We start from the raw sequence: 56,819 nt of genomic DNA on the forward strand, positions 1-56,819 counted from the left end.
GCTGGGCGGCAATCAGGGCGACGCGGTCACGCTGACGTGGATCGCGAAGACCCGCTGCGTCGCGCGGCGCTGGCCTGTTGGAGTGCCTCTGACCGGCAAGCCCGTCCTCATCGCCGCGAACGGCGTCCCGTTGTCGAGTAACGAGGCGTGACCTGGGCGGCGGTGTGGGCGCTGCTGCGCCGCTTCTGGCCGGTCGCCGCCGTCGCCCTCGCGCTGTTCTTCCGCGCCCAGCGCGACGACGCGCGCCATACGCTTGCCAACGAGCGACTGGCATGGACCGCATCCCTTGAGCGCGCCGACCGCGCACAGGCGGATCGGGAGCGCGGGTACGCTCAGCAGATGGCGGCGGCGGCCACCTCCTTCGCCGACCGGATCGCCGCCCGCGAACCGCTCATCCTTCGATCCACCAACACCGTGAGGGAATATGCTCAGACTGCTGCTGGCCGCGTCATGTGTCGCGGCGCTGACCGGGTGCGCGACATCGATGCGCTCGATGCCGATCTCGCCGACCGAAGTACCGGGGCCGCCAAAGGCAGCGCTGGAGCCTTGCGAGGCGACGCCGCAGCACCGCCAGCCGGACGGTAGCGCTTCCGCCAGCGATGACGACGCCACGATCCGCGACGGTCGCTTCGACCTGAAGCGATGCGACGACAAGCGTCGGCTGGCGATCGAGGCGTGGCCGCGCTCGACGGCGCGACCGGCCGAACGCTGACCTCGACCCTTCACCACAGCCGCCGGCCGCCCGGCACATCACGGGGAGCAGTTCATGAGTACCACCACAGCAGCCGGCGCTACGCTCGGCATTTCGACCGGCACCCCGGCCACTTTCGATCGGGCAGGCTATGCCGCGTTGAACTATGACGACGTAGGTTACGTCGAGAAGATCGGCACCATCGGCAAGGTCTTCGCGAAGACCGAGTTTCAGGCGCTTAAGCGCGCCAAGGACAAGCTGAAGGGGTCGACCGATCAAGGCGCGCTCGCCCCTTCGATGGCCTATGATGAGAGTGATCCCGGCCAGATCACGCTACGCGCCGCCGCAGCCGACACTACTACCCGGCTCTATCCAATTCGCGTCGGGTATCCGACCGGAGAGGTTCGCTATTTCCGGGGTCGTGTCTTCAACGCTGCTGAAGGTGTCGAGGGCGCCGATGGCGTCATCATGACCACTTCCACGATCGAGATTTGCACGCCGATCGTGAAGGTTCCGGGCGGCACCTCGCCCATTCCCAACCCCTCCGTTTTCGCGACTGGCGTCTGGGACGACACCGCGAATTGGGACGACTCTGAAGCATGGAAGGACGCAGCATGACCGTACTCACCAATCTCGCCAATGGCGGTTCCGGCAAGGACTTCCGCGATACCCTCAACGACATGCTGGCGCGGCTTCTCCCGACCGCCGTCGCATCGGCGATGCGAGATCAGGGGCTCGACATCACGCCGCTTGAGCCCGTCGCACTCGCCGCGCTCACGTCGCCGACCGTCTACACCGACTATATCGCTATGATCCGCGCGCTTCTCGTCGGCACGACGGCGGTCGAGACAAACCTCGGAAACGCGAGCGACAATGCCACTCCGGTCTATAGCTGGACGGTCGGCGCGGGCCGCAAGACAATCCTTCTCACCGCTGGGATGCACAGCGGCGAAAACCACGGGCAGCTTGCCGTCATTCGTGTGTTCGAGTGGATTGCGAAGCGCGCGACACCGCTCGCCCGGCGCATCTTCGCAAGTTACAAAGTCATCATGGTGCCGAACGTGAACCCGACCGGGTTCACCGCTGCGAATGGTGGGCGGACCAATGCGAACGGGGTCAACATCAATCGTCAGGGGGCCTATTTTTGGGCGGCCTATGATGAGACGCAGGGGACCGACAACGCCAAGGGGACATCGGCATTCGGTGAGAAAGAGGCGCAGTACATCAAGGCTATTTTCGACGCCAACGATGTCCGCGTCTATGTCGACAATCACAATATGGGAACAACGGGAGCAACGACCGACCTCGTGATCGAGCCGCCGAGCGCCGCAATCTACGCCAATCGGCAAGCGGTTCTTGGGGCGATGGCGCAATTCCGGGCGGCAACTGGCGCGACCGTTGCGACGCTTAGCAACGGTGCGTCCTTCGAGCCGACAATCATGAATTGGGCGTCCTACTACATGGGCGTTCTGAAGGGGAACAGCGATGCTGTGACAGCGCTAATCGAATGCCTGTCGAACGCGAAGGGCAGCACGGATCGAGCTGCAACCGCCGACCTCATGACGATGTATGGGACGGGCATCATCAGCCTGATCCGCGCGCACATGGAGGGTAACGGACGGGCGGACCAGCGACTGCCTGTCACGCTCTACCAGCGCAGGGACAACAACGACAGCGCCACGAGCATCGCACAAGGCGGCACCCTGATCGATCAGACGGTTGCCACCGCGCTTCAGTACGACGCCATGCAGTCCGTAACGATCGCGTCAGGCACCAAGCGCCCCTACAGGGATTTCATCTTGCCGGGCGCCGGAGTCGTGTTCCACTTCGTCCAGATGGATCTCGTCAGCAGCGGGAGTGCGGAACAGGTCGACCTTGCCCTAAGCTGGAATGGCGTCGTGTCTGGGCTGTATGCCAACTCGTTCATCCTGCCCGCGACCAACAACGCGGTGACCACAGTGAACCTGCTGTGGATGACTCATCAGGCCACGGCTCCCGATGCCGTCAGGATCGACCGTTTCGCGGTCACCGCGAAGAAGGCCGCGGCTGGGACGACCAACCCCCGCTTCACCAAGTTCAGGCACTTCATGCAGTTCTTCCCGTACAACCCGCTTGAAACGCTCGGTGCACAGTCGATCGTGCCGCAACCAGTTGTTACTTGACCATATCGGTAGCATGAGCCCGGCCGGCGACGGCGTGAACCCTCAAGTCACCCCGTCGGAAGTCGATCAATCACTCGGCTGGCGGCGGCGTAAGCCGTCCCGCCAGCCGGGACATCGTCTCGAACGATCGCTCGGGCACCAATTGTCGCGTCATCGCCAATTGCAATCCGTCCAACGATGGTAGCGTGCGCGTATATTGTCACGCGATCTCCAAGCACTGGGTAATCCGCTTGTCGTTCCGATCGGCGACCGATCGTAGTTCCCTGATAAATCGTCACATCCGAACCGATGACAGCGCCGTCGCCAATGACGATGCCGATTGGATGAGGGAGGCGAAGGCCTGCACCGATGATGGCGGTTGGGTTGATGTCGCAGCCGTAATCTCTCAGAATACGCCGCCGAGCCCATACCGAGAGAAGATTTCCAACTACGGTTCCCCGGCTCTTGCCCCATCGGGAGACACGGTAGAGGGTCGCGACAGCGAAGCCGGGATTTATGAACCATCCAATTACCGCGCTCTTCACTCCGATACGTTGCGAGTTGGCGTAAAGGTCATGCCTCCAGCTCGGCCGAGCGTTGAAATCGTGCGCCACGTTTAGCCTACTTTCCAACCTATGCTTAGCAGTCAGGGAGGCGATTGAGGTTCGGCACGATGGCAGGCCCATTCTCGTCAATTTCGATGTGCACGCCCTCACCAGCCAAGCGTGCTGCGACATCGTATGAAACTTCTAACGGCTGTCCAATTATTTCCTCAATCATCTGACTCAACATATCCCATCGCACCATTTCGGCGGGCGTCGATGCATGTCGAAATTGAGCGAAGATATAATCTGCCACACAATCACCATGCTCGCTCACAAGTGCAAAGGCGAACTTTAGTCGGTCAGATTTTGTTGGCAGCGGTGGTAAGGGCTTTATCTCTGGATAAGGTGGGAAGTTATGAATGCCTTGATCGCCAGTCTCAGCCATCACGCTTGCGCCTAAATCCGAATTTGCCTGCCGCTTTACGCGACCATTTCTGATTGGCGACGCATCGCCAGATCAACAGTGAGGCCGCGCATCTCCGTAGCCGCGCGATAGCACCGCGAGCGTCTCAAAGGCAACGACGGGAGAGGCGGGCATACATCAGGGGCGGTGAGTGTCCGACGGACCACGCCGGCCGAGAATGAGGTCAGCCTCCACCACCCCAGCCTGAGCGTCAAGCTCAAGAAGGCCGATGAGCGTTAGCAACGGCGCTCGCAGAGCGTCGACCGTTTCAGCAGTCGCAATCGCCTGCTTTACAGCCCGAACCGCGGCCAGCTTCTCATTAACCCCGACCATCCGAAATCCCCTCCGATGCGGTGTTCAACACCGCCATTCGTCTCGCCGGTAACTCAGTTTGTCGCGCCAAACCAGATGATCTTCATGGCGATCTCATGAGAGCATTGACGGGACAATGGGCCTGTCGGGCGCGGCCTCTCCCAAGGAAAACCGCATGACCCTTCTCAGCGTTCACCCGCATTACAGCATGATCCCGGCGGACGATTTCGCCGCGGACTTTCCACGCGCCGCAATTGTCGGCATCAACCTCAATCAGACCAGCCCGGCCGAACTGCTCAGCAGCGCGCCATGGGCGATCGGGCTGGGGCAGAAAGCCCTTGCTCGCGGACGCGAGGTTCTATGGTCCGTGCCGTTCCCCGGCGCGCGGCAACTTGAGGCGGTCAACGAGGGCCGCCACGACGATCTCTATCGGTCGATCACCGACCAGCTCGTGCGGGCAATTCCCGGCACTGGCCGCATCCTCGTTCGCCTTCCGTGGGAGTTCAACCTCAAGGGCAACCCGGAGAACCTGTTCGTCGACAAGGCGGGCAAGCCAAACCACTCGCTGGGACTGCTGGCATGGCGGCGCATCGCCGGGCTGTTTCGCGCGCGGTCGCCGCGTTTTCAGTTGGTATGGTCGCCCGACATCGAGCACCCCTCCGCCAGCGTCGTCGATCCGATCAAGGCATGGCCGGGCGTCGAGTTCGTCGACATCATCGCGCCCGACCTCTACGTCGCGTACAAGTTCCAGCATAAGCCGGGAGACTATACCGGCGGCTGGTTCCGCGCGCCGCTGCTGGCGCTTCGCGCTTTTGCCTATGAGAAGGGCAAGCCGTTCGGCCTCGCCGAAACCGGAACCGACAGCGACGACTTCGCCGCCGACGTGGCGATGTGGCTGGACGATGTCACCAGCGCCAAGAGCGGTTGCGCCTTCGTTTCATGGTGGAACGACTGGCAGGTCGTCGATTGCCGCATCACCGGTGGGCGGCTCCCGAAGATCGCCGCCGCCGTCGCGAAGCTGTGACGTGAGCGGCGTCTGCGACTGCTGCGGCGCGCCGCGGCAGAAGCGGGTCGAACGGGGCTCATTGTCGGCGATTGATGAGCCCTACACGATCTTCTGGGAGGGAAAGCGCGTGCCGCTCTATGCGTCCGAGGCTCGTGTCGCGTTCGAGCTGGTACGCTGGGGTCAGATATCTATCGAGCGCATCTGCCTGCTTGCCCCGCTTGCCGAAGACGGCAACGACGAGTGGCTGGCGCACACCCGAATATCCCGCATTCGCGCCAAGCTGCGCGACGCCGGTGCGATGGTGAAGATCGCAAACCGTCGGAATTACGGTTGGGAATTGCGCCCGGCCAACTAATTTGAACACGACCGCAGGTCCATCGGATATCCGATCGGCCGAGCGGGGGTGACGTGCTGGAACACGCCACCGACGGGCAAGTAGGACCGACCCGTCACGCGCGGCTGGCCTAGCCGCAACGCCCCGCACCCGTGCACCGGGCGGGGCTCCTGTGAGCATCCTGATTTATGGAGTCGAGTCATATCGTTACCCCGCAGCCGGTCTTCGGCGGCGGCGCTGCCGGCGAGTGCGCCGGTTACCTGTTCGATCCTTCGTCCAGCCTGATCGGCGCGCGCGAGGCGATCGGCTTCGGATCGCCCGACTTCTATGTCGCGATCATGGATCGCGACGAAGCGAACGCGGTCATCATCTCCAACCACTACAGCGGTCGCATCTACCGCGGCACGACCCTGCACCTCGGCGTCTGGATAGGCGGCGATCGGCTGGGCGTGCTGCAATACGGCTATGCCATGAACCCCGCCTCGGCGGGCAGCGTGGTCACCGGCACCGGCATGACCGAATATCTCGAACTCAACCGCATGTGGCTGGACGATCGTGCGCCACGCAACAGCGAGAGTAGGGCGCTGGCGGCATCAATCCGGCTGATCCGCCGCATCCGGCCGGCGGTCAAATGGATACAGTCGTTCGCCGATGAGCGCTGCGGGCTGTTCGGCGTCGTGTACCAGGCTGCGGGCTTCACCTTCCACGGTGAGCATCGCGGCATCTTCTGGGAACTCGACGGTGACTGGTATCACAACACGTTGATGACGGCGGGCGGGAAGCGCGCCGAGGCACCGCGGGCCGCGCACCTGATCGCCAATCGCGATCGGGCTGTGCGTCACACGCTGCGCCAGTTCCGGTATCTGCGGTTCCTCAAGCCCCGGTTCGCCAAAGGATGCCGCTACCCGGTCAAGCCTTTCCCGAAACCGGATTATTGCAACGAGCCGGCACGCCCGGCATAGTGCCATTCTCCTGTTCCCGCTCTCGCCGGATAGTGCCGTTCGCGACGGTGCCGGTGATCGGGCTTGGAGGGGCGTGCTTCGCGCCTGCCCCTTTTTTCCGCCCAATAGCACGAACATCCGAAAAGGTTTGGATCACCAACCTTTTAGCAGTTGCAGTTCGCCTCTAGCAGAGGCAGCAGCACCCATGCGGCCCGTCCATCGGACGAGCGCGGTTCCCCCGCGTGCGAGGACGGTGCGACCCCGTCGGGCCGCTCCATCATCAAGCGAACGGCACCTCGACTGGCGACCCTTCGAAGTCGCGAATTGCCCGTTCCATCGGCGACAGATGCAGCTCGGTCTGCACCGCCCTGAAGTCTTCCCTGACGTGGATCGAGCGAGTTGTGTCGCCCATATTGAGGGTGATGAACGTGCCGGCTCGGTCGGCATCAGGCTCGATCAGAACCACCCGGTTGCGATCAAGCTCGATGTCGTGCCCGTCTTCGATACGATGCATCAGGATTAGGTCCGCCATCTTCACCACCTTAGCCGAGAGTCGCTGTCCGCTTCTTGATGGACGCAATCGCGGCGGCTGCGAAGCCCCGGAAGATGTGCTGCCAATAGGCCCCGCATTCTGCCCACGGCACGTCGTCGAGCGTACCGTGTCGACGGCTCTCCCAAAGGTCGTCGGCGACCTGCTCGACCAGCACCTCGTCGCCCGGGCCGCCACCGGCGCAGAGCGCGCATGGTTGATTGTGGCCGATGCCGGGCGTCAGGCCGCTATCGGTCGCCATAGCTCCCTCACGCCGAGCGCGCGTTCGTCCAGGCCGAAGAAGTCGGCGAGCTGGCGATGCTCCGCTTCGGTCAGCGCTGCGGGCTTCCCGATCCTGACGAACGCGGCCAGATAGGGGTTGGGGCGGCCGAGCATTCGCGACAGCTCAGCAAAGGAATAGGGGCTTGCCTCGACGATCGCCTTGAGCGCGCGCCGCGGGCACGGCTCGCGGCGATCCATGATCCCGCCGGCCGGCATCAGTAAGCCGCCCAATCAAGCTCGGCGTCATCGACCGCCTCGAACATATCACCGTCGGCCTGCAAGGCGCGCAGTCGCGCGCGCACGTCCTCGGGGTTGCCCTGCTTGGGGAAAGATCGGTCGGCGGCGGCTCCGGCCGCCAGCGTGCCGATCAGCCCGCCGCGATCCTTCTGCGCCAACAGCCATGCTCCGAACGCGATCGGGGCAGGGGCGGTGTCCATCTGCATCGTCATGATCGAAATCCTCTTGACCGACTCGGGCCGGATGCGAACATATCCGTTCCGCGTTTGTTCTTCAATGCGCGGGTAGGTGATGGGCTGGAACGACTTCAGTTTGGCGGCGGTCGGCTGCGGCTATGACAATGACGATGGGAGCAGCCGCCAGCTTGAGCTGGCGGAGTGTCGACCGGGCGATCGGGTCGAGCTGATCCGCCAGCCTGACAACCCGCACGATCATCTCGCCGTCGCGATCTTCACCGCCAGCGGCACCTGCGTCGGGTATCTCGGGCGCGACCGGGCAAGCTGGATCGCGCCCAAGATCGACCGGGGGTATCCGGTCAACGCGATCGTCGAGCGGGTGAAGGGCGCGCATCTGCCCGACGCCGTGCTGGGTCTGGTGGTGCGGCTGAACATGGAAGGCGAAGAACCCGACCTTCCACATGCCGCCTGATTGGTGTACCAAAATGCAACAATCGAGAGTGGGGTATCTAGTGGGGTATCATTGAAGCGGCGGGTACCAAAGAGGGCGTAAATCCTCTGTTTTTTGGCTTGATTAGGGCGGGCACCCTCTCCGCCACAAATTCCCCGATCTGCCGAACCGACCGACGTTGAGGGCACGGCGACGTCGACGGGATCTTGCGTCCCACAATCGCGCACCCGGTGCCCGGCATCACAGCGCTTTGCTCAGGCGGAGCCCGATCGTCCGCGGTGGGCCGACCAGGTAGGAAAAATAGCTGGTCGCCGTCGTGTTGCCCGGCGAGGTCGTGAACTCCTGGCCGAATACCGGCACCGCGTCGAACAGGTTGGTGACGAACAGGTCGACCGCCAGACCGCCGCCCATCCTGACCCCGGCCGAGGCATCGACCAGCGTGTAGGCCGGACGCGGCAACACCTCGCCCTCCCCGAAGCCGCTGTTGCTCGCACCCACATGCCGGATCGCCGCGAACACCGTGCCGCGCAGCCTGTGCAGCAGCGCGACATCGTAGGTGCCGCGCGCGTTCCACGTCCAGCGCGGTACGTCGAGAACGCGCGACCCCGCCGGTAGCAGGAGGTTCGGCACCTCGTTGCGATAGGTGGCATCGGTAAACGAGCCGCCGGCATGAAGATCGAGTCCGTCGAGCGGAGCGGCGGACACTTCAAGCTCGCCGCCGCGGCTGCGCACCCGACCGGCGTTGACAGTGAAGGAGATCGTCGTGGCGTTGTTGATCCCGCACGCCGTCTGGAACGCCTGCTGATAATCCTTCCACTCGATCAGATAGGCGGAGGCGTTGACCCGCAGGCGACCACCCCACAGGCTGGTCTTGCCGCCCAATTCGTAATTGTCGGTCCGGTCGCTGCCGAACGGCGGTGGCACGTCGGGAATGCCCGCCAGGCGTCGTTCCGCCGCCGAACAGATGGTGTCGCTCACCGGGGCGTTGACGCCGCCGGTGCGGAACCCTTGCGAATAGCTGGCATAGATCGTTGCCGCCGGGCCCGGTTCGTAGCTCAACGTGACGCGCGGGGTGATGCCGTGCTCGCGGTTGCGCTCGTCATAGTCATAGGCCAGATCGCCCCCGGCGACACCGCCGATCCCGAACCGTCGGCTCGCCTCACGCTGACGATAGGAAAAGGCGCGCGCGCCCGCTGCGACTTTCACCCCCGGCACGAGCGCGTAGGTCAGCTCGCCGAACGCGGCGGCTTCAGTTTCGCGGAAGCGGACGGCGGTGTCCTGAATGACGGGCGGCGTGCCGGCACCGAGCGGAAGAGGCGCGGCAATGCCGAACAGATTCGATACGGTGATGGTGCGCCCGGACCGCTGGTGAAGGTCGCGGTAGAAGGCGCCCAGCACATATTGCAGCCGCCCGGTGCCGTCGGAGACGGCCCGCACCTCCTGCGTGAACTGGTCGGTCCGCCCGATGTCCACCAACGGAGTCGGGAACAGCCTTCCGCCCGGACCGGGGCCGACGATATTCTCGACGATCGGAGAATCGAAGGCGGTGACGTCGAACGAGAGGCTGTTGTGTCGGTCCAGCCAGGAGGAATTGGACGACAGCGTGAAGCCGCCCAGCGCGTCGAAGCGGTTCTCGATCAGCAGCGAGCCGATGACGAACCTGTCCCGGGCGAACGTGTCGTCGTATCGCGCCTTCAGCCGCGCCCGCTTGCCGAATGTCACGTCGCTGTGCGGTCGATCAGCGTTGCTGTAAACGTCCTGCCAGATCAACGATGGCGTGATCGCCAGCGTCGGCGTCGCAGTCCAGCGCAACGCCGCCCGGACGAAGCCGGTGCGCGTCCAGTTGACGTCCTTTCGCACCCGTGGGGTTCCGGCGTTTTCGGTCAGATTTCCCGTGGTGGGGCGCAGGTCGTCGATCCAGCCGCCCTGGCGGACGATTCCGCCGGACACGCGCAGCGCCAGCGCGTCGGCGACGATCGGCAGGTTGAGCATCACCTTCGCATCACCGCTCGCGCCGCCATCCTGGATGGTCGATACGCTCACCTGCCCGAGCGCATCGATCCTCGACGCGTCGGGCAGGTTGGTCACCACTCGCACCAGGCCGCCCATCGCCGACGACCCGAACAGCACCCCTTGCGGCCCGCGCAATATCTCGACGCGGGCGATGTCGAACAATTGCGGATCGGGCTGTGAAAAGCCGCGCAGCGCGCGCGTCTGAAGCTGGGTTTCGTCGAGATAGACGCCGGTCGTCGGCGACTGGACGAAGCCGACGCCGCCGATCCCGCGGACGATGTATTGCGAGTTGCCCGGGCCGGTGGTCGCGAAGGCCACCCCCGGCACGCTGTCAGCGATCCGGGAGAAATCCTGTGCGTCGAGATGGGTCAGCAGGTCGGCAGATCGAATGGTGATGCTGGCCGGGACCTCCTGAAGGGTCTGCGGCCTCTTGAATGCGGTGACGACGATGTCGCCGGCCTTGTCGGCGCGGTCATCGGACGGGGCTTGCTCCTGCGCACAGGCAGGCTGGACGAACAGCAGGCAGCGCAGGAACGCCCCTGCCAACAGGTAGGATCGGGTCATGGGAATGCCTTTGTCCGGCCCGGCGACATGCGCGGGGCCGTGAACGTGAAGGTGCGTCCCGGGGGCGGGGCGCACGCGATCAGTCGGTCAAAGGCGGGCCGGCGGCCCTCGCAAGGGTGGACGGAGATATACCCTGGCAGAGGCCGGCGGCAGCGTCCGTCCCGCCAACCCGGCGCTCAGGACGAAGGCGATCAGGGCGGCGAGCTGGATCTGATCGGCCGCACCCAGCGCCGCGGCCGACAGGCCCGCGAAGGCGCACGGCATCCCGGCCTTGCCGTGATCAGACGACTGGCCGTGCTCGGCTCCATGCCCGGCGGTGTCGCCGTGCATCTGCATCGTCATCGCGGCCGGGACGGTGCCCGGGCAGATGGTGATGGCGATGCGGCCGTGGTCGGCGTCGATCATATAGCCGGTCGGCACCAGCAGCTTCAGCAACAGCGTCGCCGCGCAGATGAGCACGCTGAGGTGGCGTTGCGCGAGAAGATGCCGGAAGAGCTGCAACGGAACCCGTTTAGGGCTGGGGGCGGCGACTGTCACTCGGACATTCCGGCGCGCGCGCTTCAGACTTCGCGGTTGAGATACATGACGAACGCCGTGCCGCCCTCCCTGCTCGCCTCCTCGTCGGGGCCGGACGAATAGCCGAGCGCCGCTATCGCCTTGAGCAGGTCGTCGCTGCGCAGCGCGGATCGGGCCGCGGCCGGATCGATGCTGGTCATCCCTGCCACTTCGCACAGGGTGACGGTGCAGGTGACGACGACGTCGCGCGCATCCGCGAGCGCAGCCCTGGCGCGGAAGGCGGTTTCCACCTGCCGCTCGATCAGCGGGCCGCGGGGATCGCGCGGTTGCACGTCCGTCGCCTGGTCCATCACGCGCGTGTCGGCCGTCGCATGGGCCAGTGCCGCCTTCGCAAGCGGCGAGCGCGGACGGTGCGCTCCCATCGGGGCAGGTGGTGCAGCCGCACCCTTTGCCACCGGTGCCGTCGTGGCCGCGGTGCCGCCCGGCACGACCGTCACGTCCCCGCGTACGGTCGCGGGGCGGTCGGGGCGCAGCATGAGTGCCGCGCCCCCGAGTGCGAGGATGGTCAGGCCCGCGATGGCCGGAGGCGAGCCCATGCGGAGCCGGCGCGTCATGACACGAACGACCATTTGTCGTTCGGGGCGGTGGCGCTGCACTTGTAATCGATGATCTTGCCGCCGCGCGTCCGCGAGTCGCCCGATACGTTCAGGCACAAGCCGCTGGCGCGGTTGACGATCTGCGACCCCGATACCGTCCATTGCGAGCGGTTTCCGATCCCGCAGGTCGTCTGGACCACGCTGCTCCCGTCGGTGCCTTCAGCCAGGCAGAGCCCGCTCTGCTGGAAGACGAACTGCGTATAGTCGCCCACAGTGCGACGTTCGACCTGTTCGTTGGAGAAGGCACCGCAATCCCACTGGATGATGCCGCTTTCGTAATTGCGCGCCTGATTGGCGACGTTCAGGCACAGTCCGCTGGACCCCGCCTTCACCGTCGCGAGCGTCGTCCCGCTAAAACCGTTCGCGATCGTGCCGGCGGCGGTATCGAGCGTGATCTGCGACGATGTCGGCATGGCCAGCGAGGTGCTGGTGGGAAACGTGACGGGCAGCCAGACATAGGTGGAATCGTTGGGCTGCTGACTGGTCGCCGGACCCCAGCGATCGCCGAGATAGAGGTAGGACGTCCCGCTCGTCCCCGTCAGCGGCTGCACCCAGGTGGATTGCGAGTTGTAGGTTCGGGGATCCCCGAAGGCGGTGGGGGAGGTCCAGGGGCCGGCCATGCTGGTGGCGGTCTGATAGGCGGCCTGGTTCGGGTTCCATCCCGTCGCCGCCGAGGTCAGCAGGAAATAGACGCCATTGCGTTTGAAGACGGCCGGTGCTTCGCGATGATTGCCCGCGAGCACCGTCACCAACGAGTCGATACCCGTGAAGCTGGCGTTGAGTTTGTAGATGTTGAGATCGTAATTGTTCTTGGCGGCCGAGATGAGGTAACCGGTGCCATCGTCGTCCAGGAACAGCGTCATGTCGCGCGATTCGTTGTCGAGCGGGCGAAATTCGTTTTGATAGACGTAATTGCCGTCGACCGTGTCAGATGTCGCGACGACGACCCTGGCTTCGTTGTAATTGGTGCCGTTCTCCTTGTGCGCCCACAAGACATATTTGCTCGTCGCGGCGTTATAGATGATCTTCGGCCGTTCGATGTTCGACGTGTTGAGGCTGGTCGCCGAGTTGGATGTCAACACGTCGTTGGCGAAGGTCCAGGTCTTCAAGTCGGTGGAGCGGTACATGCTGACCGCCTTGAAAAGGTAGCCGTTCCGGTTCTCACCGAAGAGATAATAGGTGTCGTCGACCTTGATGATGCCGGCGCCATGCGCCTGTATCGGATTTCCCGCAGTGTCGGCGAATTGCGAGCCGTTGTTGACGGCGACGGGATCTGCCCAGGCGGGCGTCGTGGTGGCGATCATGGCGGCCGACGCGGCGCACCAGACGGATTTCCATGCAGACATGGTTCCACTCCTCTCCATGGTCATCGGCTCAGGCCGACGATCCGCGACGAGGCTAGGTCGGCAAAATAAGTATGACAAGTACGTATCAACACACAAATGCCGGACAATCAGTTCGCCCGGAATAAGTCACGGGCATATTCAGGAGCCTTCGCATAACGAAGATGATGTAAAATCAGGAGATTTTGCGGCGTCTGCGTCGGGCGGAATACTTTCCGGAGCGATCGGCGACGTGCGGTGTTGCTCAAAAGCAGGCGATGCGTCACGTGATACGTCATGGATCAAAACTCGATAGCGCCCCGCGCCAGATCAAGGACGGACGCGCGAATCCAGAAGTCGCGCGCAGCGTTGCGCGGGGCGCTGATCGAGATGCTTGCCGAGCAGGCGCTCGCCGACGTCGCCATCGGGGCGCTCGCCGAGCGGGCGGGGGTCGGCTATGCCACCTTCTTTCGTCATTACCGGGACAAGGAAGCCTTGCTCGCCGATATTGCGGACGCGCTGATCGCCGATCTGCTGGTGCGCATGGTGCCGTTCGTCCTGGCTGGTGACGGACTGGCGGCGTTCCACGCGCTGGCTGCCACGGTCGAGGAAAGCCGCGGGCTGTGCCACGCCCTCCTGACCGGCGCCGGCGATGCGATGCGCCACACGATCACCGAACGGGCGATCGCCCAGTCGATGGCGGCGCCCGACACCTCCCCGTCGTGGCTCCCGCGCGAACTGGCGGTGACGCATATGGTCGGCGCGGTGTTGACCATCCTGACCTGGTGGCTGGAGCGGGAGCCGTCGCTGTCGACGGATGACATGGCCGCTATTCTCCACAGGCTGGTCCTCGCACCGGTTATGTCCGACCGCCACACGTCCTCGTAGCCCGCATTCCGCCCTGCGTGACGCAGAACGGTGGATGCAGCGGGACACTACCGGCCCGGCCACCAAGAAGTTATGCCATTTAAGCGGAAAGGCTTGAAATTGGCTATCTTTTGGTTTTGAATGGCTTTGATCGTGGCCAGGCAGTCGAGGGCCGCCCCGCGCGAGACGTTTTCTGAGGCAATAAGACGTGTGGCGGACGCGCCGCGCGGAAAATTGGTGCAGATCAATGCCTTCGACGCTGGTTGCGCTTGACAAAGCGACCGCTGCGATCATTAAATAAAAAAGCCTTATTAAATAAAACATGTTTTCAGGGATGAAGGGGAGGATCAATGCGTAAGATCACCATGCGCGGCGCCATGCTGGCCGCCGCCTCGCCGGTCGTGCTCACCATGGCGATGACCGCAAGCGCGTCGGCGCAGACTGCCACGCCCGACGCCGTCGCCACCTCGGCTGATCAGGTCGCCGCACCGACGCAGACCGACGACACCGCAGGCGACATCGTCGTCACCGGCATCCGCGCGTCGCAGGCGCGTGCGATCGAGGTGAAGCGCAACGCCGACAGCGTCGTCGAGGCGATCAGCGCGCAGGACATCGGCAAGCTGCCCGACGTCACCATCTCCGACTCGCTCCAGCGCATCGCCGGCGTCCAGATCCGTCGCGACGCGGGCGAAGGCGCGGCGATCAACATCCGCGGCCTGCCGCAGGTGACGACGCTGCTCAACGGCGAGCAGTTCCTCGGCGCCAATTCGGTCACGACCGTCCAGCCGAACTTCACCGACATCCCGTCGCAGCTCTTCTCGGGCGCGACCGTGTTCAAGTCGCCGACCGCCTCGCTGCAACAGGCGGGCCTGTCGGGCACCGTCGACCTGCTGACGCGGCGCCCGTTCGACCTGAAGCGTGGGCTGACCTTCTCGGCCGCCGCCGAGGGGCAGTACGGTGACAAGACCAAGAAGTGGAATCCGTCCGCCAACGGCCTGATCGCTTTCCGTGGCGAGCGCGTGGGCCTGCTGGTGTCGGCGGCGTACAGCGACCTGACGCTCGCCAACAGCTTCCGCGGGATTCAGGATTATGGCGTCGCGCTGAAGAACGAGAGCGGCAGCGCGACCAACGCCGGTGACTTCGCGGTCGGCAACAATGGCGTCAGCCGTGGCACGCCGGTGCGCAACGGCAGCGGCGCGATCGTCGGCTATGACGTGAACGGTGACGGCGACGCCAATGATGCGTTCATCACGCCGCAGTCGCACACCGCCTGGAACCGCATCACCGATCGTCAGCGCTTCGGTGCGAACGCCTCGTTGCAGTTCGAGATCAACGATGCGCTGCAACTGACCGCCGACGCCTTCTACACGCGCCAGACGCAATATGATCGCACGGCCGGTTTCCAGTTCCAGAATGTCGACTGGCTGTCGTCGCCGTTCCTGCCGACCAAGTCGCGCGACACCGGCGCGACGTCGGGCGGCTATAACGTCAACACCGTTCAGCAATATACGTACAGCCTGCCGAACTTCGACAGCTATGCGGAAACCTTCCGCACCAAGAGCGAGTCGCAGAACTACAACCTGCAACTCGACTGGAAGCCGTCCGAAACCTTCAAGGCGACCGTCCGCGGCATCTATGGCAAGGCGTATCGCAACCGCGACCAGTCCTACACCCAGTTCAGCCTGACCAACGGGCGTCAGTGGGCGTATAACGGCGTCGGCAATTATCCCGGCGGCGACGTCACCTTCAACCCGACCGGCTATTCGATCTACAGCGATACCGCGACCGTCGATTATTCGAGCGGCGCACCGGTGTTCGGCTTCTCGCCGGGCTTCCTCGCGCAGGCGTCCGATCCGTCGCGCTATGGGCTGAAGACGATCTCGTCGGAGGGCAATCAGTATCAGAAGGGCGACATCTGGGCGTTGCGTGGCGATGCCGAGTGGCAGGCCAACGATCAGTTGAAGGTGGCGTTCGGCGGTCGCTATGGCGAGCGCAGCGTCAACCAGTTCACCTTCGACCGCGTCTCGCCCTTCTACGCCGGCAACCGCGACAATGCGGCCAATCCGGCGGCGGGCTGCCTCGTCAAGTGGAAGGCGTTCGACGTCAACCTGAACGACAAGTCGTGCCCGGTGCTCGATGCGCAGGGCAATGCCTATACCGCCGGTCTGACGCGGCAGGCGACCGACCCGATCTTCGCCGGGCTGATCAAGCAATATGCGCTGCCCGCCAATGGCGCGCCGAACCTCTACGTCCTCGATCCCAAGGCGATGGACGACAGCGAGGCGTGGCAGAACAAATTCTACCCGGGCAGCCAGAACCTCGTGAACCCGGCGCTGTCGTTCGACGTGCACACGCGCCAGATCTCGGGCTATGCGCAGGTCTCGGGCGAGGGCGAATTGCTGGGGATGCCGTTCCGCGCGAACGGTGGCCTGCAGGTCGTCAACACGAAGCTCAACGTCCGCCAGAATATCGTCGGCAACCCGCAGCCCTATGGCGTGTCGGGCGTCGACGCGGGCGATCTGGTGACCAAGCGCGAGTTCACCGACTTCCTGCCGTCGATCAACATCGCGTTCGACGTGACCAGCAAGCTGCGCGCGCGTGCTGCCTTCTCGAAGACGATGACGTTGCTCGACTTCCAGCAATGGGGCGGTGGCCTGAACGTCGGTTACGCGATCAACACCACGATCAATCCGGCGCGGTTCGAGGCGCAGACCGCCACCTCGGTCGGCAACCCGAACCTCAATCCGTGGCGCGCGACCAACGTCGAGGGCAGCTTCGAATATTACACCGGACGGTCCAGCCTGCTGGCGGTGGGCGCCTTCTACATCGCGGTCGACAGCTTCATCTCGAACACGACCGAGATCCGTAACGACATTCCCGACAACGACGGCGTGATCCGCCGCCCGGTCGTCACCAACACGCTGGCGCAAGGCGAGGGCGGGACGCTGAAGGGCATCGAGGCGTCGGCGCGGCAGTCGCTGGCCGATTACGGCGTCAACGGCTTCCTCGGCGGATTCGGCGTCGATGCGAACTATACGCTGTCGCTGGGCGATGCCGGGCTGGTCGATCTGGCCGGCAACAACCAGCCGTTCCAGGACAATTCGAAGCATCAGGTCAATGCGGCGCTGTGGTTCGAAAAGTACGGGTTGCAGGCGCGCGTCGCCTATAACTACCGCTCGAAGCGGCTGGTGTCGTCGAACTACGGCGGGATCGTCGGGCTGGCGCAATATCAGGCGCCGACCAACTATCTCGACGCGTCGATTTCGTATGACGTGACGCCGTTCATCACGCTGTACGGGCAGGCGTCGAACCTGACCGCCGAGACCGAGCGTTATTACCTGACCTGGACCGATCAGGTGTTCAACGAGAACATCTACGAGCGGCGCTTCATCGGCGGGGTGCGCGTGCGTTTCTGATCAAGCGGAGGCGGGGTCGTCGGTGATTGACGACCCGGCCGTTTGCTGCGTCATTGCGAGCGAAGCGAAGCAATCCAGAGCCCGGCGCGCGACGCTCTGGATCGCTTCGCTTCGCTCGCGATGACGGGCAGGGGCGGGGGCAAGAAGCGACATGCGTGATCCGATACGATCGATCGTGATCGTCGGCGGGGGAACGGCGGGCTGGATGGCCGCGACGTTCCTCGCGCGGCGGCTGGCGCATCTGCGGCTGGCGATCACCGTCGTCGAAAGCTCGGCGATCGGGACGATCGGGGTCGGCGAGGCGACGGTGCCCGCGATCCGCGACTTCTTCGCCGCGATCGACCTGGGCGAGGCGGATGTGCTTCGCGAAACCGAGGCGACGATCAAATACGGCATTCGCTTCGCCGGATGGAAGGAGCGCGGACACGACTTCTTCCATCCGTTCGGCCTGTACGGTGTCGGCGCGAACGGGGTGGCTTTCCACCATTACTGGCTGAAGCAGCGCGCGGGCGGCGATCGCACGCCGCTCGGCGCTTATTGTCTGGCGACGCAGCTGGCGGAGCGCGGGCTGTTCCTGCCGCCGCTCGATCAGCCCGCCAACGATCTGGGCGTGTTCAACTTCGCGGTGCATTTCGATGCGTCGAAATTCGCGGCGCTGCTGCGGCGACTCGCGCTCACCAATGGCGTGCGGCACGTCGATGCGCGGATCACCGATGTCGTGCGCGATGGCGAGGACGGTCGTGTCACCGCGGTGAGGCTCGACGACGAACGGGATATCGCGGGCGATCTGTGGATCGATTGTTCAGGGTTCCGTAGTCTGTTGCTGGGCGAGGCGCTGGACGTGCCGTTCGTCGACTGGCGGCGCTGGCTGCCGTGCGACCGCGCGGTGGCGATCCCGTGCGAGGCGGCGCAGGTGCACCGGCCGTTCACGACCGCGACCGCCACGCGCGCGGGATGGCGCTGGCACATCCCGCTGCGCCATCGGGTCGGCAACGGCCATGTCTATTGCTCGGACTTCATCGACGATGCGGCGGCGGAGGATGAACTGCTGGGGGCGCTGGAAGGCAAGCCGCTTGCGGAGCCGAACCGCATCCGCTTCACCGCCGGGCATCGCGCGCGCTTCTGGGAGAAGAACGTCGTCGGGCTGGGACTGGCGTCGGGCTTCCTCGAACCGCTTGAATCCACGAGCATTACGCTGATCCAGTCGGGACTGGAGCGGCTGATCCCGCTGTTTCCCACGCGCGATGTCGACCCGCGGCTGGCCGCGACCTACAATCGACAATCGGTGCTGGAGTTCGAGCGCATCCGCGACTTCCTGATGCTGCATTACAGTGGCAACCGACGTGTCGGTGAACCCTTCTGGGACCATGTCCGCGCGATCGGACCGACCGACGGATTGCAGGGCAAGCTCGATGCGTGGCGCGCGGCGGGCGAGTTCGTGCGGCGCGAATGGGACACGTTCCAGGACGCGAGCTGGCTGAGCATGTATGCGGGTTTCGACGACCTGCCCGCACGTTATGCGGTGCGCGCCGACGAGATCCCGGAGCATGACCTCCACGACAGCCTGACGCGGATGCGTGCGGCGATCGAGGGGACGCTGCGCCATGCCGAGCCGCATGCGGACTTCCTGACCCGCGTCCATGCAGGCCGGGCATGAACGTCGCGGGGCTGTTGCGTCTGACGGGCGCGAATATCGAACATGCCGGGCTCCACAACCAGCGCGTCGTGTTGCACGCGATCCGCGTCGCGGGATCGGCGACGCGGGCGGAAGTCGCGGCGGTCACCGGGCTGACCACCGCGACGGTTACCAATATAACCAACCGCTTGCTTGAGGAGGGCTTGCTCGACCGCGCCGGGCAGCGGCGCGGCGGGCGCGGGCAGCCTGCCACGCGCCTGTGCGTCAATCCCGATGGGGCGTTTGCGATCGGGGTGAACATCGACCGCGATCACCTGACGATGGTGGTGGTCGATTTCGAAGGGCGGTCGCGGGCACGGATCAGCCGCGAGCTGGCCTATTCGAGTCCCGAGGACGTCCAGCGCTTCTATCGCGAGCATGTCCATAAGCTGTTGGAACAGGGCGGGATAACCCCCGAGGCGCTGAGCGGGATCGGGGTGGCGCGGCCGGACGACCTCGGCGCGATCGACCTGCCGGGGCGGCCGCGCGACTATGATCGCTGGTCGACGCACGACGTCGCCTCGCTGTTTGCCGAACCGCTCGATCTGCCGGTGACGGTCGAGAATGACGCGGCGGCGGCGGCGATCGGCGAGATGCAGTTCGGGCTCGGGCAGCAATATGCGAGCTTTTTCTATCTGTTGATTACCGTCGGGCTTGGCGGGGGCGTGGTGGTCAATTCGCTCTACGATCGCGGGGCGAATGGGCGCAGCGGCGAGATCGGGTTCCTGATGGTCGACGGCCCCGACGGGCGGCGCGTGCCGTTGCAGGAGGTGCTGTCGATCGGCGGGCTGGCGCGGGCGCTGGAAGCCAAGGGTCTGGGCGGGCAAGAAATTCATGCCCTGAACCTGGACGATCCGGCGGTGGCGGCGGTGACCGACGACTGGGTGGCGCGTGCCGCCGACGCGCTGGCGCCGTCGTTGGTGGCGGTCAGTTGCCTGCTCAACCCGGGCGCGGTGCTGGTCGGGGGGCGGTTGCCGGTCGCGCTGGTCGAGCGGCTGGGGCAGGCCACCAGCGCGCTGATGCAGCGCGATGGCGGCTATGCCCCTGTTCTAGCGCCGATTCGTACTGCTGCGCTGGCGGAGGATTCGCCGGCGATCGGGGCGGCGTTGCTGGCGTTCGGGCATCTGATGCTGCCGGCCGATACGCCGGGGCGGCAGCCTGACGCGATGATTTCACGAGACAAAGGGCGATAAGATGACGCGCGGGACCACGATGATCGCCGGGATGTTGCTGGCCGGGAGCGCGCAGGCGCAGGAAATCGGCAATGCGGGGCCGTATAATGCGCGCTTCTTGCAGGGCGGTATCGGGATCGAGCGGCCATTGGAGCGGGCGGAGACACTTGTTGTCGCCGGGGCGCCGTACACGATCGCCACCTGGATCGACGCTGGGGCGCAGAACGATGCGTCGGGGACGCTGATCCGCCTTGGAATGCCAGCCGCCGCGCGCGCCCTGTCGCTCGAAAAGGGACGGATGGTGCTGCGCGATGGCGCGACGGTGCTGCGTGGTCCCATCGTGCCGAAGGGCTGGCATCACCTCGCTGCCGTTTCGGACGGTGGGCGGGTGACCTTGTACCTCGACGGCCGCCGCGTCGGCGGCGGGGCGGCGCGATCCAGCGCGGTGGCCGCGCAGATCGCGATCGCACCGGCGGACGCAGGTCAGCCGCATTTCGGCGGGCAGATGATCGATGCGCGGGTGTCGGGGACGGCGCTCGATGCGCGGCAGGTCGCGGCGGCGGCGCGGGTAAAACCCGATGCGGCGCTGGTGCAGATGACCGAGGTCGGGGTCGGCTGGCCGTTCCAGAAGCAGGCCAATATCGGGCTGACGACGCAGCAGGACGCGTGGACGCTGCCGCAGTCGCGCGACGGTGCCTATAGCGCGCCGGTCGCCAAGCCGGTGGCGCAGGTCGCGGCGATGCAGCCGGTGGCGGACAATCGCTGGCAGGTGAACGGCTGGACACTCGCCGCCGCGCCCGACGTCAAGGGTGACGGCGCGACGCTGTCGCGGCCCGGCGCGCCTTCGGGGACGTGGCGGGCGGCGACGGTGCCGGGGACGGTGTTGCAGACGCTGGTCGATCGCGGCGTCTATCCCGATCCCTATTACGGGCTGAACAACCTCAAGATTCCGGAGAGCCTCGCGCGGCAGGATTACTGGTACCGCACGCGCTTCACCGTTCCCGATGCGGCGGCGGGCAAAAGGCTGACATTGGTGTTCGGCGGGATCAATTATGCGTCGGAGATTTGGGCGAACGGGCAGCGCCTCGGCGAGACGCATGGCGCGTTCGTGCGCGGGCAGTTCAATTATGTGCCGGTCGCGGGGGAGAATGTCATCGCGGTGCGCGTGTCGCCGCCGCCGCATCCCGGCATCCCGCACGAACAGTCCGTCAAGGCGGGGGTCGGCGAGAATGGCGGGCAGCTCGCGATCGACGGGCCGACCTTCGTCGCGACCGAGGGCTGGGACTGGATCCCCGGCATCCGCGACCGCAACACCGGGCTGTGGCGGCCGGTCGAGCTGGTCGCGACCGGCGCGGTGCGGATCGGCGACCCGCATGTCGTCACCGATCTGCCGTTGCCGCGCACCGATCGCGCCGACGTCTATGTCACGGTGCCGCTCGACAATGGCGGCCCGGCGACGCCGGTGACGGTGCGCGTCGCGTTCGAGGGCGTGACGGTCGAGAAGCAGGTGACTGCGCCGACCGGCAAGAGCGAGGTGAGGTTCACCCCCGCCGAATTCCGCCAGCTGAGCGTCGCCAGCCCCAAATTGTGGTGGCCGAACGGCTATGGCGCGCCGCATCTGTATGACGTGACCTATCAGGTCGCGGATGCGCAGGGCGTCTCGGACCAGCGCAAGGCGCGGTTCGGGATCCGCGAGGTCAGTTACGACCTGTCGCTGTTCGATGCGGCGGGCGCGTTGCGGCGGGTGAACGTCCAGACCACCGATGGCGGGCTGGCGGGGACGCCGCTGATCGACATCCGCCACGCCGCGATCAAGCAAACGCCGACCGGCTGGGCGGAGTCGCTGACTCCGGCGGGCGAGCAATCGCGCGCGGTGACGCCGATCACCGAGACCTTGCCCGAGCCGCATCTGACGATCCGCGTCAACGGTGTGCGGATCGCGGCGCGCGGCGGCAACTGGGGCATGGACGATGCGATGAAGCGCGTCAGCTATGACCGGCTCGCGCCCTATTTCCGCCTCCAGCGCGAAGCGCATATGAACATCATCCGCAACTGGATGGGCAACAACAACGAAGAGGAGTTCTTCGACCTCGCCGACGAGAACGGCATGATGGTCCTCAACGACTTCTGGCAGTCGACGCAGAACTTCCAGATCGAACCGGAAGATGCGTCGCTGTTTCTCGACAATGCGCGCGACACGATCGTGCGCTATCGCAACCATCCGTCGATCATCCTGTGGTTCGGGCGCAACGAGGGCGTGCCCTATCCGGTGCTCAACGAAGGGCTGGCGAAGGCGGTGTTCGAGCTGGACGGGACGCGCTGGTTCACGGGCAGCTCGAACGTCGTGAACCTGCAAGGCTCGGGACCGTACAATTACCGCGCGCCGGTCGGCTATTTCACCGATCTCGCCACCGGCTTCTCGGTCGAGACGGGCACGCCGTCGCTGTCGACCGCCGAGTCGATCGCCAGCTATGTGCCGGCGGGCGACCGCTGGCCGCTGGGCGACGTGCTCGCCTATCACGACTGGCATTTCGGCGGGAACGGCGACACCAAGACGTTCATGGCCGCGCTCGATCGGATGTACGGCGCGGGGACCAGCTTCGCCGATCTCGAGCGCAAGGCGCAGATGATGAACCTCGAAACGCACAAGGCGATGTACGAGGGGTTCCTGGGGCATTTGTGGACCAAGAATTCGGGGCGGCTGCTGTGGATGACGCACCCGGCGTGGCCATCGAACGCGTGGCAGATCTATTCGTGGGATTACGACACGCAGGCGTCCTATTACGGGGCGAAGAAGGCGGTCGAACCGCTGCACGTCCAGCTCAACCTGCCGGGCAACGAACTGGTGGTGCTCAACACCACGCAGGCCGATGCCAAGGGGCTGATCGCGCGGGTGAAGGTGGTCGGGCTCGACAATCGTGAATTGTTCGCGCGCGACACCAAGCTGGACGCGCTCGCCAATCGCGCGACCGCGCTGGCGGCGGTGCCGCTCGACGGGCTGTTCGCGGCGAACCCGCTGGTGCTGGTCAAATTGTCGCTGGTCGGCGCGGACGGGGCGGCGGTGTCGGAGAACTTCTACTGGCGCGGGCGCGACGAGGGCGCGTATCGTGCGCTCGAGACGCTGGCCCCGGCGGCGCTGACCGCGCGGGCGGCGGCACCGGTGGTCGAGGGTGCGGATCGCGTCGTGCGGGTGACGCTGGCGAACGACACCGCGACGCCCGCGCTCAACGCCAAGCTGACGCTGGTCGACGCGCAGGGCAAGCGCATCCTGCCGGCCTTCTACGACGACAATTACGTCTCGCTGCTGCCCGGCGAGCGGCGTGCGATCGCGATCCGCTATCCGGCGGCGGTCGCGGGTGCACCGCGCGTGACGCTGGGCGGGTGGAACGTGCCCGCCGCGACGATCCCGGCCGGGTGATTGACGGCGCGGGACAAAAAGCGTTGGCTGCGGTCATGAACGATGATCGAACCCTGATGATGACGCGGCGCGCCTGTGTCGGTGGCCTGATGGCGCTGGGCGCGCTCCCGGTGCGGGCGGCGGTCGCCGCACCCGCGTTATGGGTCGGCACCTATGTCGCCGAGGGCGGGGCGGGCGTGGTGCCGCTGCGCAAGACGGGTGACGCATGGGGAAGCGGCGCGGCGGTGCCGGACATCCGCAACGCCTCGTTCGCCGTGAGTGGCGCGCGCGGGCTGCGCTACGTGCTCGACGAGCAGAAGCAGGGCGGGCTGGGCGTCTATGATCGCGCGTTCCGCCGGGTGGCGGTGTCGTCGACGCTGGGCGCGGACCCGTGCCATGCCGCGCTGTCGCCGGATGGCGGGATGCTGGCGGCGGCCAATTATTCGAGCGGGAGCGTCGCCTTGTGGACGCTCGATCGCGCGACCGGGCTGCCGAAGGGGCCGGTGCTCGCGCTCCAGCACAAGGGCAGCGGCCCGAACAAGGAGCGCCAGGCCGGACCGCACGCGCATTGGGTTGGCTTCACGCGCGACGGGCGGACGCTGCATTCGGTCGATCTCGGCGCGGATGCGATCTTCGCGCACCGGCTCGGGGCAAGTGGCGTGACCGGGACCGACATCGCCTATCGCGCGACGCCGGGGTCGGGGCCGCGGCATCTGGCGCGGCATCCGCGCCTGCCGGTCGCCTATCTGGTCGCGGAGCTGGCGAATACGGTGACGGTGTTGCGGGCGCTGCCGGACGGACGCTTCGTGGCGCGCAAGGTGCTGTCGACGGTGCCGCGTGCGTATCGCGGCGAGAGCTATGCCGGGCATATCGCGATGAACGCGGCGGGCACGCGGCTGTATGTCTCGAACCGCGGGCACGACAGTATCGCGACCTTCGCGATCGACGGCGCGGGCGACCTGCGGCCGATCGGGCATGTCGCCAGCGGGGGGCACTGGCCGCGCTATTTTCGGCTGCTGGAAGCGAGCGGCGAAATGCTGGTCGCCAACCAGCGATCGGGCGATGTCGCGCGGTTGCCGGTCGGGCGCGATGGCGTGGTGGCGCGGGCGACGCAGGTGGTGCGGATCCCGTCGGCGGTGTTCATCGGCATCTGACGGCGATCTTCCCGCGCGTCGGGGGAACCCGCGCCCGCCAGCGATGTACGAGGAGGGCCTTGATCCCGGGCGACGTGCGTGTTGGCACCCTATCGTAACCTCCCGCGTTCAGCGGGGATGACACAGGATGACAAACGCTGGATGCGCGAGGCGATCAGGGTCGCGCGGTCCAAGGGCAGCGACCCTTCGACCTCGCCGCTGGGATCGGTGATCGTGCGCGGCGGGCGGGTGATCGCCGCCGAGCGCAACCAGACCCACGAACTGCCCGACGCCACCGCGCATGCCGAGATGATGGCGATCCGGCGCGGGTGCGAGGCCGAGGGCGAGTTGGAGCTGCGCGACGCGACGCTCTATTCGACGCTTCAGCCGTGCGGGATGTGCACGATGGCGTCGATCTGGTCGAAGGTCGGACGGGTCGTTTATGGCGCAGGGCGCGACGACGTTCATGCGATGTATTTCGAGGCGAAGCATGTCGACACGCTGTCGTTCATCGCCGACGCGTATCGCGACGATATCGTGATCGAGGGTGGGTGCCTGCGCGAGGAATGTGCGGCGCTCTACTATCCGCCGGATGCCGAGCTGCCCGAGGAGGAGCAGGCGAATTTGTAGAGCGGGTCGTCTTCTTCTGTCATCCCGGACTTGATCCGGGATCCCGCTTCTTCTTACCCGGTTGCGAAGAAGAAGAAGCGGGGCCCCGGATCAAGTCCGGGGCGACGGGCATCGGCCACGCCTCATCAGCGTCTCCCGCTAGACCCAGATCCTCGCCGGCTTCTGAACGCCGGTCAGCAATATAAATCAGGTTCGAACGGGATATTTCCGATTGTTGCCGGGTTGGGCGCGCGAACGGTGAAGGAGCGCGGACCATGGCGACGGTGGCGGATACGCTCGGCGGTGCTTCGCCGTCGCGTGACGATGCGCGCAGGCGCGCGACGCGGCCGCTGGAGGCGCTCAACTTCTTCATGGCGGACATGCAGGCGGGAATCGGCCCGTTTCTGGGCGTGTTCCTTCAGCAGCGCGGCTGGACCGCGGGGCCGATCGGCTCGGTGATGACCGCCGGCGGGGTCGCCGGGATGCTGATGACCGTGCCCGCGGGCGCGTTCATCGATCATACCGAGAAGAAGCGGCTGGTGGTGATCGTCACCGGCATCTGCACCGTCATGGCGTCGTTCCTGATCCTGTTCTCGCAGGCCGGATGGGTGGTGACGGTCAGCCAGGTCGCGACGGCGATCGCGGGGGCGGCGATCGGGCCGGCGGTGACCGGCATGACGCTGGGGATCGTCCGCCAGAAAGGCTTCAACGCGCAGAACGGGCGCAATCAGGCGTGGAACCATGCCGGCAACATGGTCGGCGCGGGGCTGTCGGGGTATCTCGGCTGGCGGTTCGGGATGCCGGCGATCTTCTATCTCGCCGCAGCGTTCGGGGTGCTGGCGATCACCAGCGTGTTGATGATCCCGGAGAAGGCGATCGACCACCGGGCCGCGCGCGGGCTGGAAAAGGGCGACGACGACGGCGCCGACGCCGGACAGGCCGAAGGCTTCCGCGCGCTGCTCCGCAACAAGCCGATGCTGGTGCTCGCCGCCGCGCTGGCGTGCTTCCATCTCGGCAATGGCGCGATGCTGCCGCTCTACGGGCTGGCGGTGGTCGGCGCGGGGAAGGGCAATGCGGCGATCTTCACCGCCGAGACGGTGGTGGTGGCGCAGGCGGTGATGATCGTCGCCGCGCTGGTCGCGACGCGGATGTCGGCGGGGCGCGGTTACTGGCTGGTGCTGTTGATCTCGTTCGCGGCGCTGCCGGTGCGCGGCGCGCTGGCGGGGACGTTCATCGAACATTGGGGGGTGTGGCCGGTCCAGGCGCTCGACGGGATCGGCGCGGGGTTGCAGAGCGTCGCGGTGCCCGGCCTCGTCGCGTGCCTGTTGAACGGGACGGGCCGTGTCAATGTGGGTCAGGGGGCGGTGATGACGGTGCAGGGGGTCGGGGCGTCGCTGAGCCCGGCGATCGGCGGGTGGCTGGCGCAGGAACTCGGCTATCACGTTGCTTTCTATATCCTCGGCAGCTTCGCTTTGATCAGCGTCGCGCTGTGGGTGGTGTTCGCGGGCGTGGTGCGCGAGGCCTGCGCGACGGCGCAGGCGTGACGCGGGCGCTGGCGGCGGGCGGAGTGTTGCGGCAGGAGCGTGGCATGATGAAGCTGTCGGCGCGCGCGCAATGATCCTTGCCACGGGGGCGACCTGGGGGATTTGCGCCGCCGCGACCGCGGGGGTGATCGCGCGGCCGTTCCGCTGGCCGGAGGCGATCTGGGCGGTGGCGGGGGCGGTGGCGCTGCTGCTGTTCGGGCTGGTGACGCCGGGCGACGCGCTGGCGGCGGTGGCGAAGGGCAGCGACGTCTATCTGTTCCTGATCGGCATGATGCTGCTGAGCGAAACCGCGCGCGAGCAGGGGCTGTTCGACTGGGTCGCGGCGACCGCGGTCGGCCGTGCCAAGGGCTCGCCCAAGCGGCTGTTCCTGCTGGTCTATGCGACCGGGGTGGTGACGACGACCTTTCTGTCGAACGATGCCACGGCGGTGGTGCTGACCCCGGCGGTCTATGCCGCGGCGCGCAAGGCGAAGGCCGAGCCGCTGCCGTTGCTGTTCGCGTGCGCGCTGATCGCCAATGCGGCGAGCTTCGTGCTGCCGATCTCGAACCCGGCCAATCTGGTGCTGTATGGAGGGAAGATGCCGCCGCTGGGGGCGTGGTTCGCGTCGTTTGCCTTGCCGTCGGTAGCGGCGATCGTGGTGACGTTCTTCACCTTGCGCCATGTCGAGCGCGCGCGGTTGACGGGGACGTGCGAGGCGGCGGTGACGCGCGAACCGCTGAGCGCGGCGGGCAAGGCGGCGCTGGCAGGGATCGCGGCGACGGCGGGGTTGTTGCTGGTGGTTTCGGCGCTCGACCGGCCGTTGGGGCTGCCGACCTGTGTCGCGGGCGTGGCGACGATGTTGGGGGTGGCGGCGCTGGTGCGGCGCTCGCCGATCGCGACGATGCGATCGGTGTCGTGGAGCGTGCTGCCGCTGGTCGCCGGGCTGTTCGTGCTGGTCGAGGCGCTCGATCGCACCGGCGTGATCGCGTGGGTGGCGAGCGGCTTGCGCGGTGTGGCGGCGGACCCGGTGCGTGGGGCGGCGTGGAGCGGGACGATCCTCGCGTTCGCGTCGAACCTGATGAACAATCTTCCCGCCGGGCTGATCGCGAGCACTGCGGTGGCGCAGGCGCAGCCGCCGCGAGTGATCGTCGATGCGCTGCTGATCGGGGTCGATCTGGGGCCGAACCTGTCGATCACCGGCAGCCTCGCGACGATCCTGTGGTTGCAGGCGATCCGGCGCGAGGGAGAGGACGTCGGATTCTGGCGGTTCCTGAAGGTGGGGGCGGCGACGATGATACCGGCGCTGGTCGCGGCGTTGGGGATGCGGTTGGTGATCAGCTGATCCGTCATTGCGAGCGTAGCGAAGCAATCCAGGGTTGGATCAGGACGCCCTGGATTGCTTCGCTACGCTCGCAATGACGGGCAATTACCGGTGCGCGGTGCGGAGTTTGGCGACGCCGATGCTGTCCATCATCAGCTCGTATTGCGCGGGCGAGAAGCCGGCGTGGAGGAAGCGCTTCAGCTCCTCGGTCGGGATCGTATAGCCGTAATGCCAGCCGAGCACCGCGATGCGGCGGAGTGCCTCGAGCCGCTCGTCGGCGAGCATGTGGTTGTGCGGCGGCTTGAAGAGCACCGCCATTGCCTTGGCGATCCGGCCGGGCTTGTCGAGCGACCACAGCCGGTCCTTGCGCGCGAGCGCCACCACCGACCATTCGAGCGCGCTGAGCCGCGCCGGCGCGTCGGTGGGCAGCGGATCGGCGCAGGGCGCGACGACCGAGGCGGGGAGGGGGGCGGTGGTGACGACCGAGCGATCGTCGTCGAGCATCAGATAGGCCATGGGCGAACTCCCTTGGAAACGGGCGGGCGCAGCCGTTCCCGGCGTCGCGGACGACGGGTGGAAGCGCTGGCAGATGAAAGGCAAAGAGCGGGCGGGTCGCGCCCCTTTCAAGACGCGCCGGTACGAACGAAGCGACGAGGATCCATGAGCGGCTCCTGCGATGCGGAGGAACCGCGCTGGCTCCTCATTCCATACCGTGTGGTATATAAACCGACCGAACGCCCGTCAACGGCTTTGTGTACCGATCGGTAATTTATTTTTCGATCAGGATGTCGGCCACATGGACAGCGCAATCGTCACCACGCCGTCGAGATCGTCGCGGGTTGCGCCCGAGGTGGCGAGCACCGCCATCCCCTGCAGGATGGCATAGAGGTAATAGGCCAGTCCCTGTGGATCGAGATGCTGCGGGAGGTCGCCGTCCTGCCGCGCCTGTTCGAAGCGTGTGACCAGCGCGGCGTTCGACGATTGCCGGCGCTGCATGATGTGCGCCTTGATCGAATCGCCCTCCGCGCCGCAGGCGGTGGCGCTGATGACGCCCATGCAGCCTTTGGGATCGCAGGTGCTGGTCTGCGCCGCGACCGCGCCGCGCATGAAATGCTCGGCGACCGCACGCGCGGTCGGCTGTTTCAGCGCCTCGCGGGTATAGGCCAGCTTTTCCGCCTCATAGCGGTCGAGCGCCTGGTGGAAGAGCTGTTCCTTGTTGCCGAACGCGGCGTAAAGGCTGGGCTTGGTGATGCCCATCGCGGCGGTCAGGTCCGCCATCGACGCGCCGTCATAGCCCTTGGCCCAGAAGATGCCGAGCGCCGCCGACAGCGCCGCATCGGGGCAGAATTCGCGCGGACGCCCACGGGTGGGAGCGGGGGCGTCGGCGGTGGTGATCGATTCCATAACGACCGGTATATAATGACGCCGACCCACGCCGTCGAGGGGCGGTGGCGGCCTCAGGCGTGGGCGCCGTCCCGGATCGACGACAGCCATAGCGGAAAGGTGGCCTGAACCGGCACGCCGAGCGGCGACATGCGCGCATGGACGAGCGCGAGCAGGGCGAGCGGGAGGTCGAGCACGACCGGGGATGTGCCGTCGTATCGGTCGCGGACGAGGCAGAGATGATAGCGGCGATCGCTGGGCTCGCCGGGCTGATCGGCGGTGATCGCGGCGTCGAGCGCCTCCTCGACGATCGTCCACGCGAACAAGGGATCGGTGGCGATGATCGCGGCGGCGTTGAGCCGGGCCAGATCGGAGACGAAGCTGAAGACGAGATCGCGCCCGGCGCGGTCGCTGGCGAACCAGCGGGCGTGCGGCGGATTGGCCTCGGCATCGCCGCGGACGAGATCGAGCGGGCGTTGCGGGACCCAGCGCGCGAGCCAGGCATCGATCCGCGCCCCTTCGGCCAGCGCCGCGTCGCCCCCGGCGAGCAGCGCGGTGCCATCCAGCCCCTCGCGCGCGAGCCTAGCGATGACGGTGGCGATGCGATCGGCGTCGCAGGCAAGGAAGCGGGCGAGGTTCTCCGCGCGATCCGCGGCGCTCAACGTGTGCGGATCGCCGCGATGGACGGGCGGGTCGGGCGGATAGTCGCCGAGCCGCGCGGACAGCGCGGCATAGGGGTCGTCACCGTCATGCTGCGCGGACGACGTGCGGCCGGCGAACCAATCGGAAATCCTCGACATGCGCGCGATCTACCAGTCGCCGGCGACGGCGGCCAGCGCTCAGAACCAGCCGCGCACGGTGTCGAAGATGCCGCGCCCGGCCGAGTCGCCGGCCAGCCCGCCCGCGACGCCGCCGATGATCCCGCCGACGACCGTGCCGACGCCCGGGAAGATCGCGGTGCCGATCGCCGCGCCCGCGGCCGCGCCGCCCCAGCCGCCGGCCGCGCCGCCCGCGAGGCCCGACAGGCTGCGCCCGGTATTCTCGCCGATCTGGTTGCCATCCGCGTGGAAGGCGGAGCCGACCTCAACCACGTCCATCGCGATCGCGACCGGGCGGGCGACCTTGCCGACCGTGCCGAGCACCTGCCCGGCGCGCACCGCGCCCGCGCCTTCCTGTAGCGCGGCCTCGCCGCTGCGCGCGATCGTGCTGCCCTGCGTCTCCAGCGCCGCGCCGGTGGTGCGCGCGGTCTGATTGGCGGCGAGGCGATTGATGTCCATCGTCGCTTCGCGTGCGGCCTGACCGGAGTTGGTGGTGTAGCCGACCTTCGATTCGGTCTCGACCCGGACGTTCAGGCGCGGATCGGCGTTCGGACGCTGGGCCACGACGTCGACCACCCGCGCGCCGTTCTGGACGCGGTTGGCGGGATCGGGCGCGGTGGTGACGTCGAAGCCGGCGGCGCGGTAGCGGTCGCCGATCGCCTGTTCCGCGACCGAGCCGTTGACGTTGTTGGCCTGGCCCCGGGTCAATCCCTGTCCCTGCCCGACGCTGCCGGCGGGCGCGGGGTTGGTCCAGGTCGCGACCTCGATCCCGCCGGCGCGCAGCCGGTTGGCGAGCGGACCGCTGAGCCCGCCGGCCTGCGTCCAGGCGCTGGTCGTCCCCTCCCAACGGACCGACAGGATCGGATTGTCGGTGAGCAATTGCGTGCCGCGCGCGGTGAGGGTGGCGCCTTGTTCGACCAGCGCGCTGCCCTGCGCGGCGAGCGCCTGTCCGCGCGCGACCTGATCCGCGCCCGCGCCGATCACCCGGTTGGCGGCCGGGATCGTCGCGCCCGACACGGTCGTGCCGAGCGGCGTGTCGTTGTTGTTCGCCGGTTGCGACGCGCGGGCGGCCGCCTGAACGTCGGCCGACAGACGACCGACGTCGCCGACGCCGCCCGCACGCCCGACCTCCGCCTCGATCGCGGCATAGGCCGCACTGGCCGCCGCCGGATCGCTGCGCGCCGCGGTCACGACCTGATCGGCGAGCGCGCGGGTGTCGATCCGGCCGGTCGCGGGATCGGTGGCGGCGCGGACCATGGTCGACGCCACTTGTGCCGGATTGGCCGGCGGCAGCGCCGACTGGGTCGCGCGCGCGACCGCGCCGTTCGACGGCGGCGGCGCGGGCGGTGGGGGAGGCGGCGCGGAGGGGGCAGCGGTGCAGTTCGTCGAACTGGCGGCGTCGAGCATGAAGATGTCCTTCCGCCCCCCATCTGTCATGCGCGCGGCGCGGCGCGCCATCATCGTTTCGATTAGCCGCGATCGACATCCATCGCGCCCCATCCTCTTCCGTCATCCCGGACCTGATCCGGGATCTCGCTGTCGCCGCGGTTGCCAAAGAAGCGGGGCCCCGGATCAAGCCCGGGGCGACGAAGGGAAAGACGTCGGTCAACAAGGGGGCGATCAGCCATAAGAGCGTGAGGGTCGATCGGCTCCAAGCCCGATGTACGGGCTTCAGCGGCATCGCCGGTGGGTCACCGCACGGGGTGGCCAATCGGCGTCGTAGCGGACAGAAGGAGCGTAGACCCCCAGCCGTTTCGAGGATTCATGGACGCCGCGTCATCCCCTGCACCGCTCGATCGCTGTGCGCTGCGCCCGATCAGCGTCGCGGAGCTGTTCACGATCGGGGTGGGGCCGTCGAGTTCGCACACCGTCGGGCCGATGCGCGCGGCGTTCGACTTCGCGCAGCGCGCGATCGGGCTGGCGCAGGACGTGGTCGGCGTCCGCTGCGACCTATATGGCTCGCTGGCGCTGACCGGGCGCGGCCATGCCACCGATACCGCGGCGATCCTCGGGCTGGCGGGGTGGGAGCCCGAGCGCGTCGACCCGGATGAAGCCCCCGCGCTGCTGGAGGTGATCCGCGACACCTCGCGCTTGCGGCTGGCGGGCGCGCGGACGATCCCGTTCGCGGAGGCGGCGGACATCGTGTTCCATCCGCGCGACTTCCTGCCCGAACATCCCAACGGGATCGGCTTCACCGCGCGGCTGGCGGACGGGACCGGCTATACCGAGACCTATTTCTCGATCGGCGGCGGCGCGATCCTGCGCAAGGGCGCGCCGGTCGCGGCGGGCAATGTCGCGGTGCGCTATCCGTTTTCGTCGAGTGCGGAGCTGCTCGCGCTGGGCGATGCGACCGGGCTGACGATCGCCGAGATCGTGCGCGCCAACGAGGAAGCGTGGCGCAGCGGCGACGAGGCCGACGCCTTTCTCGACGCGGTCCATGCGGCGATGGATGCCTGCATCGACCGCGGCATCGCGCAAGACGGCGTGCTGCCGGGCGGGTTGAAGGTGCGGCGGCGGGCACGCGCGCTGGAACAGGCGCTGACCGGCAACACGCCGGGGCGCAACCCGGCCGAGGTGTTCGAATGGGTCAGCCTGTGGGCGCTGGCGGTGAACGAAGAGAATGCCGCGGGCGGGCGCGTCGTCACCGCGCCGACCAACGGCGCGGCGGGCGTGTTGCCGGCGGTGCTGCGCTTCTACGAGACGCTGGTGGCGCAGACCAAGCCTGCGCCGGTGCGGCAGCAGGGCGTGCGGCGGTTCCTGTATACCGCGGCGGCGATCGGGATGCTCTACAAGAAGCGCGCGTCGATCTCGGCCGCCGAGATGGGGTGCCAGGGCGAGGTGGGCGTCGCCTGTTCGATGGCGGCGGGCGCGCTGGCGGCGGTGCTGGGCGGCACCAACCGTCAGATCGAAAACGCCGCCGAGATCGGGATGGAGCACAACCTCGGGCTCACCTGCGACCCGATCGGCGGGCTGGTGCAGATCCCGTGCATCGAGCGCAACACGATGGGCGCGGTGAAGGCGATCAACGCGGCCTATCTGGCGCTGCGCGGCGACGGCAGCCATGTCGTCAGCCTGGACGCGGTGATCGAGACGATGCGGCAGACCGGCGAGGACATGCGCACGCAATATAAGGAAACGAGCCTCGGCGGGCTGGCGGTGAACGTCGTGGAATGTTGATCCGGGCGGCCGCGGGACACAAGCGGGCGGGAAGAGGGTTGTTATCGGTGCGCCTTCGTGCGTAATCCACATCAATCCTGCCCGGATCGGAGTGCGCGTGCCCCCGGAACTGCCCCCTGCATTGGTCGACTATCTGCGTCAGTCGCGCGTCGCCTTGGCGATCGCGCGTGCGGATGACGACAATCACCTGCTGATGGTCAACGACCGGTTCTGCACGCTGACCGGATATGAGCCCGAGGACGTGGTCGGGCGCAACTGCCGCATGTTGCAGCACAAGGCGCCGAACGTCGAACCGCGCGCGCGGCTGCGCGAGTTCCTGGGCAATCCGCGTGCGGACAGCGTGCGGACGCCGATCGTGAACTTCCGCAAGGACGGGACGCCGTTCGTCAACCTGCTCTATATGTCGCGGCTGCGCACGATCGAGGGCGCCACCCACTTCATCTTCGCCTCGCAATTCGACGTCAGCCGCTCGCAACCCGAATTGCTCGCCGATTACGACGCGGAACTGCAGCGCACGCTCGGGCGGCTGACGCCGATCGCGGGGGATGCCGGGATCGTGGTCGAGGGTACGCTGCTGACGATCGCCAACAGTGCCGCGACGGTCGCGCAGGCCAAGATGATGCTCGCCGGCCTCGAAATCGACCATCGTGCATAGCAGCGGCGCGCCCCGCTCCGCCACGACCCACCGCGACACCGCGCCGGGCGTGCCGGTGGTGGGGATCGGCGCGTCCGCGGGCGGGCTGGAGGCCCTGCGCGAGATGCTGGCGCCCGCGCGATTGCCGACGGGGCTGGCGTTCGTGGTGGTCCAGCACCTGGACCCCAATCACGAGAGTATGCTGGCGCAATTGCTCGACCGCGCCACCAAGCTGAAGGTGTTGCAGAGCGCGGGCGGCGAGCGGATCGAGGCCGACACGGTCTATATCATCCCGCCCGGGCGCGGGCTGGCGATCCGCGACGGCGTGCTGGAGCTGACCGACTTCCTGCAACCGCGCGGGATGCGGCGGCCGATCGACGACTTCTTCCAGTCACTGGCGGGCGACCAGCAATCGAACGCGGCGTGCGTCATCCTGTCCGGCACCGGCGCCGACGGCACGACCGGGCTGCGCGCGATCAAGGAGAATGGCGGCGTCGGCGTCGTCCAGCAGCCGGAAAGCGCGCGCTACGACGGGATGCCGCTGTCGGCGGTGGGCACCGGGCTGATCGACTTCGTGAAGCCGGCGGGCGAGATCCTGGAGTGCCTGCAAGGCTTTTTCCAGCGCCGCAACACCGATCCGGTCGAGGCCGAGGCCGGCGTGGTCGCCGATCATGTCGACGACCTGTGTCGCGTGCTGCGCACCGCGGTGGGACACGATTTTTCTGGCTACAAGCGGTCGACGCTGATCCGCCGGGTCGAGCGGCGGATGCACGTGCTGGGGATCGACACCGGGCGCGCCTATCTGGCGCGGGTGCGCGGCGATGCCGAGGAATGCGAGGCGCTGTTCCGCGACCTGTTGATCAACGTCACGCGCTTCTTCCGCGATGCCGAGGCGTTCGAGACGTTGCGCACGCGCGTGATCGAACCGTTGTTGCGCAACCGCGCCACCGACGACGATCTGCGCATCTGGGTACCCGGCTGCTCGAGCGGCGAGGAAGCCTATACGATCGCGATGCTGTTCGCCGAGGCGGCGCGCACGATGAACGAGCCGCTGGCGGTGCAGATCTTCGCCACCGACATCGACGAGCAGATGCTGGCGATCGCGCGCGAGGGCAGCTACCCGGCCGCCGCGCTGGCCGACCTGCCCGCCGCCATGCGCGAGCGGTATGCGGTGCCGCACGCCGAGCGCTTTACGATGGCGGCGTCGATCCGCGACATGATCCGCTTTTCGAACCACAGCGTGGTCAAGGACCCGCCGTTCTCGCGGATCGACCTGGTGTCGTGCCGCAACCTGCTCATCTATTTCGACGACAAGTTGCAGCAGGCGGTGGTGCCGCTGTTCCATTATGCGCTGCGGCCCGGCGGTTACCTGTTCCTGGGACCGTCGGAGAGCGTCGGGCGGTTCGAGCATCTGTTCACCCCGATCGACCAGCATGCGCGCTTGTACGAGCGGGCACCCGGCGCGCCGAGCTATCCGATCGACCTGCCCGGCAACGGACGTCCGACCGGCGCGCGGCGCGAGCGCGACAGTCGTGGCGACGGGCCCGCATTGACCAACGAGAGCGTCGCGATCCGGCGGATCGTCGAGCGTTACGCGCCGGCCAGCCTGATCGTCGACCAGGACGGCGGGATCACCGCCGCCTATGGCAAGCTGAGCCGTTATTTCGAATTCCCGGTGACGCGTACCGGCGGGAGCAGCGCGGTCAATCTCGCACGGCCCGGCCTGCGCACCGTGATCGGGCCGCTGCTGCGCCAGGCGCGCGACGAGCGGCGGCGCGTGGTGGCGCGCGATGTCGAGGTGGAGACCGATTACGGCATCCAGCCGGTCGAGGTGATCTGCGATCCGCTCGGCGACGGCACGTTGCTGTTCGTGTTTCGCGACAGCGGTGCGTTCCGGCCGTCCGATCAGGGCGAGCTGGAGGACCTTGCCGCCACCGACGACCATCTGGAGGCGATCGAGGACGAGTTGCGGCTGACGCGGCACCGGCTGCGCTCGGCGATCGAGGAGCTGGAAACCGCGAATGAGGAGCTGAAAAGCTCCAACGAAGAAATGATGTCGATGAACGAGGAGCTTCAATCGACGAACGAGGAACTGTCGACGGTCAACGACGAGCTGAAGAGCAAGGTCGAGCAATTGACGGTCGCCAATTCCGACCTGCGCAATTTCCACCAGTCGACCGAACTGGCGGTGGTGGTGCTGGATGCCGAGCTGAAGGTGCGCAGCTATACCGAGGCGGCGGTGTCGATCTTCCCGTTGCAGCCCGCCGATCGCGGCCGCCCGCTGAGCGACGTCGCGAGCCGGCTGCGCGGAACCGACTATCTGGAGGATGCGCGCGCGGTGGCGGCGGGCGGCGCGGCGACCCAGCGCCGGGTGACGACGCGCGACGGCGAGCGCGTGCTGTCGCTGCGCGTGCTGCCCTATCGCACGCAATCGGGCGCGGTCGACGGGACGACGCTGGTGCTGACCGACATCACCGAGGCGCTGTCGCTGGAGCGGCAGTTGGCGGCGGAGCGCGAACGGCTGGACCTCGCGATCAAGGCGGCCGGCATCGGGGTGTGGGAATATTGCCCGGAGACGGGCGAAACCGTGCTCGATGGGGTCGAACAGCGGCTGTTCGACGTGGATGGTAGCGACGCGACGCGGATCGACCCGTTGCTCGACCGGATCGACCCCGAGGATCGCGGGAAAGTGGAAACCGCGTTGCGCCGCGCGGTGGAGCGCAACGGCGATTACGAGGCGACGTTCCGGGTGCGCGCCGGCGACGGGACGCGCTGGATCAAGGGCTTCGGCCGGGTGATCGCGGGCAGCAACCCGCCGCGGCTGGTGGGCGTGTCGATCGACGTGACGCCGGAATATACGCTGGCGGAAACGCGCGAGCTGATGCTGCGCGAGATGAACCACCGCGTGAAGAACCTGTTCGCGGTGATCGCAGGGATGGTGACGGTGGCGTCGCGCAACCATGCCGAGGTGCGCGCCTTCGCCACCGACCTGCGGCACCGGATCGCGGCGCTGGGCGCGGCGCATTCGCTGGCCTCGCCCGCCGGACAGCCGCAGGCGATCGGGCTGCGCGAGCTGGTCGATGCGACGCTGGCCCCTTATCGCGATCACTCGCGGATCACGGTCGAGGGGCCGGCGGTGGCGCTCAACCGCAACTGCCTGTCGTCGCTGGCGCTGGTGCTGCACGAATGGGCGACCAACTCCGTTAAATATGGTGCGCTGGACGGCGAGGCCGGCGAGCAGGGCGATGTCGGGCTGGATGTGCGGTGGCGGATCGATGACGACGGCGGCATTACGCTGGAGTGGGAAGAGCGCGGGCGGGAGGACCATGGCGCGGTGCCGACGCCGCGCGGCTTCGGATCGTTGCTGGTCGACACCAGTGTCCGACAATTGCGCGGCGAGGTAGGGAGCGAGGCGGCGGGTCGATCGTTTCGGCTGCGAATGAAACTTCCCGAGAGTATCCTTGCCCGTGACTGATCCTGCCAACGTCGACGTCCTGCTGGTGGAAGACGAGCTGTTCATCGCGCTCGATCTACAGGAGACGATCGAGGAGGCGGGCTTCCGCGTCGTGGGACCGTGCGCGACGGTGGTGGAGGCGGAGGCGGCGATCGAGGCGTGCGAAGCGCGCTTTGCCGCGGCGGTGCTCGACGTGCGGCTGGCGGACGGGACGGTGTTTCCGGCGGCCGACCGGCTCCACGCCGCGGGCGTGCCGTTGCTGTTCCATTCGGGCCATGCCGATGACGCGGCGTTGCGGCAGCGCTATCCGAGCGCGACGGTCTGTCCGAAGCCGAGCGCGCCGGACGCGCTGGCCAATGCGTTGCGCGGCTGTGCGGCGCGGCGGCGGGCGGCGTAGGCCTTCTCAAGGTCGAGGGGTGATCGACATTCATGGTTGCCTGCCCTCGCCCCTCGCAGAGGGGAGAGGGTTGCGCAGACTTAGGCTTTGCGCAGCAAAGTCTTAGTCGGAGCTGGGTGAGGGGTGGCGCTCGCGCAAGCGAGCGCGCGAGCCTTTGGCTCGCTCAACCCCTCACCCAAGCTGCGCTAGCCAGCAAGCTGGCAAGCTCCGCAATCCCTCTCCCCTATCCAGGGGCGAGGGCAAGAGGACACCATCATGAATGTCGATCGGCCCTAGAAGAAGCGGAACCGTTGGCTTAGGTCCGGGGCGACGTGAGGGGGAGGCTTGCTCCCCCTGCTCGTCCTTTACTTGCCGCGGAGCGTGTTGAGCAGCGCGAGGCCGATCACGCCACCCACCGCGGCGGCGGCGAACGGACGCTCGTTGACGAAGCGACGCGCCTGATCGAGCAACGGCGCGACGCTCTCCTTGGCCTCGCCAAAGGTCTTCTGCACCGTGCCCTCGGCGCGATCAGCCTTGCCCTCGGCCTGAAGCTGATTGTCGCCGAACGCCTTGCCGAGGCCTTCCTTCAGCTTGCCGCCCAGATCGGTGGTCGTGCCGGTCAGCGTATCGCTGTTCATCGAACATCTCCTTGTTTGGGTTCGCGGGGCATAACCGGGATCAAAGGCGGTTCGTTCCGTTACGCCGTGATGCTTCGCTGCACTTGCAACGACCTAGTGAGGCCCAGCGACGTCGAGGCGGACCCGCCCTTTTTAGCTGACGCTTCCCTGTTCGTCGCCCCGGACTTGATCCGGGGCCCCGCTTCTTCGGCAACCGCGCCAAAAGCGGGATCCCGGATCAAGTCCGGGATGACGGACGTGGGCAGATGCCGGGATATGCCGATCGGAGCTAGGCGTCGGTCAGCTTGGCGCTCGCCGCTTCGTGAAGATGCGCTTCGAGTTCGGCGGCGCGGTGGTGCGCGGTGTGTTCGGCGAGCACGCGCGCGCGGCCGGCGGTGCCGATCGCGTCGAGGTCGGGACGGGCGAGCGCCGCTGCGACATCGTCGCCGGTGTCGGCGAGCAGGATCTCGGCATCGGGTGTCAGCAGTTCGTCGATCCCCGGCCAGCGGTCCGAGACGATCGGGGTGCCGCAGGCGGTCGCCTCGAACAGTCGCACCGAAGGCGACCAGCCGGCGGCGATCATGTCGGCGCGCGTGACGTTGAGCGTCGCGCGGCTCGCCGAATAGAAATCGGCGTGGTCGGCGGGGGCGAGGTGCTCGATCCGCTCGACATTGGCGGGCCAGTCGATCGTGTCGGGATATTGCGGCCCGGCGACGACGAAGCGCTTTTCCGGGTGGCGGCGCGCGGGTTCGATCAACAGCCGCTCGAGCGTCGGCTGGCGATCGTCGCTGTAGGTGCCGAGATACGACAGGTCCCACCGCTTCTCGGCGCCGGTCGGGCGGTAGCGGTCGGCGTCTACCGAGCAATAGAGCGCGCGCGCGGCGGGGCTCTTGTAGCGTTCCTCGATCAGTCGCAGCGTCGGGCCGCCGGTGAACGAGCAATAGACGTCGTAGCCGGGGATGACCTCGGGCGAGACATAGTCGCACGTGCCGCGCGCCAGCCTGGCGAGCGTGACCGGCGTGTCGATGTCGTAGAAGGTCGTCACGCCCTTCGCCCATTGCTGGACCAGCTTGCCGACCTCGATCCCGTCGGGGACGTAGGAGCCGACCATCACCGCATCGGCCTGTTCGATCTCCGTCCGCCAATCGGCCAGCGCGGCGAGGCTGTCGTAGAGTTCGAGCCGGCAATAATCGGGCGCGGGTTCGTCGCGGTGCGCGGCATACCAGGGCATGTCGCGTTCGAGGAACAGCACGTCGTGCCCGCGCGCGGCGAAGGCGCGGAGCAGGGCGCGGAAGGTGGTGGCATGGCCGTTGCCCCAGCTGGAGCTGAGCGAGAGGCCGAGAACGACGAGCTTCATCACGCGGCCTCGCGCTGGCGGGCGGCGTGCGCCTTGAAGAGCGTGTCGACCTGCGCGCCCCGCAGATCGTAGGTGTGTTCGGCGAGCACGCGCTTGAGCGCGGCCTGGCCGATCGCCTGCGCGCGCTCGGTGGTGAGCGCGGCGAGATGATCGGCGACGTCCTGTCCGTCGCGCGCGACCAGCACCTCGTGGTCGGGGGTGAGGAATAGTTCGATCCCCTCCCACGCATCGGTGATGAGGCAGGCGGCGGCGCCGGCGGCCTCGAAGACGCGCGTCGCGGGCGAGAAGCCGATGTGCGCCATCGAGTCGCGCGCAACGTTGAGGACCGCGCGCGGCGTGCAGTTGAAGGCATTGTGCTCGGCGGTGAAGACATGGCCGCGATGGCGGACGTTGCCGGGCATCGCCTTCGTATCCCAGCCGTTGCCGCCGATCAGGAAGCTTTGTTGCGGGAGCAGCGCAGCGGGGCGGAGGAAGAATTCCTCGACCCGCGCCTCGCGGTCGGGGAGGCGGTTGCCGAGGAAGGCGAGGTCGCATGCGAAGCGCTCGTCGGCAGGGACGGGATGGTGCGTCTGCGGATCGAGCGCATTGTAGACGGGGATGCACTGCGCCGCGCCGAACCCGCGATAGGCGTTCACGACCGGATCGCCGCCGCCATAGGTCAGCACCATGTCGAGGTGCGGCAGCGCGGCGGTGACCGGATGATCGGGATCGGCGCGCATCTCGTCGAGCGTCGCGGCGGCGTCGACGTCCCAGAAGATCTTGAGCGCGTCGGGGCGCGCATGGGCGATGATGCCTTCGAGCAACTCGCGGTCGAAGACGCCGACGCCGTTCGCCTTGACGACGATGTCGGCGTCGGCGGCTTCGGCGAGGACCTCACGGAGCGCGTCGTGGGTCGCGGGATAGACGACGACCTTGGCATAGGAAGGCGGGTCGATGTCGCGATGCTGTTGCCGCTCGAACGCATCGGGTTCGTAGAAGGTGATGTCATAGCCGCGCTCGCCGAGCGCGCGCAGGATGCCGCGGTAATAGGTCGCGGCGCCGTTCCAGTAGGAGGACAGCAGGCTGGACCCGTAAAAGGCGATCTTCACGCTGGGATGCTCCGTGAATGGGAGGGGGCGTCGAGCTGCGCGAGGATCGCGAGCAGTTCGTCGACGCGGTGCGCGCAGGTGTGGCGCGCGCGGATGGTTTCGAGCCCGGCGGCGGCGAGCGACGCGCGCAGACCAGCGTCGTGGCGCAGGTCGCGCAGGATGCGCGTCATCTCGTCGGGCGTTTGCGCGAACAGGAAGTCGGTGCCGGGGCGGAAGAGATGCTCGGCATCGTCCCACGGCGCGCTGGCGAGCGGGAGGCCGCATGCCAATGCCTCGAAGACGCGGATCGTCGGGATGCCGGGCAGGATCGTCGTGTAATAACGGCGCGGCACGTGGACCGTCGCCAACGCGCGCGCGAACAGTGCGGGGGCGGCGGCGTTGGGCACCCAGCCGTGATAGCGCGCGCCATAGGACGCAAGCATCGCCTTGCCGTCGTCGGGGTAGCGGACCCCGTAAATATCGAGCGGCAGCCCGGCGTCGCGCGCGGGGGCGAGGAGATAGTTCTCGATCTCGGCGGTGCGCTCGCCATCGCCCCAATTGCCGATCCAGACGAGGCCGTCGCGGTGCTCGCCATCGACGGGAAAGAAGCGGCGGGTGTCGGCGGCCTCGTGCCACGTCCAGACGCGGTCGCCCCAGCCCCAGTCGCGATAGACGCGCGACAGCGCCTCGCCGAACGCGAGCACGCCGTCATAGCCGTCGAGATCGTAGGCGCGCATCTCCTCGGGCGCGCTGACCGCGCGGTGGTGTGTGTCGTGGAACAGCAAGGTGAAGCGCGCGCCATCGCGGCGGAGCGTGCCGAGCGCGGCGACCAGATCGTGCGCGTTCCATTCGTGGACGATCACGACGTCGGCATCGTCGACCAGTTCGGCGAGGTCGGCGTCGGGGACGAAGGTCTGCGACGACAGTTCGGGATAGGCGTTGCGATAGGCGTCGAGCCCGGCTTCGCCATGGTCGCCGAGCAGATTGTCGAGGCTCCACGCGCCGGCCGGCTCGTAGACGCGCACATCATGCCCGCGCGCGATCAGCTCGGAGAGCACGCCGCGCAGGAAATGCGCGTTGCCGTGGTTCCAGCACGAGGCGAGGCTGTGGGTGAAATAGACCAGCTTCATGCCGCGACCCGCTCGCCGGTGGCGGTGACGCGGTCGAGCAGCGCGGCCATTGCGCGCGCGGTCTGTTCGGGCGCGTAATCGAGCGCGCGGGTGCGGGCGAGCGCGCCGCGGGCGAGACGCAGGTCGGTGTCGGCGGCGAGCGCGGCGATCGCCTGCGCGAAGCCTTCGGCATCGTCGGGGGCGACGAAGGTCGCGACGCCGTCCCACAATTCGCGGAAGGTCGGAATGTCGGACAGGACCAGCGCGCAACCGGTCAACGCCGCCTCCAGCACCGCCAGCCCGAACGGCTCGTAATAAGCGGCCGAGGCGAAGATCGGGCGGGTCGAGAGCGCGGCGGCGATCGCGGCGTCGCTGATCCGGCCGAGCGGTTCGAGATGGTGGAGCTTGTGATGCTCGCCATGCGGGCCGCGCGCCGGACCGGCGGCGCGGAACGGCAGCGACAGCAGGGCGGCGGCGCGATCGAGCGTCGCGATGTTCTTGCCGCGGTCCCACAGCCGTCCGGCGGTGAAGGCGCGCGCGTCGAGCGCGCCGGTCGCGGCGGGCAGCGTGCGGCCGTTGTGGATCGCGCGCGGCGCGGCGGGGAGCGCGTAGAGCCGCTGGACCGTCGCGGCGAAGGCGCGGGTCGGGCAGACGATCGCGTCGGCCCGTGCGAGGCCGCGCGCGACCAGCTCGGTCTGCCACCGCAGGTCGGCGGGAAGCGGGCCGTGCTCGACCGCCTCCCACCAGCTCGCGACGCAGCTATGCACGACCGCGACGACCGGCATCGCGAAATCGGCGACCGCGAGCGCGGGCTGGTTGAGCTGGACGACATTGACCGCGCGCGCCGCGGCGAGCGCCGCGATCGCATCGGCGGCGACCGCCACCGCCTGCGCATCCTTGGCGAGCCAGTCGAGCGGGAGGCGGGTGTCGATCAGCGTGACGCCGGCTGCTTCGGTCTGTGCGTGGTGTGCGGGCGAGGGGGCGGGGCCGAGCGTGGCGAGGTCGACCGACCAGCCGGCGCGGACCAGATCGGCGGCGAGCTGAAGCGCGTATTGCCAGACGCCGCCGACCGCGTCGGCGGTCATCAACAGCCGTCCTGTCACGCAGCGACCTCGATCGCTGGCGTCTCGGCGGCGGCATGTTCGCGCTGCAGCCAGTCGGCGAGCGCGCCGACGCCCTCGCGCCAGTCGCGGCGGTCGGGCAGCGCGAGCGTCGCGGCGGCGGCGCGCGCGTCGGCGACGAAATAGCGTTGGTCGCCCGCGCGCCAGCCCGAATAGCGTACGTCGACCGGGCGGCCGGTGAGCGTCGCGATATGCGCGAGCAACTGGCGCAGGCTGACCGCATTGTCGGGCCCGCCGCCGAGATTGAAGGCGCGCCCGGCGACGTCGTCGATCCGCCGCCATGCGGCGAGATAGGCGTTCACCGCATCGCGGACGTCGAGCACGTCGCGGACCTGATGCCCGTCGCCGTAAAGCGTGATCGGCTCGCCGTTGAGCGCGCGGATCAGGAAGTGCGCGACCCAGCCCTGATCCTCGGTGCCCATCTGGCGCTGGCCGTAGATGCAACTCATCCGGAAGACGCAGGTCTTGAGCCCGAAGCTGCGCGCGTAATCGAGGACGTATTGGTCGGCCGCGCCCTTCGACACGCCATAGGGCGTGTGGAAGTCGAGCGGGCGTGCCTCGCCGATGCCGTGCGCGCGGACCTGCGGGTCGACGGGTCGATAGGCTTCGTTCTCCAGCACGAAATCGAGATCGGCGAGATCGCCATACACCTTGTTGGTGGAGGCGAAGATCAACGGCACGTCCGGCGCGCGGGTGCGGATCGCCTCGAGCAACTGGAAGGTGGCGGTGATGTTGGTGGTGAAATCGTCGGCGGGGTCGTCGAGGCTGGTGGTCACCGCCACCTGCGCGGCGAAGTGGAACACCGCCGCCGCGCCCCCGACCTCGTCGGCGAGCCGGGCGGCGTCGCGGACATCGGCATGGACGAAGCGGATGCGCTTGCCGTGGCGTTCGCGCAGCCACGCCAGGTTGCGCTCCACCCCGGCGCGGGCGAGTGCGTCATAGACGACCACGTCATGCCCTTCACCGGCGAGCCGGTCGGCGAGGTTCGAGCCGATGAAGCCGGCGCCGCCGGTAACCAGTACCGGCCCCCTCATGCGACCAGCCCGCGGCGCTCGAGCTCGGCGCGCATCGTCGCGACCTTGTCCTCGGCGGTTTGCTCGGCGACCCATTCGGCGAGTTCGGCGAGCCCGGCGGTGAAATCCTGCGTCGCGCGGAAGTCGAGCCGTTCCTGCGCCAGCGTCGTGTCGCAGAAGCAGTGGCGGATGTCGCCGATCCGCGCCTTGCCGACGATTTCCGGGGCGAGATCGTTCTTGCCCATCGCCTTGGCCAGTTCGGTGGCGACTTCGGTGACCGAGCGGTCATGGCCGGAGCCGATGTTGAACGTGCCGCCGACCGCCTGCGGGAGGAACAAGGCATCGGCGAACGCGCGTGCGACGTCGCTGACGTGGACGAAGTCGCGGCGCTGCTCGCCGTCCTCGAAGATCATCGGCTGCTGCCCATTGAGCAGCCGCGACGCGAAGATCGCGAGCACGCCGGTGTAGGGGTTGGAGAGTGCCTGGCCGGGGCCGTAGACGTTGAACAGCCGCAGGCACACGCCCTCGATCCCGTAAGGCGCGGCCATGATATGCGTGGTGCGCTCCTGCACATATTTGTTGAGCGCGTAGATCGAGGCGAGGTTCGGCTGTTTCCACTCGGGGGTCGCAACCGGCGTAAGCGGGCGGCCCTGTGCGTCGACCGGCTCCCAGTTGGTGAGGCCATCGCGCAACCCCTTGCGCTCGGCGTCCTGGACCAGATTGCCGTCGGGGTCGCGGTACAGCCCCTCGCCATAGATCGACATCGACGAGGCGGTGACGACGCGGCGCACCGGCTTGTCGATCAGCTTCTCGAACAACACCGCGGTGCCGACGTCGTTGGTGGAGGTGTAGCGCTCGACCTCGTACATCGACTGGCCGACCCCGACCTCGGCGGCGAGATGGATCACGCTGTCGACGCCGTCGAGCGCCTTGCTGACGACATCGCCGTTGCGCACGTCGCCGCGGATCAGCTCGACCGCGTCGTTGAGGAGCGGCGGGCGCTCGCAATCGCCGTGGACCTGTTCGATCAGGCTGTCGAGCACGCGGACTTCGTGGCCGCGTGCCAGCAGCTCATCGGCCACGAAACGCCCGATGAAGCCGGCCCCGCCGGTGATGAGAATGGTTTCCACGAATATTCCTCCCGCCCCGCAATTGATATCGATCAATGACACGCGCGTGCATTGCTGGTTGATTGCAGAAAGAAGAACATCTTCTACTTAGCTTGGTTCCAAAAATAATTGCGTTACCGTAATTTTCGTGGACTTTGCGGGTGAGTTGATTCAGATCAATCCGCTATGGCCAGAATTGTTTTGCTCGCCCGGCATGGGCATCATGAAGAAGTCGGCCGCGTGTTGAGTGGTCGCTCGAATATCTCGCTCGATCGGCGCGGGCAGGCAGAGGCCCAAGAACTTGCGCGGCTGGTCGCGTCGCGCGGCGTGACGCGGATCGTCACCAGCCCGCGCGCCCGGACGCGAGAGACGGCGGCGGCGGTCGCGGCGGCGCTGGACTTGCCCGTTACGGCCGACGCGGCGCTGGACGAGGTGGATTTCGGGGCGTTCACCGGGCGCTCGTTCGCCGCGCTGGACGCGGAGGCGGACTGGCAGCGCTGGAACGCCGAACGCGGCACGGCGCGCTGTCCGGGCGGCGAGACGATGGGCGAGGCGGTGGCGCGCGCGGTCGGGTTCGTCGCGGGGTGCGGGGAGGGCGTGACGCTGGGCGTGTCGCATTGCGACGTGATCCGCGGCGTCGTGGCGCATTATCTGGGGTTGCCGCTGACGCGGATCTTCTCGCTGGGGTGCGATCCGGGGTCGGTGACGACGCTGGCGCTGGAGGGCGAGGGGGCGATGGTGGTGGCGTTGAACGAGCGTTTCAGGTGACACATCGGCGGCGCGGGTGAGGCGGCGTGGGGATGGACTTTACAGACATGGGCCCCTGCCTTCGCAGGGGTGACGGTTCTTCTGGCCGCCGTCGCCCCTGCGAAGGCAGGGGCCCATGTCTGTCCAATCCAAAGGTGTAGTTGCCCCGGAAAAGACGCCTCTGTGTCAAAGAGATCAATTCACCGCCGCATAGCTCTTCTCTTCGATCAGATCGGACTCAAGCGCGACGTTGATCGCGCGCTTCAGCGCCGCGCGCTCGTCATTCTTGACGTAGACCGCGCGCGCCAGCCGGATGAACTCGCCGCCGAAGCTGCGCGCGGCCTCCTCGCGGCGGATCGCGTCCTCGATCTCCCACAAATCTTCGTTGACCGACTTCAGACGCGCATAGAGCGGCGCGACCTCGTCCTGCCCGAGCACGCCCGCGCCGATCCGCGACAGCAGCGAATGTTCGCGCGCGACATTGGCGCGCGCGTCGGCACGATCGATGCGGTGCTGCTTGATCTCGAGGATCGTGATCTTGTCGAGCAACTCACCCCAGGACACGGGCACGGACGGGCTGGGGAGGCTGGCCATGGTCTTCTCCTTCAAACGAGTCGAGATCGCGCGCGATGGCGGCGAGTGGCGTATGCCAGTCGCCCGCGTGCGGCTGCGCGTAGAGACGGGTGTGCGGGTACCAGGCGCTGTCGCGGCGCGCTGGGTCCCAGCGCCAGTCGGGCGCGGCCTTGAGCAGCAGCCACGTCGGCCGCCCGAGCGCGCCGGCGAGATGCGCGATCATCGTGTCGACGGTGATGACCAGCGCGCAGCCGGCGACGAGCGCGGCGGTCGCTTGCAGATCGAACGGGCAGCCCTCCGGGTTGATGACCGGCAGCGTGGTCGGCGCGCTGACCAGCGACAGGCAGCGGTGCTTCGCCGCGATCGGTTCGAGCAGCGCAGGCGGCACCCAGCGTTCGGCGTCCCAGTCGCCCGCCTGCCAGCAGAGCCCGATCGTGCCCGCCGGCAGCGGCGCCGGCGCGATGTGGAGATAGGGGAGCGGCACGTCGCGCGGGGCATAGCGCAGCGCGGTCGCCAGCTCGGTGATTTCGATATCGCAATCCGATGGCGGCAGCGGGTGCGCTTCGTCGAACGGCGCGAGCGCGACGCCGGGAACGCGCAGCAGCGCCTGGAGCCGCGCGGGAGCCTCGACGGTCACCGACCGCGCGCGCCGCGCCAGCGCCGGGAGGAAACGCGCGAATTGCAGCGTGTCGCCGAGTCCGTGATAGCAGCGCACCAGCACGTCGCGCCCATCGACCGCGCAGCCGTCCCAGACCCAGCGCTGGTGATAGGGCAGCGCCGGATCGTCGCGCGTCGCCGGATCGCGTGCCGCGAGCACCGCCCGCTCGATCGCCCAGGCGTCGTCGTAGCGCTCCTCGCGCATCGCCCGGGTCCAGCCGTGATCGCTCATGCCGCCGCAAACGCCGCGCACCCCGGCGATGGTTCCCTGATATTAAGTTGAGCGAGATCAAGATCATGGAACGTCGCCGCCGGAGGATGGTTGATGCTGCCAACGGGTTACGGGGGATTGATGACGGAAGATGTGCGTGCGCGGGTCGCGGAGCTCGCCCCCTGGTTTCATAACATCCATTTGCCCGGCGGGCTGCAGACCGCGCCCGATCATTTCCTGCTCGACTATCCGGCCAACAAATTCGCCGAATTCGGCGTCTGCCTGCCCGAGGATCTGACCGGCAAGACGGTGCTCGACATCGGCTGCAACGCCGGTTTCTATTCGGTCGAGATGAAGCGGCGCGGTGCGGCGCGGGTGGTGGGGATCGATTCCGACGACCGCTATCTGGCGCAGGCGCGGCTGGCGAGCGAGGTGCTGGGGTTCGCAGACAGCGTCGAATTCCGCAACCTGTCGGTCTATGACGTCGCGCAGCTCGGCGAGCGGTTCGATCTCGTGATCTTCATGGGGGTGCTCTACCATCTGCGACATCCGCTGCTCGCGCTCGACTTGATCCGCGAACATGTCGCGGGCGATCTGATGTTGTTCCAGACGATGCAGCAGGGCTCGAAGGACGAGGCGCAGGTGCCGGAGGATCATCCCTTCTACGTGCCCGGCACCTGGACGCCGCCCGACTACTTCGACGACCGCGACTATCCGAAGCTGCATTTCATCGAGCGCAAGTTCGCGGGCGACTGGACAAATTGGTGGGCGCCGAACCGCGCCTGTTCGGAAGCGATGCTGCGCGCCGCCGGCTTCACGGTGACCGCGCATCCGCAGGACGACGTCTATCTCTGCCGCATCAGCGACGTGCCCTTCGCCGAGCACGGACCGGCGGCGGTCTATCCATCCAAGGGGGGAGTGCGCGCGTGATCGAAGCCGCGATGATCTGGAACGAGCCGAACAACAAGTCGCACTGGGATCCGGAGGTCGACCCCGACTGGTCGCTGTTCGCCGACACCGTCAAGCGCGCCGGCGCGTCGATCGCGGCGGTCAATCCGGCGGTGACGCGCGTGCTGGGCGGCATGTCGCCGATCGATCCCTTGTGGGTGAAGCGGCTGGAGGGGCATGGCTGCCTCGACGCGGTCGACGTGATCGCGGTGCATGGCTTCCCGCTCGACTGGAATTTGTGGTCGATCCACGACTGGCCCGCCAAGATCGCCGAGATCGAGGCGGTGACCGACAAGCCGGTGTGGGTGACCGAGGTCGGCGTCGGCTCGTTCGGCGCCGAGGAGGTGCAGGTGTTCGGGGTCGAGAAGACCGCCGAGCTGCTGATCGGGCGCGTGCCGCGCATCTATTGGTATTCGCTGTTCGACCTGCCGCAGGAATGGGGCGCGACCACCCGCCACCGCGAGGCGGAAGGGTCGAGCTATTACCGGCATTTCTACATGGGGCTGATCCGCGAGGACGGCACCCCCAAGCCGTCGCTCGACAGCTATGCCAAGGTCGCGTCCGAGATGGGGCTGATGCAATGGTTCCATTTCGAGGACCCGCGGCTCGACGACGCGGTCATGTGGATGAAGCGGCTGGGCACGAAGAAGCTGCGCACCGGGCTGAGCTGGGCCGACAGCTTCCGGCCGAACGCGACCGACTGGTTCGACCGGCAGATGGAGGCGCTCGCCGAGTTCGACACCACCGTCACCTTCTGCTTCACGCCGGAGCATCTCGGCATCCAGCCGCATCATACCAGCGCGGCGCGCGATCCGCAGGCGTTCGCGGATTTCTGCGCGTGGATGATCGACCGCTATGCGCCCGCCGCAGTCACGAGCCAGAAGGCGGTGGCGTAACCCGGTCGAGCGTGTCGAGCACGTCCTCGGCGCGGACGTCGCGCTCGATCTCGGCGGTGTCGACGGGCGGTTCGACGCCGACCCGCTCGGCAATCTGCCGGACCAGCGCGGTGAGCCGCGACAGTTCGTGCTCGGCGAGCAGGTTGATGTGGAGGTCGAGGTCGGCGCGTGCCTGCGCCTGCGCGGCCATGCGGTTCTGGCTGATGAGGACGAAGGTGGACAGGAAGATCGCCTCTACCGACGCGATCATCGCCAGCACGACGAAGGTCGGGTCGAACTTCGGCGACAGCCACAGGTTCCACACGATCCAGCCGCCGAAAAACGTCAGGTGCAGCGCGACGAAGGTCATCGAGCCGGTGAAGGCGGTGATCCGCGCCGCCAGCCGCTCCGACCACGGGGCGTCCGCCTCGACGCGGCGCTGGCGCTCGGCAAGGCGATGGATGTTGTCGGCGAGCGCGCCGTTGAGATCACGCGGTTCATTCATGGGAAGTCGAACGATTGTCGCAGGGTAATGGAAGCATGATGCCGGCCGCGGTGCTGGTCGCGCCGGGGCGGTTCGAGGTGCGCGAAGCGCCGGTGCCGCAGCCGGGGGCGGGCGAGGTGCGCGTGCGGCTCGAAGGCTGCGGCGTGTGCGCGTCGAACGTCGAGCCGTGGGAAGGGCAGCCGTGGTCGACCTATCCCAGCGAGGCCGGCGGGATGGGGCATGAGGGTTGGGGCGTCGTCGATGCGCTGGGCGAGGGCGTCACCGATGTCGCGATCGGCGAGCGGGTGACGATGCTGTCGGGGCACAGCTTCGCGCCCTATGACGTGGCGTCGGTCGACCAGCTGGTGCGGCTGCCGGTCGCGCTCGACGGGCAGGCGTTTCCGGGCGAGCCGCTGGCATGCGCGATGAACATCTTCCGCCGCGCCGACGTGCTGCCCGGACAGACGGTGGCGATCGTCGGGATCGGCTTTCTCGGCGCGGTGCTGACGAAATTGGCGAGTGACGCGGGGGCGCGGGTGATCGCCATCTCGCGGCGCGAGGAATCGCTGGCGCTGGCGCGCGCGAACGGTGCGGCCGAGACGATCGCGATGGACGATCACTGGGCGATCATCGAACGCGTCAAGCAACTGACCGGCGAGGCGTTGTGTGAGCGCGTCATCGAGGCGGTCGGCAAGCAATGGCCGCTCGACCTCGCCTCGGCGATCGTCGGGTTCGGCGGGCGGCTGGTGGTGGCGGGCTATCATCAGGACGGGCCGCGGCAGGTGAACATGCAGGACTGGAACTGGAAGGGCATCGACGTGATCAACGCGCACGAACGCGATCCGCGGGTGAATCTGCGCGGGCTCAACGAGGCGGTGGCGGCGGTGGCTGGCGGGCGTGTTGATCTGGCGGCGCTGCTGACGCACCGCTTCTCGCTGACGGAGCTGAACGAGGCGGTCGCCGCGACGCGCGACAAGCCCGCCGGCTTCGTGAAGGCGGTGGTGACGTTCTGAGACGGGGCCGCTTCGCGGCCGTCACCCCGCGCGCGAGGGCGTTCAGGACCGATCGACATCCACCGATCACCTGTTCTCTCCCGTCATCCCGGACTTGATTCGGGATCCCGCTTCTTCCTTCGGTCGCCAAAAGGAAGCGGGACCCCGGATCAAGTCCGGGGCGACGAATGAGGGATTGTGCGGCTCGGACCATTGCCCGCGCCGCATGGGAGTTTTGACGGTCGAGCCGCATTGGAAGCCGATGACGCGCAAGCGACCAAAGTAGATGAAGGACAGACGAGGCATGACTGACGCCAAACCCCGCATCGGCTTTCTCGGCACCGGCTGGATCGGGCGCCACCGGATGGCGGCGATGGTCGCCAGCGGCGCGGTCGAGGCGGTCGCGATAAGCGATCCTTCGGCGGAGATGGTCGCTGCCGCCTCGCAGGACGCGCCCGGTGCGCAGGTGTGCGCGTCGCTGGACGAGATGCTGACGCTCGGGCTCGACGGGGTGGTGATCGCCAGCCCGAGCGCGCTGCACGCCGCGCAGTCGATCGCCGCGCTGGAGGCGGGGGTGGCGGTGTTCTGCCAGAAGCCGCTCGGGCGCGACGCCGTCGAGAATGAAGCGGTGGTCGCGGCGGCGCGGCGGGCGGACCGGTTGCTGGGGGTCGACCTGTCCTATCGCCATACCGCCGGGATGCGCGCGATCGCGCCGCTGGTGCGCAGCGGGGCGCTGGGGCGCGTGTTCGCGATCGATCTGACCTTCCACAACGCTTATGGTCCCGACAAGCCGTGGTTCTATGACCGCGCGCAATCCGGCGGCGGTTGCGTCATGGATCTCGGCATCCACCTTGCCGATCTCGCCTTGTGGCTCAATCCGGGCTCGACGGCCGAGCGGGTCGAGGCCGCGCTCTATGCCGCGGGCGCACCGGTCGCGGCCGAAGCGGTCGAGGATTATGCCGCTGCGACCGTGCGGCTCGACAATGGCGTGATCGTTCGGCTGGCCTGTTCGTGGCGGCTCCACGCCGGGCAGGATGCGGTGATCGAAGCGGCCTTCTACGGCACCGAGGGCGGGGCGGCGCTGCGCAACGTCGGCGGCTCGTTCTACGATTTCACCGCCGAGCATTTCCGCGGCACCGCGCGCGAGACGTTGGCGGTGCCGCCCGACGACTGGGGCGGGCGTGCGGCGGTCGACTGGGCGGAACGGCTCGCGGCCGGCGCGCGGTTCGACGCCGCGGCGGAGGACCATGTCGCGACCGCGCGGGTGCTCGACGCGATCTATGCGGCGGGGCGGGGGTAGGGCCACCCCCGTCATTCACGCGCAGGCGGGAAGCCGGAAGCGCTGACGTCGCGGATCAAACGACGACCTGCGCGTCTGGAGTTGCGCCTACGCGGGAATGGCGGGGTTCGCCGCGGCGAAGCCGCGTCGTCGGTCGGGGTGGCGCCCCGCCGGCCGGTCTTGGGCGGGGCCCGTCGCGGGATGCGACGGGCCGCCCGGCGACCTAAAACTCCGACCACTCCTCGTCCGCCACCGCCAGCGCGGTTCCGCGCGTGCCGGTGACCGGGCGGCGGGCGGTGCGGGCTAGGTCGCGGCCGGCCTGTGCCGCGCGCGCCTGCAGGTCGTGGATCGACGCGGCGGCCGGGGCGCTCGCGGCGAGCACCGGGCGTTGCCCGTTCGCGGTGCGGAAGCGGGCGACTTCGGTGGTGAGACGCGTCGCTTCCTCGGCGAGGCTGCGCGCGGCGGCGGTGGCTTCCTCGACCATCGCGGCATTCTGTTGCGTGACGCCGTCCATCTCCGACACGGCGGTGTTCACCTGCTGCAAGCCCGTCGCCTGATGCTCGGCCGATTGCGCGATCGTCGAGACGAGCGTGCTGATCTCGCCGATGCGCGTGATGATGCGCTGAAGCGCCTTGCCGGTCTCGCTGACCAGCGTCACGCCCGCCTCGACCTGCTCCGAGGAGGCGAGGATCTTGGTCTTCACGTCCTTGGCGGCATCCGCGGAGCGCTGCGCCAGCGCGCGGACCTCAGAGGCGACGACCGCGAAGCCCTTGCCCGCGTCGCCCGCACGCGCCGCCTCGACACCGGCGTTGAGCGCAAGCAGGTTGGTCTGGAAGGCGATGCCGTCGATGACGCTGATGATCTCGCTGATCTCCGACGAGGCACGCTCGATCCCGCCCATCGCATCGACCGCGCGGCGCACGACGTCGCCCGAGCTTTCCGCCTCGGCACGCGCATCGCCGACCGCATCGTTGGCGCGCCGGGCACCGGCGGCGGTTTCGCGCACGGTGGTGGTGATCTCGTCCATCGCCGCGGCGGTTTCCTCCAGCGAGGCGGCCTGCTGTTCGGTGCGCTGCGACAGATCGTCCGACGCCTGGCGGATGTCCGCCGCACCGCTGTTGATGCCGTTGCTGGCCGCCGCGACGGCCGCGATCGTGTTCGACACCGCCGCCATCGCGCGGTTGAAGTTGACGCGCAGCGCGTCATATTCGGGCGTGAACGGCATATCGATCGTGAAACTCAGGTCGTTGTCGGCAAGCCGGCTGAGTCCGCCGCCCAGCGCGTCGACCACCGCCTGTTGCGTCGCCGCCGCCTCGGCCAACGCCTTGCCATTGCGCTGGAACACATGCATCGCGCGCGCCATCCGGCCGACGCAATCGCGGAATTCGGTAAAGGCGATCGGCGAGCCGAGATCGTTGGCGGCCAGCCGCTCCATGCGCAGCACCGTGCTGACATAGGGGTCGCAGATCAGCTTGCGCGACGTCAGCGCGATCACGAGCACGACGACCACGATCGTGGCGGCCAGCCCGATCGCGAGCGTCGCCGGCAGCGTACCACTTGCCGCGCCGATCGTGGTGCCCAGCGATAGCGCGGAGAGGCTGCCATAGAGCGCCGCCAGCACGGCGAACTTCACGCGTATCGGTGCATCCCGTTGAAACCACTGGATCATTCTTATGTTCTCCGCACCCTATCCCGAGCATCTCTACCAATGGAGATTAGCTGGCGGAGAACTGGCGGGATTTGTTGAAGGTGAAGTTAACGGATGCGGGCAAGCAACAAACCTGTAACACGATCCATGATGGAACTTTGCCATGTTTCAAATGTTTGCTGTTGCTGGCAAAGAAATTCGATCACCGAGATCTACTTATTCAAGCAAGGCCGGCGGCAGGCGGGGGGCGACGACTTCTTTCAGCACGAACCCGCTTTCCATCTGCGTCACGCCGGGCAGGCGCGATAGCTCGTCGCGGTGGATTTGCGCGAAATGCCCCAGATCCCGGGCCCTTACCGTCACGAGATAATCATAGCTGCCCGACATCAGCTCGCAGCGTACGACCGACGGACTGGCCACGATCGCGGTCTCGAAGGCGTCCAGCACGTCGATCCGCTGGCTTTCCAGCGTCATCTTGATGTGAACGGTCGCCTGGCAACCGAGCCGGGCGAGATCGAGCCGGGCGGCATAGCCGGTAATGATCCCCGCTTCCTCCAGCGCGCGCTGTCGCCGTGCGACGGCGGTCGCCGACCGGCCGATCGCCTCCGCAAGGGTGAAGGCGGTTGCGCGGGCATTGTCGAGCAAGAGCGCGATCAGACGGCGGTCGATTCGGTCCAGTGCGGGGTCTTTCTGCGTCATGGCGGATGATCATGCAGGAATCCGGCGTCACGTCACCCCCGGACCGTGCAGTTCGCCCGGTTTCACCGCCGGCCCCGCGCTATGCTGGCGCCAAACAAGGAGATGGACCCATGCGCATCGGCGTGCCCAAGGAAATCAAGAACCACGAATATCGTGTCGGCCTGACCCCCGGCGCGGTGCGCGAATATGTCGCGCATGGCCATGAGGTGATCGTCCAGACCGGCGCTGGCGCCGGGATCGCCGCCGATGACGACGCCTATCGCGCCGCCGGGGCGGGGATCGTCGACACCGCCGAGGAAGTGTTCGCGACCGCGCAGATGGTCGTGAAGGTCAAGGAGCCGCAGCCGGGCGAATGGGTGCAGCTTCGCGAGGACCAGATCCTGTTCACCTACCTGCACCTCGCCCCCGATCCCGAGCAGGCGAAGGGCTTGCAGGCGTCGGGCGTGACCGCGGTCGCCTATGAGACGGTGGTCGACGCGCGCGGCCACCTGCCGCTGCTCGCCCCGATGAGCGAGGTTGCGGGACGGCTGTCGATCGAGGCGGCGGGGACCGCGCTGAAGGCGGTCAACGGTGGGCGCGGCGTGCTGATCGGCGGCGTGCCGGGCGTGCAGCCGGCGCGGATCGTCGTGCTGGGTGGCGGCGTGGTCGGCACGCACGCCGCACGGATGGCGGTCGGGCTCGGCGCAGAGGTGACGATCATCGACCGCTCGATCCCGCGGCTGCGCGAGCTGGACGAGCTGTTTCAAGGTCGGGTGCGGACGCGCGTGTCGACGCTGGAGTCGATCGAGCACGAGATTTCGGAGGCCGATGCGGTGATCGGCGCGGTGCTGATCCCGGGCGCCTCGGCGCCGAAGCTGGTGACGCGCCCGATGCTCAAGCTGATGAAGCCGCGCGCGGTGCTGGTCGATGTCGCGATCGATCAGGGCGGCTGCTTCGAGACCAGCCATGCGACCACCCATGCCGAGCCGACCTATGAGGTCGACGGCGTGATCCATTATTGCGTCGCGAACATGCCGGGCGCGGTGCCGCTGACGTCGAGCCACGCGCTCAACAATGCGACGCTGCCCTATGGATTGGCGCTGGCCGATCGCGGCTATGCCGCGGCCGAGGCGGATGCGGGCCTGATGGCGGGCGTCAACGTGCGCGGCGGCAAGATCGTCAACAAGGTGGTCGCCGAAGCGCTGGGCGTAGCTGGATAGCACGCTTTGATCGTCGTCCCGGGCTTGACCCGGGACCCCGCTTCTTCTCGTCAGTTTGGAAAGAAGCGGGGCCCCGGATCAAGTCCGGGGCGACGACGGAGGGCAGCCCGTTTGCCGCCCTCCGTCGACATCACTTCTTCTTGCGTGCGCGCTTCGGGGCAGCGGCCGCTGCGGCGTCCTCCTCCTCGTCGTGTTCCTCTTCGCCCGCCTCGGTCAGTGCTTCGCCGAGCGCCTTGAGCTTGTCCTGCGATTTCTCGGCCTTGTCGGCGATCTTGGTGGTCGCCGCGCCGAGCCGGTGGAGCAACGCATGGACGCGGTCGGCGTCGGGTTCGTCCTTTTCGAGCTGTTTGCGCAGCGACGCGAGGTCGCGCAGGATGCCCTTCGCGCCGGGCGTGTCGATGTCGGCGAGCGCAGCCTCCCAGTCCTCGATCATGTCGACGCCCTTGGCGGGCTTGGTTTCGTCAAGCCCGCGATTGATCGCGTTCATGGTTCCGGCGAATTTCACGGCCATCGGCGATTTTCCTTTCGTGGGAGAAAAGTCCCGCGCGGCGAACGAGAGGCCGCTGCACTTGGGTCCGTGATGCAGATCAAGTTCAAAGATAAAGGTTCGTCTGGCGGATGTGTCACTATCATTTCGCTTCGATGACGGCCGCCGTCACCCAATCGTCGTCACGCTGACACCTCGCCGTCGCACAAGGGTCGCCATCCCAAGGCCCATGCGGGCTCCTCAGCGAAGGTAAGCGGCGGGAATGACAGCGACGATGACGACGGCCGGCGTGGCGCTGGCCTATGATCGGTGGGCTCCGGTGTACGATCTGGTGTTCGGACCGGTGTTTCGGCAGGGGCGCGCGGCGGCGATCCGCGCTGCGGACCGGATCGGCGGGCGCATCCTCGAGGTTGGGGTGGGCACCGGCATCTCGCTGCCGCAATATGCCACCACCAGCCGCGTGACCGGCGTCGACATTTCGGAGGACATGCTG

Annotated in this window: 53 protein-coding genes (1 of these 53 running past the window's edge); 27 read left to right on the plus strand and 26 right to left on the minus strand. The window is 67.5% G+C overall.

What is annotated here, in order from left to right:
• Positions 1-147: 147 nt before the first annotated feature.
• The 3 genes from PGN16_RS00005 to PGN16_RS00015 all read left to right on the plus strand — a co-directional run bounded on the left by PGN16_RS00005 (position 148) and on the right by PGN16_RS00015 (position 2,853).
• The gene (locus PGN16_RS00005) at positions 148-585 is read left to right on the plus strand and encodes a hypothetical protein (RefSeq protein ID WP_335307376.1); all 438 of its coding nucleotides are present in this window, start codon (positions 148-150) and stop codon (positions 583-585) included.
• Between the two features lie 181 nt (positions 586-766).
• Positions 767-1,309, plus strand: a complete 543-nt coding sequence (locus tag PGN16_RS00010; protein WP_335307377.1) for a hypothetical protein — start codon at positions 767-769, stop codon at positions 1,307-1,309.
• Positions 1,306-2,853, plus strand: a complete 1,548-nt coding sequence (locus PGN16_RS00015) for a M14 family metallopeptidase (RefSeq protein ID WP_335307378.1) — start codon at positions 1,306-1,308, stop codon at positions 2,851-2,853. The genes PGN16_RS00010 and PGN16_RS00015 overlap by 4 nt, the downstream gene beginning before the upstream one ends.
• 618 nt (positions 2,854-3,471) lie before the next feature.
• Here the strand turns inward: PGN16_RS00015 and PGN16_RS00020 are convergent.
• Complete coding sequence (locus tag PGN16_RS00020) at positions 3,472-3,822, minus strand: hypothetical protein (RefSeq protein WP_335307379.1); 351 nt, start codon at positions 3,820-3,822, stop codon at positions 3,472-3,474.
• A gap of 505 nt (positions 3,823-4,327) precedes the next feature.
• Between PGN16_RS00020 and PGN16_RS00025 the strand changes: the two genes are divergently transcribed.
• The 3 genes from PGN16_RS00025 (at position 4,328) to PGN16_RS00035 (ending at position 6,454) form a co-directional block, all read left to right on the plus strand.
• Entirely contained in the window at positions 4,328-5,176 is an 849-nt protein-coding gene (locus PGN16_RS00025; RefSeq protein ID WP_335307380.1) for a hypothetical protein, read from the plus strand.
• A gap of 1 nt (position 5,177) precedes the next feature.
• Positions 5,178-5,513 (plus strand): hypothetical protein, encoded by a 336-nt coding sequence (locus tag PGN16_RS00030; protein WP_335307381.1) that lies wholly within the window; start codon positions 5,178-5,180, stop codon positions 5,511-5,513.
• 167 nt (positions 5,514-5,680) lie between these two features.
• Positions 5,681-6,454: a Mom family adenine methylcarbamoylation protein gene (locus tag PGN16_RS00035; RefSeq protein WP_335307382.1), complete on the plus strand. Its 774-nt coding sequence runs from the start codon at positions 5,681-5,683 to the stop codon at positions 6,452-6,454.
• A 259-nt stretch (positions 6,455-6,713) separates the two neighbouring features.
• Here PGN16_RS00035 and PGN16_RS00040 read toward each other — a convergent pair whose 3' ends face one another.
• Genes PGN16_RS00040 through PGN16_RS00055 form a run of 4 tightly spaced genes read right to left on the minus strand, consistent with a single transcriptional unit; the run spans position 6,714 to position 7,693 of the window.
• Positions 6,714-6,965, minus strand: a complete 252-nt coding sequence (locus PGN16_RS00040; protein WP_335307383.1) for a hypothetical protein — start codon at positions 6,963-6,965, stop codon at positions 6,714-6,716.
• Positions 6,966-6,975: 10 nt separating this feature from the next.
• The gene (locus tag PGN16_RS00045; protein WP_335307384.1) at positions 6,976-7,224 is read right to left on the minus strand and encodes a hypothetical protein; all 249 of its coding nucleotides are present in this window, start codon (positions 7,222-7,224) and stop codon (positions 6,976-6,978) included.
• The gene (locus PGN16_RS00050) at positions 7,203-7,442 is read right to left on the minus strand and encodes a hypothetical protein (RefSeq protein WP_335307385.1); all 240 of its coding nucleotides are present in this window, start codon (positions 7,440-7,442) and stop codon (positions 7,203-7,205) included. Before PGN16_RS00050 ends, PGN16_RS00045 begins: the two co-directional genes overlap by 22 nt.
• Before the next feature lie 17 nt (positions 7,443-7,459).
• A complete protein-coding gene (locus tag PGN16_RS00055; protein WP_335307386.1) occupies positions 7,460-7,693 on the minus strand; it encodes a hypothetical protein in 234 nt (77 codons plus the stop codon).
• A 79-nt stretch (positions 7,694-7,772) separates the two neighbouring features.
• Between PGN16_RS00055 and PGN16_RS00060 the strand changes: the two genes are divergently transcribed.
• Positions 7,773-8,129 (plus strand): HIRAN domain-containing protein, encoded by a 357-nt coding sequence (locus PGN16_RS00060; RefSeq protein WP_335307387.1) that lies wholly within the window; start codon positions 7,773-7,775, stop codon positions 8,127-8,129.
• A gap of 219 nt (positions 8,130-8,348) precedes the next feature.
• On the opposite strand, the gene PGN16_RS00065 is transcribed toward PGN16_RS00060, so the two are convergent.
• The 4 genes from PGN16_RS00065 to PGN16_RS00080 form a co-directional block, all read right to left on the minus strand.
• Positions 8,349-10,685, minus strand: coding sequence for a TonB-dependent receptor (locus tag PGN16_RS00065; RefSeq protein ID WP_335307388.1), 2,337 nt, complete (start codon positions 10,683-10,685; stop codon positions 8,349-8,351).
• Positions 10,686-10,772: 87 nt separating this feature from the next.
• A complete protein-coding gene (locus PGN16_RS00070) occupies positions 10,773-11,186 on the minus strand; it encodes a DUF2946 family protein (protein WP_335307389.1) in 414 nt (137 codons plus the stop codon).
• A gap of 59 nt (positions 11,187-11,245) precedes the next feature.
• Entirely contained in the window at positions 11,246-11,815 is a 570-nt protein-coding gene (locus PGN16_RS00075) for a hypothetical protein (protein WP_335307390.1), read from the minus strand.
• Entirely contained in the window at positions 11,812-13,203 is a 1,392-nt protein-coding gene (locus PGN16_RS00080; protein ID WP_335307391.1) for a family 43 glycosylhydrolase, read from the minus strand. The genes PGN16_RS00075 and PGN16_RS00080 overlap by 4 nt, the downstream gene beginning before the upstream one ends.
• A gap of 345 nt (positions 13,204-13,548) precedes the next feature.
• On the opposite strand from PGN16_RS00080, the gene PGN16_RS00085 reads away from it, so the two are divergent.
• The 9 genes from PGN16_RS00085 to PGN16_RS00125 all read left to right on the plus strand — a co-directional run bounded on the left by PGN16_RS00085 (position 13,549) and on the right by PGN16_RS00125 (position 28,313).
• The gene (locus tag PGN16_RS00085) at positions 13,549-14,067 is read left to right on the plus strand and encodes a TetR/AcrR family transcriptional regulator (RefSeq protein WP_335307392.1); all 519 of its coding nucleotides are present in this window, start codon (positions 13,549-13,551) and stop codon (positions 14,065-14,067) included.
• Positions 14,068-14,396: 329 nt separating this feature from the next.
• Positions 14,397-17,462 (plus strand): TonB-dependent receptor, encoded by a 3,066-nt coding sequence (locus PGN16_RS00090; protein ID WP_335307393.1) that lies wholly within the window; start codon positions 14,397-14,399, stop codon positions 17,460-17,462.
• Positions 17,463-17,613: 151 nt separating this feature from the next.
• Positions 17,614-19,119, plus strand: a complete 1,506-nt coding sequence (locus PGN16_RS00095; protein ID WP_335307394.1) for a tryptophan halogenase family protein — start codon at positions 17,614-17,616, stop codon at positions 19,117-19,119.
• The gene (locus PGN16_RS00100; protein ID WP_335307395.1) at positions 19,116-20,330 is read left to right on the plus strand and encodes an ROK family transcriptional regulator; all 1,215 of its coding nucleotides are present in this window, start codon (positions 19,116-19,118) and stop codon (positions 20,328-20,330) included. Before PGN16_RS00095 ends, PGN16_RS00100 begins: the two co-directional genes overlap by 4 nt.
• A 1-nt stretch (position 20,331) precedes the next feature.
• Positions 20,332-23,727, plus strand: a complete 3,396-nt coding sequence (locus PGN16_RS00105) for a glycosyl hydrolase 2 galactose-binding domain-containing protein (RefSeq protein WP_335307396.1) — start codon at positions 20,332-20,334, stop codon at positions 23,725-23,727.
• A 35-nt stretch (positions 23,728-23,762) separates the two neighbouring features.
• Positions 23,763-24,860, plus strand: a complete 1,098-nt coding sequence (locus PGN16_RS00110; protein WP_335307397.1) for a lactonase family protein — start codon at positions 23,763-23,765, stop codon at positions 24,858-24,860.
• 117 nt (positions 24,861-24,977) lie between these two features.
• On the plus strand, positions 24,978-25,469 hold the full coding sequence (locus tag PGN16_RS00115) for a nucleoside deaminase (protein WP_335307398.1): 492 nt from the start codon (positions 24,978-24,980) through the stop codon (positions 25,467-25,469).
• 254 nt (positions 25,470-25,723) lie between these two features.
• Positions 25,724-26,992 (plus strand): MFS transporter, encoded by a 1,269-nt coding sequence (locus PGN16_RS00120; RefSeq protein ID WP_335307399.1) that lies wholly within the window; start codon positions 25,724-25,726, stop codon positions 26,990-26,992.
• 70 nt (positions 26,993-27,062) lie between these two features.
• Entirely contained in the window at positions 27,063-28,313 is a 1,251-nt protein-coding gene (locus PGN16_RS00125; protein WP_335307400.1) for an arsenic transporter, read from the plus strand.
• Positions 28,314-28,397: 84 nt separating this feature from the next.
• On the opposite strand, the gene PGN16_RS00130 is transcribed toward PGN16_RS00125, so the two are convergent.
• The 4 genes from PGN16_RS00130 to PGN16_RS00145 form a co-directional block, all read right to left on the minus strand.
• On the minus strand, positions 28,398-28,808 hold the full coding sequence (locus PGN16_RS00130; RefSeq protein ID WP_335307401.1) for a hypothetical protein: 411 nt from the start codon (positions 28,806-28,808) through the stop codon (positions 28,398-28,400).
• Positions 28,809-29,072: 264 nt separating this feature from the next.
• Entirely contained in the window at positions 29,073-29,696 is a 624-nt protein-coding gene (locus PGN16_RS00135; protein ID WP_335307402.1) for a TetR/AcrR family transcriptional regulator, read from the minus strand.
• 53 nt (positions 29,697-29,749) lie between these two features.
• Complete coding sequence (locus tag PGN16_RS00140; protein WP_335307403.1) at positions 29,750-30,475, minus strand: hypothetical protein; 726 nt, start codon at positions 30,473-30,475, stop codon at positions 29,750-29,752.
• A gap of 39 nt (positions 30,476-30,514) precedes the next feature.
• Positions 30,515-31,951, minus strand: coding sequence for a hypothetical protein (locus tag PGN16_RS00145; RefSeq protein ID WP_335307404.1), 1,437 nt, complete (start codon positions 31,949-31,951; stop codon positions 30,515-30,517).
• Positions 31,952-32,257: 306 nt separating this feature from the next.
• Between PGN16_RS00145 and PGN16_RS00150 the strand changes: the two genes are divergently transcribed.
• The 4 genes from PGN16_RS00150 to PGN16_RS00165 all read left to right on the plus strand — a co-directional run bounded on the left by PGN16_RS00150 (position 32,258) and on the right by PGN16_RS00165 (position 38,155).
• The gene (locus tag PGN16_RS00150; RefSeq protein WP_335307405.1) at positions 32,258-33,670 is read left to right on the plus strand and encodes an L-serine ammonia-lyase; all 1,413 of its coding nucleotides are present in this window, start codon (positions 32,258-32,260) and stop codon (positions 33,668-33,670) included.
• Positions 33,671-33,761: 91 nt separating this feature from the next.
• On the plus strand, positions 33,762-34,325 hold the full coding sequence (locus tag PGN16_RS00155) for a PAS domain-containing protein (RefSeq protein WP_335307406.1): 564 nt from the start codon (positions 33,762-33,764) through the stop codon (positions 34,323-34,325).
• Positions 34,318-37,779, plus strand: a complete 3,462-nt coding sequence (locus PGN16_RS00160; protein WP_335307407.1) for a CheR family methyltransferase — start codon at positions 34,318-34,320, stop codon at positions 37,777-37,779. The genes PGN16_RS00155 and PGN16_RS00160 overlap by 8 nt, the downstream gene beginning before the upstream one ends.
• Positions 37,772-38,155, plus strand: a complete 384-nt coding sequence (locus PGN16_RS00165) for a response regulator (RefSeq protein ID WP_335307408.1) — start codon at positions 37,772-37,774, stop codon at positions 38,153-38,155. Before PGN16_RS00160 ends, PGN16_RS00165 begins: the two co-directional genes overlap by 8 nt.
• A gap of 344 nt (positions 38,156-38,499) precedes the next feature.
• Here PGN16_RS00165 and PGN16_RS00170 read toward each other — a convergent pair whose 3' ends face one another.
• From PGN16_RS00170 to PGN16_RS00200, 7 genes are all read right to left on the minus strand, one after another.
• Positions 38,500-38,772 carry a CsbD family protein gene (locus PGN16_RS00170; RefSeq protein ID WP_335307409.1) on the minus strand — a complete coding sequence of 91 codons (273 nt, stop codon included), beginning with the start codon at positions 38,770-38,772 and terminating at the stop codon, positions 38,500-38,502.
• 268 nt (positions 38,773-39,040) lie between these two features.
• Positions 39,041-40,108: a CgeB family protein gene (locus tag PGN16_RS00175; RefSeq protein ID WP_335307410.1), complete on the minus strand. Its 1,068-nt coding sequence runs from the start codon at positions 40,106-40,108 to the stop codon at positions 39,041-39,043.
• Positions 40,108-41,196, minus strand: a complete 1,089-nt coding sequence (locus PGN16_RS00180; protein WP_335307411.1) for a CgeB family protein — start codon at positions 41,194-41,196, stop codon at positions 40,108-40,110. Before PGN16_RS00180 ends, PGN16_RS00175 begins: the two co-directional genes overlap by 1 nt.
• Positions 41,193-42,305 carry a CgeB family protein gene (locus tag PGN16_RS00185; RefSeq protein ID WP_335307412.1) on the minus strand — a complete coding sequence of 371 codons (1,113 nt, stop codon included), beginning with the start codon at positions 42,303-42,305 and terminating at the stop codon, positions 41,193-41,195. Before PGN16_RS00185 ends, PGN16_RS00180 begins: the two co-directional genes overlap by 4 nt.
• Entirely contained in the window at positions 42,302-43,369 is a 1,068-nt protein-coding gene (locus PGN16_RS00190; RefSeq protein ID WP_335307413.1) for a glycosyltransferase family 4 protein, read from the minus strand. The genes PGN16_RS00185 and PGN16_RS00190 overlap by 4 nt, the downstream gene beginning before the upstream one ends.
• A gap of 14 nt (positions 43,370-43,383) precedes the next feature.
• Positions 43,384-44,439, minus strand: coding sequence for an SDR family NAD(P)-dependent oxidoreductase (locus PGN16_RS00195; protein WP_335307414.1), 1,056 nt, complete (start codon positions 44,437-44,439; stop codon positions 43,384-43,386).
• Complete coding sequence (locus tag PGN16_RS00200) at positions 44,436-45,548, minus strand: NAD-dependent epimerase/dehydratase family protein (RefSeq protein ID WP_335307415.1); 1,113 nt, start codon at positions 45,546-45,548, stop codon at positions 44,436-44,438. The genes PGN16_RS00195 and PGN16_RS00200 overlap by 4 nt, the downstream gene beginning before the upstream one ends.
• Positions 45,549-45,713: 165 nt before the next feature.
• Between PGN16_RS00200 and PGN16_RS00205 the strand changes: the two genes are divergently transcribed.
• Positions 45,714-46,295: a histidine phosphatase family protein gene (locus PGN16_RS00205; RefSeq protein WP_335307416.1), complete on the plus strand. Its 582-nt coding sequence runs from the start codon at positions 45,714-45,716 to the stop codon at positions 46,293-46,295.
• Between the two features lie 174 nt (positions 46,296-46,469).
• On the opposite strand, the gene PGN16_RS00210 is transcribed toward PGN16_RS00205, so the two are convergent.
• Complete coding sequence (locus PGN16_RS00210) at positions 46,470-46,868, minus strand: DUF6165 family protein (RefSeq protein WP_028965154.1); 399 nt, start codon at positions 46,866-46,868, stop codon at positions 46,470-46,472.
• Complete coding sequence (locus PGN16_RS00215; protein ID WP_335307417.1) at positions 46,825-47,736, minus strand: glycosyltransferase family 9 protein; 912 nt, start codon at positions 47,734-47,736, stop codon at positions 46,825-46,827. The genes PGN16_RS00210 and PGN16_RS00215 overlap by 44 nt, the downstream gene beginning before the upstream one ends.
• A gap of 120 nt (positions 47,737-47,856) precedes the next feature.
• Between PGN16_RS00215 and PGN16_RS00220 the strand changes: the two genes are divergently transcribed.
• A complete protein-coding gene (locus PGN16_RS00220) occupies positions 47,857-48,645 on the plus strand; it encodes a TIGR04290 family methyltransferase (RefSeq protein WP_335307418.1) in 789 nt (262 codons plus the stop codon).
• Positions 48,642-49,559: a glycosyl hydrolase gene (locus PGN16_RS00225; RefSeq protein WP_335307419.1), complete on the plus strand. Its 918-nt coding sequence runs from the start codon at positions 48,642-48,644 to the stop codon at positions 49,557-49,559. The genes PGN16_RS00220 and PGN16_RS00225 overlap by 4 nt, the downstream gene beginning before the upstream one ends.
• Here the strand turns inward: PGN16_RS00225 and PGN16_RS00230 are convergent.
• Positions 49,534-50,043 (minus strand): DUF1003 domain-containing protein, encoded by a 510-nt coding sequence (locus tag PGN16_RS00230; RefSeq protein WP_335307420.1) that lies wholly within the window; start codon positions 50,041-50,043, stop codon positions 49,534-49,536. The genes PGN16_RS00225 and PGN16_RS00230 overlap by 26 nt on opposite strands.
• A 38-nt stretch (positions 50,044-50,081) precedes the next feature.
• On the opposite strand from PGN16_RS00230, the gene PGN16_RS00235 reads away from it, so the two are divergent.
• Together PGN16_RS00235 and PGN16_RS00240 are read left to right on the plus strand one after the other, a co-directional pair.
• Positions 50,082-51,035: an MDR/zinc-dependent alcohol dehydrogenase-like family protein gene (locus PGN16_RS00235; RefSeq protein WP_335307421.1), complete on the plus strand. Its 954-nt coding sequence runs from the start codon at positions 50,082-50,084 to the stop codon at positions 51,033-51,035.
• A gap of 283 nt (positions 51,036-51,318) precedes the next feature.
• A complete protein-coding gene (locus PGN16_RS00240; RefSeq protein WP_335307422.1) occupies positions 51,319-52,314 on the plus strand; it encodes a Gfo/Idh/MocA family protein in 996 nt (331 codons plus the stop codon).
• Positions 52,315-52,516: 202 nt separating this feature from the next.
• Here PGN16_RS00240 and PGN16_RS00245 read toward each other — a convergent pair whose 3' ends face one another.
• Positions 52,517-53,962, minus strand: coding sequence for a methyl-accepting chemotaxis protein (locus tag PGN16_RS00245; RefSeq protein WP_335307423.1), 1,446 nt, complete (start codon positions 53,960-53,962; stop codon positions 52,517-52,519).
• Positions 53,963-54,157: 195 nt separating this feature from the next.
• Positions 54,158-54,640 carry an Lrp/AsnC family transcriptional regulator gene (locus tag PGN16_RS00250; protein WP_335307424.1) on the minus strand — a complete coding sequence of 161 codons (483 nt, stop codon included), beginning with the start codon at positions 54,638-54,640 and terminating at the stop codon, positions 54,158-54,160.
• Positions 54,641-54,750: 110 nt separating this feature from the next.
• Between PGN16_RS00250 and ald the strand changes: the two genes are divergently transcribed.
• A complete protein-coding gene (gene ald / locus PGN16_RS00255) occupies positions 54,751-55,839 on the plus strand; it encodes an alanine dehydrogenase (RefSeq protein ID WP_335307425.1) in 1,089 nt (362 codons plus the stop codon).
• Between the two features lie 130 nt (positions 55,840-55,969).
• Here the strand turns inward: ald and PGN16_RS00260 are convergent, their stop codons facing one another.
• Entirely contained in the window at positions 55,970-56,350 is a 381-nt protein-coding gene (locus PGN16_RS00260; protein WP_335307426.1) for a hypothetical protein, read from the minus strand.
• 250 nt (positions 56,351-56,600) lie between these two features.
• Here PGN16_RS00260 and PGN16_RS00265 point away from each other — a divergent pair, with 250 nt between their 5' ends.
• Positions 56,601-56,819 carry the start of a class I SAM-dependent methyltransferase gene (locus PGN16_RS00265; RefSeq protein ID WP_335307427.1) on the plus strand. The gene runs 414 nt beyond the window's last position, so 219 of the gene's 633 nt are visible here — the first part of the coding sequence; the start codon lies at positions 56,601-56,603; the stop codon falls past the right edge of the window.

Origin of the sequence: Sphingomonas phyllosphaerae, assembly GCF_036946485.1 — a bacterium.
GTDB lineage: Bacteria > Pseudomonadota > Alphaproteobacteria > Sphingomonadales > Sphingomonadaceae > Sphingomonas > Sphingomonas phyllosphaerae_E.

Coding starts and splice junctions, on each gene's coding strand:
- PGN16_RS00105 (WP_335307396.1), top strand. CDS start 20,332: ATGACGCGCGGGACCACGATGATCGCCGGGATGTTGCTGGCCGGGAGC.
- PGN16_RS00045 (WP_335307384.1), bottom strand. CDS start 7,224: ATGGCGACCGATAGCGGCCTGACGCCCGGCATCGGCCACAATCAACCA.
- PGN16_RS00205 (WP_335307416.1), top strand. CDS start 45,714: ATGGCCAGAATTGTTTTGCTCGCCCGGCATGGGCATCATGAAGAAGTC.
- PGN16_RS00135 (WP_335307402.1), bottom strand. CDS start 29,696: ATGGAATCGATCACCACCGCCGACGCCCCCGCTCCCACCCGTGGGCGT.
- PGN16_RS00060 (WP_335307387.1), top strand. CDS start 7,773: ATGGGCTGGAACGACTTCAGTTTGGCGGCGGTCGGCTGCGGCTATGAC.
- PGN16_RS00040 (WP_335307383.1), bottom strand. CDS start 6,965: ATGGCGGACCTAATCCTGATGCATCGTATCGAAGACGGGCACGACATC.
- PGN16_RS00175 (WP_335307410.1), bottom strand. CDS start 40,108: ATGAAGCTCGTCGTTCTCGGCCTCTCGCTCAGCTCCAGCTGGGGCAAC.
- PGN16_RS00150 (WP_335307405.1), top strand. CDS start 32,258: ATGGACGCCGCGTCATCCCCTGCACCGCTCGATCGCTGTGCGCTGCGC.
- PGN16_RS00170 (WP_335307409.1), bottom strand. CDS start 38,772: ATGAACAGCGATACGCTGACCGGCACGACCACCGATCTGGGCGGCAAG.
- PGN16_RS00145 (WP_335307404.1), bottom strand. CDS start 31,951: ATGGCGCGCCGCGCCGCGCGCATGACAGATGGGGGGCGGAAGGACATC.
- PGN16_RS00050 (WP_335307385.1), bottom strand. CDS start 7,442: ATGGATCGCCGCGAGCCGTGCCCGCGGCGCGCGCTCAAGGCGATCGTC.
- PGN16_RS00185 (WP_335307412.1), bottom strand. CDS start 42,305: ATGAAGCTGGTCTATTTCACCCACAGCCTCGCCTCGTGCTGGAACCAC.
- PGN16_RS00140 (WP_335307403.1), bottom strand. CDS start 30,475: ATGTCGAGGATTTCCGATTGGTTCGCCGGCCGCACGTCGTCCGCGCAG.
- PGN16_RS00250 (WP_335307424.1), bottom strand. CDS start 54,640: ATGACGCAGAAAGACCCCGCACTGGACCGAATCGACCGCCGTCTGATC.
- PGN16_RS00025 (WP_335307380.1), top strand. CDS start 4,328: ATGACCCTTCTCAGCGTTCACCCGCATTACAGCATGATCCCGGCGGAC.
- PGN16_RS00065 (WP_335307388.1), bottom strand. CDS start 10,685: ATGACCCGATCCTACCTGTTGGCAGGGGCGTTCCTGCGCTGCCTGCTG.
- PGN16_RS00015 (WP_335307378.1), top strand. CDS start 1,306: ATGACCGTACTCACCAATCTCGCCAATGGCGGTTCCGGCAAGGACTTC.
- PGN16_RS00020 (WP_335307379.1), bottom strand. CDS start 3,822: ATGGCTGAGACTGGCGATCAAGGCATTCATAACTTCCCACCTTATCCA.
- PGN16_RS00035 (WP_335307382.1), top strand. CDS start 5,681: ATGGAGTCGAGTCATATCGTTACCCCGCAGCCGGTCTTCGGCGGCGGC.
- PGN16_RS00010 (WP_335307377.1), top strand. CDS start 767: ATGAGTACCACCACAGCAGCCGGCGCTACGCTCGGCATTTCGACCGGC.
- PGN16_RS00240 (WP_335307422.1), top strand. CDS start 51,319: ATGACTGACGCCAAACCCCGCATCGGCTTTCTCGGCACCGGCTGGATC.
- PGN16_RS00210 (WP_028965154.1), bottom strand. CDS start 46,868: ATGGCCAGCCTCCCCAGCCCGTCCGTGCCCGTGTCCTGGGGTGAGTTG.
- PGN16_RS00090 (WP_335307393.1), top strand. CDS start 14,397: ATGCGTAAGATCACCATGCGCGGCGCCATGCTGGCCGCCGCCTCGCCG.
- PGN16_RS00075 (WP_335307390.1), bottom strand. CDS start 11,815: ATGACGCGCCGGCTCCGCATGGGCTCGCCTCCGGCCATCGCGGGCCTG.
- PGN16_RS00130 (WP_335307401.1), bottom strand. CDS start 28,808: ATGGCCTATCTGATGCTCGACGACGATCGCTCGGTCGTCACCACCGCC.
- PGN16_RS00230 (WP_335307420.1), bottom strand. CDS start 50,043: ATGAATGAACCGCGTGATCTCAACGGCGCGCTCGCCGACAACATCCAT.
- PGN16_RS00080 (WP_335307391.1), bottom strand. CDS start 13,203: ATGTCTGCATGGAAATCCGTCTGGTGCGCCGCGTCGGCCGCCATGATC.
- ald (WP_335307425.1), top strand. CDS start 54,751: ATGCGCATCGGCGTGCCCAAGGAAATCAAGAACCACGAATATCGTGTC.
- PGN16_RS00055 (WP_335307386.1), bottom strand. CDS start 7,693: ATGACGATGCAGATGGACACCGCCCCTGCCCCGATCGCGTTCGGAGCA.
- PGN16_RS00100 (WP_335307395.1), top strand. CDS start 19,116: ATGAACGTCGCGGGGCTGTTGCGTCTGACGGGCGCGAATATCGAACAT.
- PGN16_RS00260 (WP_335307426.1), bottom strand. CDS start 56,350: ATGGCCGTGAAATTCGCCGGAACCATGAACGCGATCAATCGCGGGCTT.
- PGN16_RS00115 (WP_335307398.1), top strand. CDS start 24,978: ATGACACAGGATGACAAACGCTGGATGCGCGAGGCGATCAGGGTCGCG.
- PGN16_RS00120 (WP_335307399.1), top strand. CDS start 25,724: ATGGCGACGGTGGCGGATACGCTCGGCGGTGCTTCGCCGTCGCGTGAC.
- PGN16_RS00195 (WP_335307414.1), bottom strand. CDS start 44,439: ATGAGGGGGCCGGTACTGGTTACCGGCGGCGCCGGCTTCATCGGCTCG.
- PGN16_RS00235 (WP_335307421.1), top strand. CDS start 50,082: ATGCCGGCCGCGGTGCTGGTCGCGCCGGGGCGGTTCGAGGTGCGCGAA.
- PGN16_RS00220 (WP_335307418.1), top strand. CDS start 47,857: ATGACGGAAGATGTGCGTGCGCGGGTCGCGGAGCTCGCCCCCTGGTTT.
- PGN16_RS00110 (WP_335307397.1), top strand. CDS start 23,763: ATGAACGATGATCGAACCCTGATGATGACGCGGCGCGCCTGTGTCGGT.
- PGN16_RS00215 (WP_335307417.1), bottom strand. CDS start 47,736: ATGAGCGATCACGGCTGGACCCGGGCGATGCGCGAGGAGCGCTACGAC.
- PGN16_RS00190 (WP_335307413.1), bottom strand. CDS start 43,369: ATGACCGCCGACGCGGTCGGCGGCGTCTGGCAATACGCGCTTCAGCTC.
- PGN16_RS00245 (WP_335307423.1), bottom strand. CDS start 53,962: ATGATCCAGTGGTTTCAACGGGATGCACCGATACGCGTGAAGTTCGCC.
- PGN16_RS00125 (WP_335307400.1), top strand. CDS start 27,063: ATGATCCTTGCCACGGGGGCGACCTGGGGGATTTGCGCCGCCGCGACC.
- PGN16_RS00095 (WP_335307394.1), top strand. CDS start 17,614: ATGCGTGATCCGATACGATCGATCGTGATCGTCGGCGGGGGAACGGCG.